The 48,722-nt window shown below is 50.7% G+C and carries 62 protein-coding genes, 2 tRNA genes and 4 pseudogenes; 19 read left to right on the top strand and 49 right to left on the bottom strand.

Annotated elements, in window-relative coordinates; genetic code table 11:
* Positions 1 to 83: 83 nt before the first annotated feature.
* The 26 genes from ABLV11_RS17575 to ABLV11_RS17700 all read right to left on the bottom strand — a co-directional run bounded on the left by ABLV11_RS17575 (position 84) and on the right by ABLV11_RS17700 (position 20,337).
* Positions 84 to 3,161, bottom strand: a complete 3,078-nt coding sequence (locus ABLV11_RS17575) for a host specificity factor TipJ family phage tail protein (RefSeq protein ID WP_348855556.1) — start codon at positions 3,159 to 3,161, stop codon at positions 84 to 86.
* Entirely contained in the window at positions 3,158 to 3,538 is a 381-nt protein-coding gene (locus ABLV11_RS17580; protein WP_148406245.1) for a nitrite transporter, read from the bottom strand. Before ABLV11_RS17580 ends, ABLV11_RS17575 begins: the two co-directional genes overlap by 4 nt.
* 12 nt (positions 3,539 to 3,550) lie before the next feature.
* The gene (locus ABLV11_RS17585) at positions 3,551 to 4,027 is read right to left on the bottom strand and encodes a DUF1833 family protein (protein ID WP_070585354.1); all 477 of its coding nucleotides are present in this window, start codon (positions 4,025 to 4,027) and stop codon (positions 3,551 to 3,553) included.
* On the bottom strand, positions 4,014 to 4,487 hold the full coding sequence (locus tag ABLV11_RS17590) for a hypothetical protein (RefSeq protein ID WP_047720936.1): 474 nt from the start codon (positions 4,485 to 4,487) through the stop codon (positions 4,014 to 4,016). Before ABLV11_RS17590 ends, ABLV11_RS17585 begins: the two co-directional genes overlap by 14 nt.
* Before the next feature lie 21 nt (positions 4,488 to 4,508).
* Positions 4,509 to 7,901 (bottom strand): phage tail tape measure protein, encoded by a 3,393-nt coding sequence (locus ABLV11_RS17595; RefSeq protein WP_348855558.1) that lies wholly within the window; start codon positions 7,899 to 7,901, stop codon positions 4,509 to 4,511.
* Between the two features lie 53 nt (positions 7,902 to 7,954).
* Positions 7,955 to 8,509 (bottom strand): DUF456 domain-containing protein, encoded by a 555-nt coding sequence (locus tag ABLV11_RS17600; protein ID WP_348855559.1) that lies wholly within the window; start codon positions 8,507 to 8,509, stop codon positions 7,955 to 7,957.
* A gap of 165 nt (positions 8,510 to 8,674) precedes the next feature.
* A complete protein-coding gene (locus ABLV11_RS17605; protein ID WP_348855560.1) occupies positions 8,675 to 8,875 on the bottom strand; it encodes a hypothetical protein in 201 nt (66 codons plus the stop codon).
* Between the two features lie 59 nt (positions 8,876 to 8,934).
* Positions 8,935 to 9,690: a KilA-N domain-containing protein gene (locus tag ABLV11_RS17610; RefSeq protein WP_348855561.1), complete on the bottom strand. Its 756-nt coding sequence runs from the start codon at positions 9,688 to 9,690 to the stop codon at positions 8,935 to 8,937.
* 186 nt (positions 9,691 to 9,876) lie between these two features.
* Positions 9,877 to 10,182: a DUF4035 domain-containing protein gene (locus tag ABLV11_RS17615; protein WP_348855563.1), complete on the bottom strand. Its 306-nt coding sequence runs from the start codon at positions 10,180 to 10,182 to the stop codon at positions 9,877 to 9,879.
* Between the two features lie 2 nt (positions 10,183 to 10,184).
* Complete coding sequence (locus ABLV11_RS17620) at positions 10,185 to 10,589, bottom strand: phage tail assembly chaperone (protein WP_049069900.1); 405 nt, start codon at positions 10,587 to 10,589, stop codon at positions 10,185 to 10,187.
* 30 nt (positions 10,590 to 10,619) lie between these two features.
* Positions 10,620 to 11,330 carry an immunoglobulin domain-containing protein gene (locus ABLV11_RS17625; protein ID WP_143440380.1) on the bottom strand — a complete coding sequence of 237 codons (711 nt, stop codon included), beginning with the start codon at positions 11,328 to 11,330 and terminating at the stop codon, positions 10,620 to 10,622.
* A gap of 56 nt (positions 11,331 to 11,386) precedes the next feature.
* Positions 11,387 to 11,734, bottom strand: a complete 348-nt coding sequence (locus ABLV11_RS17630) for a DUF3168 domain-containing protein (protein WP_064411110.1) — start codon at positions 11,732 to 11,734, stop codon at positions 11,387 to 11,389.
* Positions 11,731 to 12,180: an HK97-gp10 family putative phage morphogenesis protein gene (locus ABLV11_RS17635; protein ID WP_014838144.1), complete on the bottom strand. Its 450-nt coding sequence runs from the start codon at positions 12,178 to 12,180 to the stop codon at positions 11,731 to 11,733. The genes ABLV11_RS17630 and ABLV11_RS17635 overlap by 4 nt, the downstream gene beginning before the upstream one ends.
* Positions 12,177 to 12,515, bottom strand: a complete 339-nt coding sequence (locus ABLV11_RS17640; protein ID WP_048258044.1) for a phage head closure protein — start codon at positions 12,513 to 12,515, stop codon at positions 12,177 to 12,179. The genes ABLV11_RS17635 and ABLV11_RS17640 overlap by 4 nt, the downstream gene beginning before the upstream one ends.
* Before the next feature lie 12 nt (positions 12,516 to 12,527).
* A complete protein-coding gene (locus tag ABLV11_RS17645) occupies positions 12,528 to 12,860 on the bottom strand; it encodes a head-tail connector protein (protein ID WP_348855565.1) in 333 nt (110 codons plus the stop codon).
* Positions 12,861 to 12,865: 5 nt separating this feature from the next.
* Positions 12,866 to 13,120 (bottom strand): hypothetical protein, encoded by a 255-nt coding sequence (locus tag ABLV11_RS17650; protein ID WP_014838142.1) that lies wholly within the window; start codon positions 13,118 to 13,120, stop codon positions 12,866 to 12,868.
* Between the two features lie 45 nt (positions 13,121 to 13,165).
* Positions 13,166 to 14,386, bottom strand: coding sequence for a phage major capsid protein (locus ABLV11_RS17655; RefSeq protein ID WP_014838141.1), 1,221 nt, complete (start codon positions 14,384 to 14,386; stop codon positions 13,166 to 13,168).
* Positions 14,387 to 14,395: 9 nt separating this feature from the next.
* Positions 14,396 to 15,103, bottom strand: coding sequence for an HK97 family phage prohead protease (locus tag ABLV11_RS17660; protein ID WP_015370217.1), 708 nt, complete (start codon positions 15,101 to 15,103; stop codon positions 14,396 to 14,398).
* Positions 15,079 to 16,398 carry a phage portal protein gene (locus ABLV11_RS17665; RefSeq protein ID WP_016809740.1) on the bottom strand — a complete coding sequence of 440 codons (1,320 nt, stop codon included), beginning with the start codon at positions 16,396 to 16,398 and terminating at the stop codon, positions 15,079 to 15,081. The genes ABLV11_RS17660 and ABLV11_RS17665 overlap by 25 nt, the downstream gene beginning before the upstream one ends.
* Before the next feature lie 6 nt (positions 16,399 to 16,404).
* On the bottom strand, positions 16,405 to 18,141 hold the full coding sequence (locus tag ABLV11_RS17670; RefSeq protein WP_348855567.1) for a terminase TerL endonuclease subunit: 1,737 nt from the start codon (positions 18,139 to 18,141) through the stop codon (positions 16,405 to 16,407).
* Positions 18,095 to 18,559 (bottom strand): phage terminase small subunit P27 family, encoded by a 465-nt coding sequence (locus ABLV11_RS17675; RefSeq protein WP_014838137.1) that lies wholly within the window; start codon positions 18,557 to 18,559, stop codon positions 18,095 to 18,097. The genes ABLV11_RS17670 and ABLV11_RS17675 overlap by 47 nt, the downstream gene beginning before the upstream one ends.
* Positions 18,560 to 18,676: 117 nt before the next feature.
* Positions 18,677 to 19,018, bottom strand: coding sequence for an HNH endonuclease signature motif containing protein (locus tag ABLV11_RS17680; protein WP_032694448.1), 342 nt, complete (start codon positions 19,016 to 19,018; stop codon positions 18,677 to 18,679).
* Between the two features lie 54 nt (positions 19,019 to 19,072).
* On the bottom strand, positions 19,073 to 19,318 hold the full coding sequence (locus tag ABLV11_RS17685; RefSeq protein ID WP_048258049.1) for a DUF2560 family protein: 246 nt from the start codon (positions 19,316 to 19,318) through the stop codon (positions 19,073 to 19,075).
* A gap of 64 nt (positions 19,319 to 19,382) precedes the next feature.
* Entirely contained in the window at positions 19,383 to 19,583 is a 201-nt protein-coding gene (locus ABLV11_RS17690) for a hypothetical protein (protein ID WP_064392801.1), read from the bottom strand.
* A 150-nt stretch (positions 19,584 to 19,733) separates the two neighbouring features.
* A complete protein-coding gene (locus ABLV11_RS17695) occupies positions 19,734 to 19,928 on the bottom strand; it encodes a hypothetical protein (RefSeq protein ID WP_220138176.1) in 195 nt (64 codons plus the stop codon).
* 115 nt (positions 19,929 to 20,043) lie between these two features.
* Complete coding sequence (locus ABLV11_RS17700) at positions 20,044 to 20,337, bottom strand: hypothetical protein (protein WP_025108059.1); 294 nt, start codon at positions 20,335 to 20,337, stop codon at positions 20,044 to 20,046.
* A gap of 138 nt (positions 20,338 to 20,475) precedes the next feature.
* Between ABLV11_RS17700 and ABLV11_RS17705 the strand changes: the two genes are divergently transcribed.
* Complete coding sequence (locus ABLV11_RS17705) at positions 20,476 to 20,760, top strand: hypothetical protein (RefSeq protein ID WP_004849288.1); 285 nt, start codon at positions 20,476 to 20,478, stop codon at positions 20,758 to 20,760.
* 90 nt (positions 20,761 to 20,850) lie between these two features.
* Here the strand turns inward: ABLV11_RS17705 and ABLV11_RS17710 are convergent, their stop codons facing one another.
* Genes ABLV11_RS17710 through ABLV11_RS17730 form a run of 5 tightly spaced genes read right to left on the bottom strand, consistent with a single transcriptional unit; the run spans position 20,851 to position 22,571 of the window.
* Positions 20,851 to 21,045, bottom strand: a complete 195-nt coding sequence (locus ABLV11_RS17710) for a hypothetical protein (protein WP_081355017.1) — start codon at positions 21,043 to 21,045, stop codon at positions 20,851 to 20,853.
* A complete protein-coding gene (locus tag ABLV11_RS17715) occupies positions 20,996 to 21,271 on the bottom strand; it encodes a hypothetical protein (protein ID WP_071199616.1) in 276 nt (91 codons plus the stop codon). The genes ABLV11_RS17710 and ABLV11_RS17715 overlap by 50 nt, the downstream gene beginning before the upstream one ends.
* Before the next feature lie 7 nt (positions 21,272 to 21,278).
* A complete protein-coding gene (locus tag ABLV11_RS17720) occupies positions 21,279 to 21,908 on the bottom strand; it encodes a glycoside hydrolase family 19 protein (RefSeq protein WP_103815345.1) in 630 nt (209 codons plus the stop codon).
* A complete protein-coding gene (locus tag ABLV11_RS17725; protein ID WP_017145564.1) occupies positions 21,908 to 22,189 on the bottom strand; it encodes a phage holin family protein in 282 nt (93 codons plus the stop codon). The genes ABLV11_RS17720 and ABLV11_RS17725 overlap by 1 nt, the downstream gene beginning before the upstream one ends.
* Positions 22,176 to 22,571, bottom strand: coding sequence for a phage holin family protein (locus ABLV11_RS17730; protein WP_004121584.1), 396 nt, complete (start codon positions 22,569 to 22,571; stop codon positions 22,176 to 22,178). The genes ABLV11_RS17725 and ABLV11_RS17730 overlap by 14 nt, the downstream gene beginning before the upstream one ends.
* 242 nt (positions 22,572 to 22,813) lie before the next feature.
* Between ABLV11_RS17730 and ABLV11_RS17735 the strand changes: the two genes are divergently transcribed.
* Positions 22,814 to 23,224, top strand: coding sequence for a hypothetical protein (locus ABLV11_RS17735; protein ID WP_042928127.1), 411 nt, complete (start codon positions 22,814 to 22,816; stop codon positions 23,222 to 23,224).
* 479 nt (positions 23,225 to 23,703) lie between these two features.
* Here the strand turns inward: ABLV11_RS17735 and ABLV11_RS17740 are convergent, their stop codons facing one another.
* The 17 genes from ABLV11_RS17740 to ABLV11_RS17820 form a co-directional block, all read right to left on the bottom strand.
* A complete protein-coding gene (locus ABLV11_RS17740; RefSeq protein WP_348855572.1) occupies positions 23,704 to 23,826 on the bottom strand; it encodes a DUF3927 family protein in 123 nt (40 codons plus the stop codon).
* A 29-nt stretch (positions 23,827 to 23,855) separates the two neighbouring features.
* The gene (locus ABLV11_RS17745; RefSeq protein WP_015370231.1) at positions 23,856 to 24,281 is read right to left on the bottom strand and encodes a tellurite/colicin resistance protein; all 426 of its coding nucleotides are present in this window, start codon (positions 24,279 to 24,281) and stop codon (positions 23,856 to 23,858) included.
* A 629-nt stretch (positions 24,282 to 24,910) separates the two neighbouring features.
* A tRNA-Thr gene (locus ABLV11_RS17750) sits at positions 24,911 to 24,986 on the bottom strand.
* On the bottom strand, positions 24,977 to 26,026 hold the full coding sequence (locus tag ABLV11_RS17755) for a site-specific DNA-methyltransferase (protein WP_348855573.1): 1,050 nt from the start codon (positions 26,024 to 26,026) through the stop codon (positions 24,977 to 24,979). Before ABLV11_RS17755 ends, ABLV11_RS17750 begins: the two co-directional genes overlap by 10 nt.
* A 149-nt stretch (positions 26,027 to 26,175) precedes the next feature.
* A complete protein-coding gene (locus tag ABLV11_RS17760; protein ID WP_016809733.1) occupies positions 26,176 to 26,367 on the bottom strand; it encodes a hypothetical protein in 192 nt (63 codons plus the stop codon).
* Positions 26,368 to 26,577: 210 nt separating this feature from the next.
* Positions 26,578 to 27,408 (bottom strand): antitermination protein, encoded by an 831-nt coding sequence (locus tag ABLV11_RS17765; RefSeq protein ID WP_064411119.1) that lies wholly within the window; start codon positions 27,406 to 27,408, stop codon positions 26,578 to 26,580.
* Positions 27,409 to 27,426: 18 nt separating this feature from the next.
* Positions 27,427 to 28,482 (bottom strand): DUF968 domain-containing protein, encoded by a 1,056-nt coding sequence (locus tag ABLV11_RS17770; protein ID WP_154980789.1) that lies wholly within the window; start codon positions 28,480 to 28,482, stop codon positions 27,427 to 27,429.
* Positions 28,479 to 29,333: an antA/AntB antirepressor family protein gene (locus ABLV11_RS17775; RefSeq protein ID WP_348855576.1), complete on the bottom strand. Its 855-nt coding sequence runs from the start codon at positions 29,331 to 29,333 to the stop codon at positions 28,479 to 28,481. Before ABLV11_RS17775 ends, ABLV11_RS17770 begins: the two co-directional genes overlap by 4 nt.
* An 89-nt stretch (positions 29,334 to 29,422) precedes the next feature.
* A complete protein-coding gene (locus tag ABLV11_RS17780) occupies positions 29,423 to 29,821 on the bottom strand; it encodes a RusA family crossover junction endodeoxyribonuclease (RefSeq protein ID WP_064398040.1) in 399 nt (132 codons plus the stop codon).
* Positions 29,818 to 30,294 (bottom strand): SOS-response repressor and protease LexA, encoded by a 477-nt coding sequence (locus tag ABLV11_RS17785; protein ID WP_348855578.1) that lies wholly within the window; start codon positions 30,292 to 30,294, stop codon positions 29,818 to 29,820. The genes ABLV11_RS17780 and ABLV11_RS17785 overlap by 4 nt, the downstream gene beginning before the upstream one ends.
* Positions 30,291 to 32,141, bottom strand: a complete 1,851-nt coding sequence (locus ABLV11_RS17790; protein WP_015370239.1) for a DNA cytosine methyltransferase — start codon at positions 32,139 to 32,141, stop codon at positions 30,291 to 30,293. The genes ABLV11_RS17785 and ABLV11_RS17790 overlap by 4 nt, the downstream gene beginning before the upstream one ends.
* Positions 32,134 to 33,087 carry a phage N-6-adenine-methyltransferase gene (locus tag ABLV11_RS17795; protein WP_348855579.1) on the bottom strand — a complete coding sequence of 318 codons (954 nt, stop codon included), beginning with the start codon at positions 33,085 to 33,087 and terminating at the stop codon, positions 32,134 to 32,136. Before ABLV11_RS17795 ends, ABLV11_RS17790 begins: the two co-directional genes overlap by 8 nt.
* 178 nt (positions 33,088 to 33,265) lie before the next feature.
* Positions 33,266 to 33,724: a hypothetical protein gene (locus ABLV11_RS17800; RefSeq protein ID WP_348855580.1), complete on the bottom strand. Its 459-nt coding sequence runs from the start codon at positions 33,722 to 33,724 to the stop codon at positions 33,266 to 33,268.
* The gene (locus ABLV11_RS17805; protein ID WP_224324775.1) at positions 33,721 to 34,632 is read right to left on the bottom strand and encodes a conserved phage C-terminal domain-containing protein; all 912 of its coding nucleotides are present in this window, start codon (positions 34,630 to 34,632) and stop codon (positions 33,721 to 33,723) included. Before ABLV11_RS17805 ends, ABLV11_RS17800 begins: the two co-directional genes overlap by 4 nt.
* A complete protein-coding gene (locus ABLV11_RS17810; protein ID WP_064349867.1) occupies positions 34,622 to 34,801 on the bottom strand; it encodes a DUF4222 domain-containing protein in 180 nt (59 codons plus the stop codon). Before ABLV11_RS17810 ends, ABLV11_RS17805 begins: the two co-directional genes overlap by 11 nt.
* Positions 34,802 to 34,973: 172 nt before the next feature.
* Positions 34,974 to 35,525, bottom strand: a complete 552-nt coding sequence (locus ABLV11_RS17815) for a YmfL family putative regulatory protein (RefSeq protein WP_015370235.1) — start codon at positions 35,523 to 35,525, stop codon at positions 34,974 to 34,976.
* 44 nt (positions 35,526 to 35,569) lie between these two features.
* Positions 35,570 to 35,770, bottom strand: a complete 201-nt coding sequence (locus ABLV11_RS17820) for a YdaS family helix-turn-helix protein (protein WP_049099516.1) — start codon at positions 35,768 to 35,770, stop codon at positions 35,570 to 35,572.
* A gap of 87 nt (positions 35,771 to 35,857) precedes the next feature.
* On the opposite strand from ABLV11_RS17820, the gene ABLV11_RS17825 reads away from it, so the two are divergent.
* From ABLV11_RS17825 to ABLV11_RS17905, 17 genes and pseudogenes are all read left to right on the top strand, one after another.
* The gene (locus ABLV11_RS17825) at positions 35,858 to 36,532 is read left to right on the top strand and encodes a LexA family transcriptional regulator (protein ID WP_142477583.1); all 675 of its coding nucleotides are present in this window, start codon (positions 35,858 to 35,860) and stop codon (positions 36,530 to 36,532) included.
* Positions 36,533 to 36,705: 173 nt separating this feature from the next.
* Positions 36,706 to 36,939 (top strand): hypothetical protein, encoded by a 234-nt coding sequence (locus tag ABLV11_RS17830; RefSeq protein ID WP_348855583.1) that lies wholly within the window; start codon positions 36,706 to 36,708, stop codon positions 36,937 to 36,939.
* A gap of 1,596 nt (positions 36,940 to 38,535) precedes the next feature.
* Positions 38,536 to 38,907: a hypothetical protein gene (locus tag ABLV11_RS17835; RefSeq protein ID WP_001515608.1), complete on the top strand. Its 372-nt coding sequence runs from the start codon at positions 38,536 to 38,538 to the stop codon at positions 38,905 to 38,907.
* 56 nt (positions 38,908 to 38,963) lie between these two features.
* Positions 38,964 to 39,791: a DUF2303 family protein gene (locus tag ABLV11_RS17840; protein ID WP_285195804.1), complete on the top strand. Its 828-nt coding sequence runs from the start codon at positions 38,964 to 38,966 to the stop codon at positions 39,789 to 39,791.
* 129 nt (positions 39,792 to 39,920) lie between these two features.
* Positions 39,921 to 40,448: an HD family hydrolase gene (locus ABLV11_RS17845; RefSeq protein ID WP_348855590.1), complete on the top strand. Its 528-nt coding sequence runs from the start codon at positions 39,921 to 39,923 to the stop codon at positions 40,446 to 40,448.
* Entirely contained in the window at positions 40,448 to 40,648 is a 201-nt protein-coding gene (locus tag ABLV11_RS17850; protein WP_200780683.1) for a hypothetical protein, read from the top strand. Before ABLV11_RS17845 ends, ABLV11_RS17850 begins: the two co-directional genes overlap by 1 nt.
* Positions 40,641 to 41,369, top strand: a pseudogene (locus ABLV11_RS17855) (hypothetical protein); the annotation flags it as partial. The gene ABLV11_RS17850 and the pseudogene ABLV11_RS17855, both read left to right, overlap by 8 nt.
* Before the next feature lie 113 nt (positions 41,370 to 41,482).
* Positions 41,483 to 42,559 (top strand): DGQHR domain-containing protein, encoded by a 1,077-nt coding sequence (locus tag ABLV11_RS17860; protein ID WP_348855584.1) that lies wholly within the window; start codon positions 41,483 to 41,485, stop codon positions 42,557 to 42,559.
* Positions 42,552 to 42,806, top strand: a complete 255-nt coding sequence (locus tag ABLV11_RS17865) for a hypothetical protein (protein ID WP_224324779.1) — start codon at positions 42,552 to 42,554, stop codon at positions 42,804 to 42,806. The genes ABLV11_RS17860 and ABLV11_RS17865 overlap by 8 nt, the downstream gene beginning before the upstream one ends.
* A 264-nt stretch (positions 42,807 to 43,070) precedes the next feature.
* Positions 43,071 to 43,388 (top strand): annotated as a pseudogene (locus ABLV11_RS17870) (DUF550 domain-containing protein); the annotation flags it as partial.
* Between the two features lie 193 nt (positions 43,389 to 43,581).
* Positions 43,582 to 43,845, top strand: a pseudogene (locus ABLV11_RS17875) (hypothetical protein); the annotation flags it as partial.
* A 1-nt stretch (position 43,846) separates the two neighbouring features.
* On the top strand, positions 43,847 to 44,413 hold the full coding sequence (locus ABLV11_RS17880) for a 3'-5' exonuclease (RefSeq protein WP_163530180.1): 567 nt from the start codon (positions 43,847 to 43,849) through the stop codon (positions 44,411 to 44,413).
* Positions 44,414 to 44,455: 42 nt separating this feature from the next.
* On the top strand, positions 44,456 to 44,662 hold the full coding sequence (locus ABLV11_RS17885; protein WP_047683674.1) for a hypothetical protein: 207 nt from the start codon (positions 44,456 to 44,458) through the stop codon (positions 44,660 to 44,662).
* On the top strand, positions 44,623 to 45,813 hold the full coding sequence (locus ABLV11_RS17890) for a DUF3596 domain-containing protein (RefSeq protein WP_348855586.1): 1,191 nt from the start codon (positions 44,623 to 44,625) through the stop codon (positions 45,811 to 45,813). The genes ABLV11_RS17885 and ABLV11_RS17890 overlap by 40 nt, the downstream gene beginning before the upstream one ends.
* Positions 45,804 to 45,906: transfer RNA gene (locus tag ABLV11_RS17895), tRNA-Leu, on the top strand. The genes ABLV11_RS17890 and ABLV11_RS17895 overlap by 10 nt, the downstream gene beginning before the upstream one ends.
* 711 nt (positions 45,907 to 46,617) lie before the next feature.
* On the top strand, positions 46,618 to 47,094 hold the full coding sequence (locus tag ABLV11_RS17900; protein WP_224250563.1) for a GNAT family N-acetyltransferase: 477 nt from the start codon (positions 46,618 to 46,620) through the stop codon (positions 47,092 to 47,094).
* Between the two features lie 218 nt (positions 47,095 to 47,312).
* Positions 47,313 to 47,762 (top strand): annotated as a pseudogene (locus tag ABLV11_RS17905) (PTS transporter subunit EIIC); the annotation flags it as partial.
* 91 nt (positions 47,763 to 47,853) lie between these two features.
* Here ABLV11_RS17905 and ABLV11_RS17910 read toward each other — a convergent pair.
* Positions 47,854 to 48,722, bottom strand: an 869-nt coding sequence (locus ABLV11_RS17910; protein ID WP_348855588.1) for an FKBP-type peptidyl-prolyl cis-trans isomerase N-terminal domain-containing protein, incomplete at its 5' end; no start/stop codon positions are given.

A 48,722-nucleotide genomic window follows, 5' to 3' on the forward strand; every position in this document is an offset into this window, starting at 1 on the left:
GGCCATGTTTTTTGCTCCAAAAAAGGCGTTCGCACAAACGAGGGTTTGAGCGAAAAGAGTTAATAAGGGGTTTTTATGAGGTATTACGCGACGTCGCCGGGGTATGTGGCGTCATCGTAGGCGTAGAAAATTTCTTTATATTCCGGCGCGGTAATCTGACAGTTGCTGTCACCGGACTGGGCGACCTCCTGGACTATCCCATGCCGGGCACCTTTTTCACTGTCGCAGAACAGCAAACGCGGTAGATCAATATCAGGGTCGTCCATAATCCAGTCTTCCGGGTGCAGATCGTCGTTGTAAGGTATGGTAAGAGTGAAATCATCTATCCGCTGCGGCGTCAGCATCCGTGACGATGGACGACTGTTCTGAAACTGTATCCAGCACCGGGGATTTGTATAGCTCCAGTCCAGAGGCTCGGTGACATGTAGCGTTATTTCCTGAAAGTCGTATGTCATTGCGTCAATCAGGCAACTTTGGGTTTTCCCGGTTCGAATATCATCTGACAAAATGATGTGGTCACCAAAATCATGGCACCATCCCAGCATTGCTGTTGTAGCCGTATACGTCCGGCGTTGATGGAGATATTTCATTAACCGGCGCATCCCGATACGCCAGGCACGATCCGCAGTCATGACGACATCGATGGTGTAAGCCTCCGTTTTCCGGGGGAACGGATTTTCAGGCGTCCGGCACTGTACGGTCTCCTCCGCCCAGGTAACGGGATTGATGTATTTCACATCCACGCCATCAAAATCGTCCTCCGAAGGCACCCTGAATGATGTCTGCATTTCCTCGACAGTATCCTGGGGGGTGATGATTCCGGTCCAGCTTTTGACCCCTTCACGCCCGACGGAAAGTAAGCCGTCAGACAGCAGAAAATACCCCATGCCTGCTTCAGCTATCTTGTCGAAAATATCCTTTGCGGACGTGCTGTCACTGCTTGCCTGATGGTCAAAATATTCGCCTCGTGGCGTCCAGTAGTTAGCCTCAAGCATGTTAATTGTGGAAATGTCGATCTGGTCGTCGCGATAACCCAGACTGCGGGCCAGATGCAGGAATGCCCCGCTGATTGTCCTGTCACCACCGCCATCATAGTTTCGCGTGGCGACAACACTCACACGCTTGTCTGACTGCGCCGCCAGCTGGCCGCCGGTTTCAACCGTGATCCCTATTGTTGATATCCCTGCGTAGGAGGTCGGACGGGAAAGCAAACGACCTCTGAGCGCCTGCCAGAACATGCTGTCCCTCGCGTTGTTACTCCCCTGCTCGTTACGGCGGCGGCATCGAACCTCCACCAGCCCGGGAGAAGACAGATTAAAACGCTCTGTAAAACCGAGGCCATTAACGTTTTTAAGCGCGTACACCCCCTGCTTACTCGTCCACCCTGATCCGGAACCATATACGCGGTACTGAATTTCATACTCAACATGGCGAACCCGCTTATTCCCGTTGTTCTGGAATCCGCAAATTCCGTTTGGGAAAGCAAAGTTGACCTCGAAGGCGTCCACAACTTCATTTTGCGGGGAGGCCAGAAAGGGGCCGAGCCATGTTTCATTATCGTTGATACCAGACGCGGCAAAATCCACGACGGTACGGGTCAGAAAACCTGACCAGGTGTTGTCAACGGCACCGTTAACCACTCTCTGTACGGTCGCAGACGCTCCGTCAGTCGATGCTATCTGGTATTCGTTGCCACGGTGAGCCAGGGAAATCCGCTGCGTGCCGTCCGGCAGGCCAGAAAATGCGGTACCGGAATCGTATGCCAGCCTGACACTGGCTGAGACCGCCGGGCTTCCGCCACTGGATGCTGTACCGGCAGTAAACACAGGGCTGTCGCCAAAAACTGACGCGGGCAGGAATGATGACGTAATGGAACCGCCACGCCACGGGCTGGAGATTTCCACGATACGAATCACGCCGCCGTCATCCTGAGCAATCAATCCTGATCCGGTCAGCCCGCCGTTAATCGCCGCCAGCAAACCGGACATTGTGCCGTAGTCAGCAACCAGGTACAGGGTATAGGTGACGCCCTGCCAGGTCAGAGCAAACGTCTGGCTGGTTGTCGTAAAATCATACGTGGATGGCGACGCACTGGCGCGCAATGCTGCAGTCGATCCACCCGTTCCCGGAACGGCGTCCTGGTGGGGGGTATACGTGGCAATCTGCAGATCGTAATCGGTACCGCTAAATGTCAGCGTTACAGGCATACCATTATATGGCGCCACTTCTGCCACGGCGTCACCTGTCAGAACGTTAAAACCATCCTCAATCGATACCTGATAATTCACCGGCGCTTTCAGAGTGACAATTGCCCCCTCAATCCAGCCAAGAGGCAGTTTGTTCTCATCTTCATCATCATCGTTGTCATCATCGACATCGAGACCTGAAAACGAAACAGATGCACCGCTAACAGTCATGGCATCAGCAACGATATCACTGGCTTCAGGGGCAGTCTGAGCCATATCCAGACCTGACCCGCTTGATGTCCCGCCAACTTCTGTACTGTTGAACCAGACCTCGCTGCGACGGTCCCCCGCCACGTTATCGCCAGGGCCATAGCTGGTATATGAAAAGCCATCGCCTAATGGCAGAGCAGGAGTTTCACCTACCCGAAAATCACCGCCGGTGTAAGAGAAACGTCCATACCCGAGGCAGACAAACATTTCGACCGTCATCCGGGTGGGATCATTGGGGTCAAAGCGAGTGACCGGCTGCACCAGGTAATCTGGATAAATTCTGTTTCTTCCGAATACCTCTCGGACAGGATCGCCAAGCTTGGCTGTATTCGCTTTTGCCGGGTTCAGGTCCAGTGATGCTGAATTTCCTGATGAAAACCCGCCCAGCTCTGGTTTCGGGGCGAAAAAAAGCGCATAGGCCGTAGAGGCAATAGATACGGCAACCGATACCCACACGGCGATTTCCAGGCCGGTCCCATACGGGATCGGGTAAATCCGCACATCGCTGTCTGGCCGCAGCAAACATAGTGGCCATTCCGCAGGTGGAACAGCCCGGCCGTCCAGTTCGACAGCAACAGGATGCTTTCTGTCCTGCGAGTAGCTCGGAACATTCCTGACCATCCACTCATGCAGGGTCATCGCGCCATGTTCGTGCGTCTCAAGGGGTTCACCCGGCAGCCGGGACGGATAAAACTTTATCGTCATTGCCAGAACTCCACGCGGTTAAACCTTCGTATGAATCGCGCCAGTGGCAGAAACGTAACCCCCGAGCCTGGATTACATTCCGCGACCTGCAGCTGGTTATCGAGCATGACAACGATCCCGACATGGGTAACCGTTGAGCCGGAATAGCAGGCCACGCCAGCACCTTCGCAAGGCTCGCAGCGTTGCAGGGAAAGCATCAACCTTCTCGCCTCCCGGTCGAGGCCTCCCCCGTCTTTGGTCACTCCGGCGAAATCGGGCCAGAGGGGTAAGTTCAGATCGCGCCGGATTTCATTCACAATGCCAAAACAGTCGAGTTGCGGGTATACGCGACCGCCTTTCAGCCAGGTGACTGAACGGTATTTATCAGCGTTAAACATGTTTGCCTCAGATTAGTAACGTAAGCCCGGATGCTCGGCGAGGTTGTAACGTTTACGGGGCCAGGCTGTTTTAAGGATATTCATATAGCCCGCCGTGACCTGCACTGCTGTCGGGGTCCATGAGCCGGATTTGATATCGAGCGTATACGGTGATGATGCCGGGGAAGACAGATCGGATGAAATATACCGCCGGAATGTCAGCGTGGCTGATTTCATTTCATCCAGAACTTTATCGATGGCTCCCGAAACGACACCGTCAATATTACTCAGGGCGAATTTCAGATCCTGCGTTCCGTCCGCATTACGCGCTGGCAGTGCAATTTCTATCGCGCAGGCTTCAAACGTCGCCGGCTGACCATTTTCCAGCGTTACGGAAACGTCATCCCAGCCGCTGGTTAGCCAGTAGTTATCATCGCCAGCCGATATCTGCAGCGTGTCGTGGATAACCTCCGAACCGCTGCTGGCATATAGCCGCTCAAGAATTGTCATGCTTCGGCCACTCCTTGTTTAGCGCAATATCCAGTAACGACTGACCAGCCAGCCATTCCGGGTAATTCCCCCATCCAACCGGCGGTAATGGTCGTTCCCATAATTCCAGCGTTGCGCTGTACTGCCAGTATTTTGGCGCGACCAGCGTCGGCCCTTCATAAATATCCACGAACCTGGCTTTATAGGGCTTTACCCCGATGGGAGTCTGGAGTTTCAGATAGAACCATGACTGACCATCTTTAAGCGCATCCCTGAAAAAAGCCTCAAATACCTGCGCCAGCGCATCAGTTTTAAAAATCCATTTAACTGATGCCTGGGTCGGTGTTGAGGTGTATCGCCTTCGCTGCTGAGCGCGACCGGACGTCATTTCCGTTCGCAGTATCGGTGATATGGGCTTAAAACCGTACCCGTCCATCAGCGGCATAGGCAGGTACTCATCCGGATAGATAATATCCGCCATTAACTTTCCCTCCGGGCTGGTTTATTGTGGTTTTTTTGGCTGTAGGTTGGAGTAAATAGCCCGGCCGAATTTCTTCTGTGGGTTATTTACCTCGGCGGTTAAGGTGTTAACTATCCGCTGTTCAAGAGCATCATTTCTTCGCTCTACAGCCTGCATCGTTATGTCATCGGGTTTGCCGGTGAACGTGCTTCGTGCGTCCACGTTGACAGCTATCCGTGGCTGTGCCTGAATCTGGCTTGCTGCGCTCTGTACCGCAGGGGACTCACGACCAACCGCACGAACACCCAGCGAACCATCAGCACTACGGGTTAGCGGCATGATGGCTTCTGGCCCAGCTTCACCGAATACACCAGCCCCTTTTGCAAACGCAAAATACTGCGGAGTGCTGTATACACCGCCGCTGTATGCGGAAAGTGAAGGCGAATCGTAGACACCACCCAGAGCATTAAACGAAAAATTAGCGCCAGCGCTCTGAATGGCCGTCCCGGTGCTGCCACCTCCCCCACCTCCGCCAAGAAGACTCCCGAACATTCCACCAGCCCCACCGCCGAACGACGCCATAATCGCTTTGGTGATTAATGCCTGTGTTGCCATCTGGATCAGCGTCTTAATCACCGTTTCCCCCAGAGAGCTGAAGATATTCGACATCCCCTCTTTGAACGAAGTCGCACCAGTCAGAACACTGGTCAGGTTGTTGGAGATAGAGTTAGTGGTGGCATCCAGAATTTCGCTGGTTGCGGTGGCAGCCATTGAACTGAGGTCAGCAGCCTGATCGGCGTAGTTCATCAGTGAATCGCTGATCCCCGCCCGCCAGTCTGACTGCTGTTCATCGGTTTTCTTGTAGTAGTCCTCCTGAATCTGGAGCCGTTCAGTAAGCGCCGCCTGTAGCGCTTCCGTTTGCTGTTTGTACAGGTCCTCAGAAATCTGACCTTTGCTGAAATCCCGCTGCAGGTCGCGCTGCTGTTTGAGAAAATCAGTACGAATATCTGCCATTTCCTTCATGCGGTCGCGGGCCTTATCCCCCATCCCGGCACCAAGAAAATCAATATCCCCCCGATCACGCGCAGCAGCGTTGCTGTCAGCGAGCCCCTCACGGAACGTTTTTAACTGTTCAGCAATGTTTTTCTGATCGATAAGCGCAGCATTGTGCAGAAGGGTTTCTTTTTTAGCTTGTTCAAGAGAGGCTAACTCACCCTGGGTGACCTGGTATTTTACTTTAGCCAGTTCGGTATTCTGGCTTCCCAAAGCAATTTGTTCTTCCTGTTGTTTAATAAGACGCTTGTAAACATCTTCTGTCTTCTCAGCGGCTTTTAATTCTTCGCTTTTTGGCGCTTTCCGGGCGGGTTTATTGGATTCATTATTTCTCCACTCAGCAATTCCATTATTAATTAATTCCTGCCTTCCTGTCTGGTGCTGAGGATCACTAGTCAATCCCAAATCGTCGGCGGCAAAACCAAGTCTGGCTAACTCTTTTGCCTCGCCCTTAAGTTTCGATAACGCTAAATCTCGGCGACTTTTCTCAAGAGCATTTGTTTGTTGTGATGTTAAGTCAGCCTGCGGAATCCGCATCGGAGCATTAACCAACCCTTGTCGTGCCATCAGTAAATTATTACCAAGCCCAAGGAGACGGTTAAATTCAGTATGCTGACCATTCATCATTATTAACGATTGATAAGCTGAATTCTGTTCTGCGGCCTGCTGCCGGATTAATGCTATTCGCCTGTTCTCTATCCCCTCCAGTACCGACTGGATCGACTCAGACTTAGCCTGCATCTGAGCTAATCTCTCCTGTTCAACGGCCAGAGCGGAAGTCGCTTCCTCCAGACCACGAGTGACCGTTTCGACCGAAGTCAGGTGGTTTATCATGAAACCGCCACTGGTTGTCGGTCCAGGATTGGACAGGACATACTGATAGCCCGCGATCTCTTCCTTCAGGCTTTTTACTTTTGATGCCCGGTCATCAACAAGACGGTTTTGCTCCTCCAGCGCCTGACGGGTTTTGTTCTCATTATCAGAAACTTCAGGCAGGGACATTGATTTTGTCTTTTCACGGACTGCATCAATGGTTTTTGCATATTCCTGAGCGGATAATCTGGCCTGCTCCTGATTCTGGTACATCGTGTACCAGGCGCCGGCACCAAGCAAAACCAGCCCAGGAATACCGCCAACGAGGCCCAATGCCCCCCCCATGAGCCGGGAACCCACAGCAGTAACCGAGTTCAGTGCAGTCTGAGCGGATACTCTGGCCTGAATATTACGGTTAAGCGACTCCTGCGCCAGTGAGAGCCGTTTTTCTGCGGCGGCCTGCAGGTCTGTACCCCGCGCAGCTGCCAGTGCCTGCTGGGCACGATAAACTGCAGCACGCGCACGAGCCGTCGAAACCTGCGTCCCTCTTACCTGGGCTTCAGCTAAAGCTATTTCGCTTTTTGCTGCGCTAATAATCCCAGCCGTAGCAGAGCTGGCACCAAGAGCCAGATTTCCCAAATAACGGGCTGCGCCAACGGCAACAAGCGCTCCGGCTGCAGTGGCGACCTGATCAATATTTCTGGCTACGCCATCAAGTAAGCCGGTCAGGGTGTTTGTGGCTCCACTCGCTTCATTAGCTCCCCCGACCCATTGCATAAAAGCGTTTTCAACTTTGGTTGCCGACGATGAAACGGTCTGCGGTAATTCACCATATTCATTCCGGAGCTTACCAAGCTGGCTAATGAGGGCTGGCACTACTTTATCAATGGTTAGCTGCCCCTGATCCGCCATAGATTTAAGGTCTTTACGCGCAACCCCCATACCTGCTGCAAGCGCCCGTATAACCCTGTCGCCACTCTCGTTGACGGCATTGAATTCTTCGCCTCTCAGCACGCCCTGCGCCAGAGCCTGGCTAAACTGAGTGATGACCGAACTGGACTCTTGAGCATTCGCGCCAGAAAGTTTTAAACCAGTAGATATAGCCTCAGTAATATCAAGCACCTGGCTGGAGCTATAACCATATTCCCGCATTGAGGCTGCTGAACGGGAAAATAAATTAGCGTTGTCAGAAAAAGATGTTCCCGTTTTCTGGCTGATATCCATCAATTGTTTTTGAGAACCGGTAAAATCATCAGTTGATTGAGATGCCTGTTTTAAGCGGGCATTTACTGAATTCCATTCATCAGCCAGGGATATTAAATGACCCGTGGCAAAAGCACTGGCAAATGCCCCGGTTAATCCCAGTGCGGTAGCCTTTGCTGACTCCATCTGGTCGGTTAGCTCTGCCACAGAACGGCGAGTTTCCCGAACTGAAGCCGCAGCCTGCCTGCCACCATTCTGCATTGTCTTATAATAATCAGCCCCCATACGTGACGCGCGGGCTATCTCGGTCTGGAAAGACTGAGAGTTAGCAGAAACTTTAATAATGAGTTCGCGTAATGTTGCCATATTTCACCCATTAAAAAACCCGCCAAAGCGGGCTTATTTCAAATGAATTGTATTTATTCGTGATAACCCGGCGGGTAATATCCAGTCTTTGCCATCCAAGCGCGAATTACCTCCGCCTCTCCTGTACGTTCTTTCCATGCCATATAATCAGGCTCATTGTACATTCTATTGGCCTTCATCATCATTTCCTCATCATAAGTGGGGATATATTCGCTTTCATCGTCATCATGTGATACGTTTAAAATATCGTCAAATTTGAGCTTTGATGCAGTCAGGTCAGTATATGCTTTGCTATCTGTGGTCCCCATAAATTTACGACCATCTTTCATTTCAGCAATGAAAGTTACGTCCTTTTTATTTCCACCCAGAAATGCTCCTGCAATAATTCCAGCTGGACCAGCAAGCATTCCTCCAACAACTCCCCATCCCAATGCACCACCTATTTTTTTGACATTATTTTCAGTACATATTTCCAAAGAGAGAAGTTTATCACCGGTAATAACTTCTCCTTTTATTTGAAGGGCGGATGTTTTTATTGAGATAACACCAAAACCAGTTGTTATTTCTTGATAAGGAAAGTTTGCGTAATGTACTTTTATATTAGCCATGAAATATCCTCCATTGATACTCCATCGTACATTACCATCCTATTGATGGGAGATCAGCTATCCTTTTCATCTCCCCTCGGATGCCGCAAGCAAAGCGGCTTCTAAGGCTGCAAAAGGATCGCTGTAGTTAGTCGCCGTGTATCGATGAAAGCCCACACGGGTGGGCTATTTGCCTTTCTTTTCTGCTCGTTTTCTTCGGCGCTCTTCACGCTGCTCCTCGCGTTGCATATCGTCGAACACCTTCATTATCGCTTTCATCATCATGAAATTGACAAAGTGGTGATTAACGCAGCCGTGAATGCGTAACTGCTCGGTGAATTCCTCCGCAGACCGCAGCACCTCCATCATGTTCTTCTCGCCTTTCATGAACTACGAGAAGTCGCGCCCCGCTCTGGAGGCGCACTCAACGATTCGGTTATTCATGGTTATGCCGCCGCATACAGCAACTTCATCTGCCCTTTGACAGGAAAGGCAGCCATGCAACGGGCCTCAAAGTCCTTCTGGTCAATGCTGCAACTGGCAATGTTTGTGACGGCGATCAGTTGCTGCTCGACCTTCTCCAGCGCATCCGGCTTAAGATGCTGATGAATCTTCTCCTTGCTGTTGCCGGCTGCCTGTTTAGCTGCCTGATAGACATAATCAGGAAGTGCTACACCGTAGACCCAGCGAGCGGTGATCTGACCGAACAACGCCGGACATCCGCCGACATGACCAAAATAAGGAATGCCGGACATTTTCGACAGTGCCTGGTAGAACGGGTCTTTAAACCTTTTTTCCCAGGAACTGGGTTGCTGGCAGACCATGAGGCCGACAATCTGATCTTCAGTGAGCTGAAAATTTTTACTCAGCAGCAAATTTTTAATGTGGCGGTCGCAGGCGCGGGCGAATTTGACTGACAACCAACGGGCGAACTCAACCGCCAACTCTGGGTGCATCCATGTGCCGCCATAACGGCCTTTCTCAATCCTAATTAAAAGGGTAGAAATCTGCCCTTTAGAATTGAATGGTTCAATATCAAGCTCTTGCGCCAACTCGACAACGTAATCCCTTGTTGACTCCAGAATTGTCCAGTTCTTCACTCTCTTCCCGTGATGCTTTGCAGCAACTGTGGCATTAAACCAGCAATCAGAAGCAAAAGGGAATGAATGGTCATCATAATTCATGGGGACAATGTTATACATATCGGTATTACCTTTTAGAGATGAACCTTGTCTCACAGGAATCCGGCCCACAGAAAGGCACCGACAGCCAGCCGGTATCCTCAAGGCTCATCCTGAAAGGTTCTGTGTGAAGTGCGCGTGAGATGCGCGGTGAAATTTGGGTATAAAAAAGCCCCGCGTTGAAGCGAGGCTGGAGACGATTCAATTTTATTCCGATGCTGCGAGCAAAGCGGCCTCTAATCCGGCAAATGGATCGCCACTATCGATTACCTCATCCTCTTCTGTGCTCCACTTGAGTTGAGCATCTTCGATGGTGACTTTACCGCCCTGCGCCCCGTACATCGCTGAAACCAGCTGGGCATTGAGAATATCGCCACGGATATCACCGATCGGGCTGATACGGTCGAATTCAGCCCACATTCTGAATTCACCAACCGTCATGGTTTGTTGCAGTTCGCCCAGCGTGCGGCCCATCCGGAGCGCCAGCGCCATCAGGAACTGCATGCCAGGCATTTTTACTTTGCTTTGGCATCATCCGCATCACGAATGAGATCAAGCGCCTGTTTCAGCAACCGGGAATGGACAGGGCCATAAATTGCTTCAACCTGTTCGGTATCATCGACGGTGAAAACGTACTGCAGGTCGGTATCCAGCAGAATATCAATGAAGAGTGTGACATCTGCCCGCATCGTGCGGAACGCACGTTCTGAAGGGGTCAGTTCTGGCACCTCTGGCGCTTCCTGCCCTTCCGGTAGTTTTGGTTGTTCCGGGCTGGCAATCCCCTGCCAGCGAATCCAGGCTTCAGCCGATGGTTCACGAATGATAACTTTGGCGTTTTCCCACTCCGGAACGGTGACTTCTTTTTTACGAAAACCCGCCATTGGGGCCAGTGCCAACGCTTTAAGATTCTGTTTTGACATTAAGTTTATCGCCGGTTTCCCGGCGCTCCATTAACTGATGGTGACGGTGCAATCAGATGAGGTGATAACGTTCGCCGGAGTGGCAGAGTCAGTGACTACACAGGAGTAAACACCGGCATCTCCAGAAACGGCACTGGCCTTATTAAACGTTGCGCTGGTCTGCCCGCTGATGGTTGACGAACCTTTTTTCCATACGTAGGTATATGGAGCTTTACCACCTGTAGCCACCACACTTAAGGAAAGTGGACTCCCGGCAGTAACTGATTCAGTGACTGGCAGATCGCTACTAAATGCAAGGATGCCGGAGGCATCGATATTGCTCGGCTTACCCTTCAGACGAAGGGAGAAAGTCGCAGCAACAACGCTATTTGCCTGTGAATCCCAGGTGTGCTGACGCACCTCAGCACGCATCAGGAACCCATTTCCGGACGGGAAAATAACCTTAAATCCATAAACGCCGTCGTTATCGTATGCTGCACGAAGTGCATCCTGCGCCGGGTTGCGGTAGAAGTTACCGGAGAGAGACATCTCAGACGGTGCCGGGAGTCCGTTGATATTCTCCGTTTCTTCGGAGCATAGCGTTGTCACGTCAATATCGTTTTTCTGACCAGCGGTAAAGCTGGCCTGTTTAATGGTACAACTCAGGTTGAGCCAGGTCGCTGATGCCAGTTCTTCCGCAGTGACCGGCACTGATGTAATCATTACTACCGTTTTTTGGGCGCGTTCAAATAGTGCTGACATTGCAGCCTCCATAAATGAAAAAACCGCCAGCGGCGGTCAGATTGGATTGGTTCCTGTCAGGCAATAACCGTTATTTCAAGCGTTGCCCGATGCAAGTGGGTTGTAGTGTCATAACCAGGGATTTTGGTCACTTCGGTAGGTGAAAGCACTTCCAGCCGGGAAAGGGCCTCAAGCCGCAACGCCCTGGCCTCATCGTTAGTTTCTGCCCACACGTCTATCTGAATGTGCAGCGTCGATTCGGCCTGCCCACAGAAAACATCCCCGGCAACATCAGTCGGTATCGAGAAAATAATGTAAGGAGCGGCCACTGCAGGTAAATCGTCGCTGCCAAGCGGCACCACATACGGATAAACCCGCCCATCTGCCAGCGGCGACAGCAGAGTATAGATATCATCCTCTGTCATTTCGCCAGCACCTCATCGATCGCCTTGTTCATTCTCTCCATCGCTACCTTTGCAGCCTCTTCCTGTCGGGTATCAAAAGCGGGGCGAACAAAAGGATGTGCCGGGGCCGTAGATGTTCCCAGCTCCACGAAGCGCCAGTAGAAAGCATTCCGCTTGTTACTGGCCTTCATGGTGTTGTCGCTGTTCCCCGTTCGCGGATTAACGCCACGAATATGCACCCCCGACGCGATTTCCCCACGGCGACGGCTTTTCTGGGTAACGACAACAACGTTTTTCTTCAGTTTTCCACTTTGCTCAGGAGCCCGATCAATCACTTCCTGCCGGAGGACTTCAGCCCCGGCCCGAGTAGAGTCCCGGAGGACTTTGTTGTTTTCGGCTTTGCTGAGGATTTGCAGGTCTCGGGCGATATCCTCTAAGCCGGAAAAATCCAGATTCACATCAATCATTTTTCGGTCCCCTGTTTGCAGAGAATTTCCAGCCGGGTGCCTTTGCTATCTGGCACCGGAGGCCCGGTGACATTCAATGTCACTCCTTTGTAGGGGCCGTTCAGGACAAGAAGCCGCGATGATGCCGAAATATCTTTGCGATATCGAACCCAGACACGAACTGTAGCATCTGCCCTTTCTGCTCCTGCTGTCAGGTTCTCTCGTCCACTGATTCCCTTTACCTCTGCCCAGATAGTGGCGCCGTCAGACCACTCTTCTGTTGGCTGACCACTCGGTGTTCGCGTAGTAATAAAATTTCGGATGGTGATCCGATGCCGCATTGGTCCAATTTTCATCATCCCCTCCGGCTAAACACCCATTTGAATTCGCCAGGGATTCAGCAACCAGCGTGCGAGTCCTGGGATATCAGGACTCAGATCATCCCCGCGGTTTTCATACAGCCAGCCCACTATAAGAAGAACCGCGCTCTGAATGGAGGGCGTGATGATAAGAGGACGATCGCCGGCACTTTCATTCTCAACAGCACTATCCAGAGCAGCCTGGTCAGCAAAAAAGCGTCGGTTAAGAAACTGCATAGCAGCATCCTCCGCAGCGGCAAGATACCCCTCCACCATCGTTTTATCGATTTCATCATCCAGCCTGAGATGTTCCATGGCTGTTTCAGTGTTGATTACCGTCATAACCATTACCCTTTGGTTTCGGGGGCGCGGTTCATTTTGTTATCAGGGACTTCACCAACTATCGTCACCAGCCCGTTACCTTTGAGCTCAGCAGCACGTAAGCGAGAGACATGAAAAGGATCATCGGCGGGCGTCCTGAAAATATCGCCATCCATAAAACGCCGGACAGGCTGAACCTGAATAGTCCCGGCCTCAGTGGGTTCTGGAGCCGCATTTTTACCGTCGGATACAGACGGTTCAGCCACATTTTTTCTGGCCATCACAATCTCCTCAGAAAGAGAGGGCCGCTAAGCAGCCCTGAATTGTCAGCCGCCAGAAGCGGTTACATTACCGGTGACAAATGCTTCCGGACGATAAACTGCTAACGCCAGACGCTCTTCCGCACGAATGGTGACCATGTTTTTAATAAAGTCATCTTCGTTCTCAGTGGAGAGCAGCACTTCGATATCCATGCGATCGAAGATTTGCGCAGCCATGTTGAAGGCTCCAGTCAGGAAGTTGTTCTGCGCCATAGCCTGAGTTTCCACAACAGGAAGACCCCAGATCCGTGGAACACCACCATTGACCGGCTGCGCAATGATGTAGCGGCCTTCGTTATCTTTGGTTAACTCGATGCCTGCCCAGTCAATCGGGTTCAGTACAAAACCAGACGCCGGATATTCTGCAAGAACGGCCTGCAGAACAGCCAGGCGTAGACGGTCGATCGGCGTGGCGTTGGACAGGGTAAGCGCTGGAGCAAATTCTGTTGCCTGCGGCAGAATACCGAGGATATTCGCGCCGGTGCCATCGCCGCTCAGCAACTGCTGCTCCTCTTTAAAGCGAAGACCATACTGAGCACGGCCATCGATATAACTGGCCAGACCGGGCGCATCGTCCAGGATCTGACGGGACGCTTTAAAATAATGCGCAATGGTACGTACCGGCGCACTTTTCAGCTCAAACTTAATGTCTGATTTTGGCTTCAGGGCACCTTCCGCCACAGCTGCAGCATTATTGGTAAACCCCGTTTCCTGAACGAATTCAATACCGTTGGATGCAGTATTACCGGGGATCAGCAGGTTACGGATGGTAAGAGTGCGTTCCGGTGGTGCGATAATGCCCTGAACACGATCGGATACAACCAGACTGTTGGTTGCGCTCACGCCAGTGCCCGTAGTGGCCGGCACGTTCATAATATCTTTCTGTTCCAGCTTGACGCGGATGCTCTTACGGGCCGAACTGTCCATGCCTTTGAACTCTTCACTTTCGACCACCAGCTCACCGAGCGATTTTCGCTGTGCAGGTGCATCGTTCGGGCGGCGTGCACCTTTTTGCTCCAGCTCAGTGAGACGTTCTTTCAGCTCGTTCATCTGATTAAGGCTTTCGTCCGTTCTTTGTTTCAGTTCCAGCGAAACGGTTTCTCCTGCCTCCATTTTTCTCTTCACGTCTTCGCCGAAGTTTTTGACCTGATCAATCACCATGGTGAGCTGGGAGGAGATTTCGCCAATACTTTGTGGCTGATCGTCAGCCGATTTTTTCTGGTACATATAAATCCCTTAGAGAATTTTTGGGAGAGAAAACTGGCTCAGTTGCTGGCGCATCGCCGCAATAGCCGCTTTGGTTTCGCCGTCTTCGCCCCCGGACTCACTCCGGTCAAGCAGATAGGACAGTCCGCGGGAGGCGACCGCGGCGGACTGACTTTTCGAGAAACCTGCCTCTCGCAGGAACTTCTCAAATTCAGGTAAGGAAGGAAGATCACCGTGTGACAGCTTCGACTTAATGACGTCAATACGCGCATCATCATTGGCCGGCACGGTAACAATGGAGATTTCAACCAGGTCGAGCTTCGTTAATGTGCGGATCCGGGTTTTCTCATCGTAATTTGACTCACGGACGTAATAGCCAATGGAAAGGCCTGTAATGGCACGGGTTTTCATACCCCGCCAGGCGGTTTTCGCGTAGGCCGCGTCTTCAAGCCACAGGGCCCCTTCACCAAAAAGCCCATGTTTATCTTCTTTCAGGGTCGAGATGTCCCAGTTCCCGATGGGTTCGCCGGTACGATGCTGCCAGAGAACCGGGAACGTTCTCCCCTTCGCCCGTGTTTCCTCGATGCTTTCGAGAAACGCACCCGGCGCCACGACTTCGTTGTAACTATCGACAACATCGAAGACAGAACCGTATCCAGAAAAAAGGCCGTCATCGTTGACAGCCTTAATATCGAAGTTGAATGCCTTTACTTTCATGGCTGCGTTTTTCCGGTACATTCCGGCGTCTCCTCTGATTTAATGCCAAGCCATTCCCGCAGTGCGTTTTTGGCCGATTCACTGTCGCCGGACTTGCCAAGCTGATCTATCGGCAGCAGGTTAGATTGAACGGTTAGTTGGTCAGCGCCAGGTTTTGGCTGAAGGTTTTCTTTTTGCCGTGCTTCATTGCGAGTCATCAGACCGTTCTGGGTCATCGTTGAGTAAAAAGCGGCACGGGCGGCGCTGTCGGCACGTAAGAGACCTTCGATGGAAAACTCTGCGAAGTACTTATTTCTTTCTCCCGGAGCCAGGAGGCTTTTACGAATCGCCTGCTCAATACGGGTAAGCCATGGACGAAGTGAAAACGTTAAAAAGCCAATCAGCATCTGTTCGACGCCACTTCCCCACATTGTCTGCCCCTGGGCACTGTGTCCAATCAACCCCGGCCATACTCTGAACCACCGACAAATCTCTTCGATATTGAATGCCCTGGACTGCAGCATCTGGGCGTCTTCCGGGTTGAGGTCAACTGGCTGAAACTTCATTCCCGCTTCAAGAACCATCATTTTCCCGGTATTCATGGATCCAGAAAATTGTTCAACCATGCTTTCACGTACTTCATTGCGCTGCTCTTTTTTCAGGATTTGATCCATTGAGAGAACGCCACTGGGCCGCATACCATTTTTAAAAACTTTTGCGCTGGCTTCATCTGTTGCCATTGCCAGACCAAGTGTCTGTCGGGCATAACTGACAGGTGACAGGCCCATGACACCATTGGTGCTGAACGCACGGATGTGCATGATGTCCCGTTCATTAATGTTTCGGGATGTACCTGAAGGCCAGTCACGGTAGGTATAAATAGGATCTCCGCTGCTACTTAAATCAACCTTCATCCTTTCTGGCCTGAGCGGTACAAGCGAGGTAATACGCTTTCCGGTACGGTCGATTTCCGCGTAAGCATTCCCCCATAAAAGCAGGCTGGCCATGATCATTTCCCAGAACTCCACAGCGGTCATGTCAGCATTCGGCTGATTATGGAGGAGCTCATAAAGCGGGTGATCATTTGCACTCTGGCGACCATCAGCCGTTTTTTCGTAAAAACCTACAGGCAAAGTCGCGATGGTTTCGGATAACAGCCTTACACATGACCACACTGCCGATAACTGCAGGGCTTTATCAACCGTAACGGATTTGCCTGCTGCGGACTGCCCACCAGCATAAGCAGCCCAGAATTCACCGTCTGTAAGTGAGATGGGTACGCCGAGCCACCGGCGAACGGCGCTTTTTATCCGGCCTGGCTTCTTATCTTTATTCATGGTGACTCACACAATGATGGGATTACTGAAAAAGTCGTCGATATCGCCAGAATCATCCTCATAGCCTTCGGAGGCACCGATTGCCATAGCGCCCGCTACAATGCCGTCGATACGCCCGGTACTTTTTTTCTTGGCAAAAATTCGGTTTTCTTTCTGATCAGCCTCCGTCACTGCTGAAGCCGCATTCCAGCGAAGACAAGGGTTCGTCCTGATGATAATGACGCTGTCATCAAGCAACTCTTCAAACAATTCGATGGAGTGAGGCATCCACAGCCCGGAATCTTTCGCTTTGTAATACCCTTGCCCATGAGGGATTAAGGGAACAGAAACAGATGCTTCCTCAAGCTCCGGCTCAAGATATTTAATGCGATACTGGTCGAAGGCGATGGCCTTGATATCAAACTTCTGAGTCAGATCTGCAATGCGCTGGGCAACAAAGCCGTATTTCACTGCTTTGCCAGGTGTGGTGTGGATGTGACCATCTCGCTCCCAGGCGTCATAAGGTACCCGGTCCGTTTTGGCCCGTTCCAGTAACGTATCTTTCGGGGTCCAGAACTCCACCAGCAACTTACGTTGTTTTGGAAAAAACAACGCCAGTGCCGTCAAATCACGCGATCCGGACAGGTCCAAACCGCCATAGCATTCCTCACCTTCCAGTGCATCTGGATCAAAGCTCTCCTCACAACCCATCCAGACATCACTGCTCATCCACGGATTAGCCGCGTCAACCCACTGACAGAAGTTAAGACGTCTGACTATGCTCTCTTTCGAAGGCATCCCGCGGGCCTGAGTCACCTGCTCACGAAGATAGCTTTCTTCAAAGGTGTGACCCAGCGAAGGGTTAGCTTTTTTCCAGCAGGACTCATCCTTGAAAGGATCGTCTCCTTCATCCAGAGAACAAATGAAGGCAAAAAAGCTGTCATCTTCTATCGAACCGGCAGAAACCTTTCGGCCGTATTCGTGATAGTCATAGCAGACGCTCGTTTTATCGTGCCCACTGTTGGTGATCATGAAAATCAGCGCCTGCCGACGACCTTTGGTACCGGCACGCATCATTTCAACAACCTGATTGCTTTTATGCTCGTGAACTTCATCAATAAGAGCACAATGCGGTCGCGGGCCGGACTGTCCGTCATCTGAACTGATTGGACGAAAGAAGGAACCAGACTGAAGAAAAGCCAGGTTCCATTCCTTCCCGGCACCACCTGATTTCTGAATACGTGCGGAAAGAGCTGGAGACTGATCGACCATCGCCACCGCATCACGGAAAAGGACCATTGCCTGGTCTTTCTTCGTGGCAGCGGCATAAACTTCAGCGCGTGCTTCTTTATCCGCAGTGAGACAGTAAAGCCCTATACCCGCAGACAGAGGGGATTTACCGGATCCCTTCCCGGACTCCACATAGACCATTCGGAACCGGCGAAAACCTCTGGCGTTTTTCCAGCCAAAAATCGAACCGACGATGAAGCACTGCCATGGCAGCAACACGAAAGGCTCGCCTTCGAAATCACCACCATTGAGCTTCAGAACTTTCGCAAAATAGTCAATCGAGCGTTGCGCCGCCTCAACATCCCAGTGCAGACCACGGGCATGACATGACTGCAGATCGTTAAGGTGGCGCTGGCATGAGTTACGTATGTCAGGACCAGCCAGTTCTTTGCCCGAGGTTACATCCATCGCATATTGGGTTGCAGGATCAACCGAAGAACTTGTCGAGCGTGTCCTCTTCGGGGTCTTCGCCATTCACTTTCACCTTCGTCCTTGCCGCTGGCGTCAGACCGAATTCAACCAGGTAACTTTTAAAACGGCGGTCGGCATCGGCCAACATCGAAACGGCCGGGTTAGCTTTGATAAGAAAACCACCCTCGGTCTGGACGGTATAGGTTCTTCCCTCTACTGCGATGGTGTCGCGCAACTGAAGAATATCAGCGTAAATATCGCATAGCCGTTCAAGGGCTAAGGTGTCGGCAACCGTTAAAACCCCCATCCCGTCAAGGAGAACAGTCAACCTTCCCCAGGCAACCTTTCCCCAGTCGGTCAGGTGCGCCGGCGGGCTTGGAATTTCTCGCGCCGGAGTCGGTTCTTTATCGTTGAGTTTACGTTTGCCCGGGTTGCCTGAGACCACTTTGAGGTGGGTCGGTTTCGGGCGTCGTCCTGCCATCGGAACCTCCCGGAAAAAAACTTTTCATTTCGCGGTTGTGCACAAAAAGGATGGGCGGCGGTCATTTCGGGTCAGACTTCTGAACTTTTGACCCGCCCCTCCCCTATGGAATTGACGTCATCTGAACCAGTGAGAATTTGGATCAAGCGGAATACCGTTTTCATCGCAGCCGATAACGGTGCCGCGCTTCTCCATTCGCTGCTTCGTTGAGTCATGGTGCTGCTTACACAGCCCTTGCCAGTTCTTCCGGCTCCAGAAAAGCTTTTGCGCTTTCGCTATTGCCTTGCTGTCACCAGAACGCAGAGCCTCTTTCAGTTTATGCGGGATGATGTGGTCAACCACCGTGGCGGCTGTCACCCTGCCTTGCTCGTGGCACATGACGCATAAGGGGTGCGCACGAAGGAATAGAAGACGCTCACGGTCCCATTTGCTGCCATATATGCGCGGTTCTTTGTTCATGTTTTCGTTCCTTGAGCATTATCACAGGCACTCAGTGAATGCCTGCTGTAATGCCTAGCTGGACTGCTCAGCAGCGGTATCAAAGAGCGGCAGCGCTTCAGTTGCTTCCTGCACTGCTTTCATCGTCTTTGCCACCACTTCAGTCTCTGATGTGACACGGCTGTATTGCTGGATGAATAACTGATACTTAAGCGGACTATCCTGAACAAACTCTACAGCGACTTTTGCGGCGGCAGTGTCATAGTTCAGGGTGGATAGCAGGTTCAGGCGAATCTGCTGGGCGTCGGTGATTTCGACCATGTCTTACCTCTAAGCGATGTGGGGAGCATTATCGAAGCCCTTCGCTGAAGAGCTTCCGTAATGCCTACTGTCGTTCCAGGTGTTCGTAACGTGAAATGGTCTTGCCGTTTGCGTTCATCACGTAGGCCACTTCTCCCTGCTTCAGGAATACGTTCTGGTCCATTCCCGATACGGCAATACTCTGCTGGTTGGGGTTGAAACCAACGCTCAGTCCACAATGAATTTCTTCGCCGCCACTAGGCGACATCACTTTTACTGTTAACATGCTTCTTCTCCTACTTCTGGCAATAAAAAAGGCCGCCATTGGCGACCTGGGTTCAAATTATGTGTTTCAGGGCATATGACACGAGTAACCGCAGTAATAGCCACCGTTGGATTGCGGGTTGACTTTCTGCATATTCTCTGCAACCTACATTTAAGTATAGATCGAACCAGCAGTCCCGATTATCGCAGCAAGCAGAAAGAAGGTGACGGCAGTTCTACGCATTTGCACGCCATAAAATGACAGAGCCAACCCGACGAAAGCAACAATTAAAACTGTCCACATATCCAGTAAGAGGAAGAGATATCCCTCGAAAGCACTGTCAATCAGTACGTCCACATCGCGCATTCCTTTTAATAGATAAACTCCGCTGAAATACTATCACGATAGCGTTAGCAGACTATCTGCTAATCATCAAGCATCGACTGACTTATTTTCGGTGGATTTCTTTTCGCAAGTTGTGTTAGCAATCAGCGTCAGGGCGAGCCACCGCGCGGCATGCCCACATACAGGCTTCCTGCATTTTGGTGCGAGCGATTGCCAGACAGCGCAAAGCTTCATCAATCTCCCGAGCCTGCTCAGCGCTTAACATTGCCGGGCCATTACGGACAGCCAACAATTCACCTCGATCGGTATCAAGCAAACTACAGAAGTGGCGGCTGACGCCTTTAAGGCGGTTCATTCGCTCAATGTCGCCAGCGGTTAATGTGCGGTAGCCTTTTACAGTGCTGCCGTCCTGCGGTTTTGCTTCACTCATTGGTTTTTCTCTTTTGGTTGGATATGGAAATTTACCCGCTATTGCGAGGCATCACGATTAAAGGCTGCTACAGGGTGGCGGACAACATTTCTCCTCTATACTGTTAAATCGCCTAACTCAACAGAACAGGGAGAAAATATGATCGATCATTACTACGTAACTCACGCTCAAATCCTGGCGCTGAGAAACGTTGTTGCTTTTATCGTGCAAACGATGCCCGAAGAACAAAAAGAAAATGTCCTTCAGGTTTTGAGAAAATTTGCTGAAATAGAATTAATGGATGGTATCGACGCGCCGCCTACGAGTGATATCACCCCGAAAACAGTTGAGAAGTTAAATAAAGCCTACAAGGCAATCTTCAATGACATTATCGATCTTTCAACGCCTGGCAGGGAATCTGCTTCAGCAAGCTACCTGCAATAGCTCTCGCCCTTATCTCCATGATGGCCAGAACGTTCTTGTCTGGCCCTTTCTCAAGTTTGCTCAGTCGAAATTCAATATTCTTTGCCTTGATCATCGCGTAACCTTGTCTATTGGTTGCGGGCAATTAGCCAGCACTGATTTGTTGTGCGCCAGAATGTCGCGCTTCGTCTGACGGTCGAGAACATCGATATCGTGGTCTGTGAGATAGATAATTTTCGCCCACAGGCAACCTGTATCAACTACCACCGGGGCGGGTAAATCTTTCGCGCAGCTCCCGATCAACATCGTCATCAGGCATATGGCTAACAGTCTGCTGTACATCACTGGCCCCTTTCGTAACTTCCGCCTTACGTTCTGCCGCGGCAATGCTGGCCGCAGCGTTCTCTTCGATACGCTGCTGCTCTGCTTTGGCTTCTGCCTTGCTGGTTCCGCGTGAATGGCCTAACCCAAATGCGCCAGCGATAACGGCCAGTAACGCAGTTGCCAGACCAATAATCATTTCAATGCCCATAGCGACCTCACATCAGTACTGATTTAGCCTGGTTAAACAGCGCTCGGCGTTTATCCAGACCGTTGCGGCCACCGTTAATAAGCAGGGTTACGCGCTCAACATCACCGGAATGAAGAAGGCAACCGTGGGAAACATAAAACCATGCGGCTGAACGAGCGGCATAATCATCTCGCTCCAGCAGCTCAGGCTGGGTAACAAGGTCAAGCTTCAGCGCCTGTCCGCAGCTGCGATAGTTGCTCAAGCCCGTAACTTGTTTCAGTCCGCGACCGCGATATTTCCAGCCATCACCGGCAACCTGATTACCGAGATTCTTTTTTCCCCACTCGCCCCCATACACCAGATTAGCGATTGCTCGCTGATTCGCTGGTTGTGTTGCCGTTCTGCCGAGTGCGGCGGCCTGCTGGGCGGTGATACGGTGTTTACCGAACGTAGGCACAAGGCTATCTGCTGCATAGTTCAGATTTTCCACCAGCCGGGTAAAGCCTCCTGACTCGTGCCCCATCTGGGCAATGAACATCGCCTGGTCGAGTGGAGCAGTGATGCCGAATTCTTTCATCGCAGCATCAATATGCGGAAACCAGCGCGCAGCTAACCCGGCGCTGATACCAGCCGCCTTCTGGAATTGTGATTTATTCATCAGTGCCTCAGTGCATCAACCAGTCGCGCCACATTCCCCCTGAACCAGAGAACCGCGCCGCAGATAAGAATGTTAGCCAGCACCACCAGCCAGTGGGATGACTCGTACAGGCCAAACAGGAAACGGAAAGGGATGCTGGCGTAAACCAGCACAGTGAAGTAAGCCATCAGCGATATCATGGGGCGGTGTCTTGACCCGTCGCGCCGGTAGAACATCAACGCAACAACAATTACAGCGCATATCACCGCATTGATGATTGCGCTCGGATCACTTGTTACCATTGCTTGTCCCTCCTCCACGTAAGCGAGAGAGAATCCCAAACAGGCTACCCAGGTCCTGACTGTTTACGAACGTCAGCAACTTAATGGCTATGGCTGCCACGATTACCGCTCCGAGTGCATCAAGCGGCCTGTCGTTGTAACCAGTCCACTTTGAGAAGTACGACCCCAGCAGAGGAGCACCAATCACACCGAATATGAATGAAGTGATAAAATAGCCCACCAGCTTTATGCGGCTAATATTCACCGCCGTTGCGACATAGAACACCGCACCAGCAAACGCACCAAATACCACGCCGTAATCAATACCAGTTGCAAGGCCGAATAGGCTGGCGCCGAACAGTCCACCAGCTGCTATCGTTGTGGCAGAAACAGGATCGGACATTTAGCCCCCTCTATTGCTGTGGATCCTCTCAGAACGAGGGGAAAATAGGATGGCCGCCAGGTGACAGCCACCAAAAATCACTGTAAAAATATCAGGGTTCACCACCCTCTCAGACGGATTTATTCTTCTTGTTCAGTCTCGTCCGCGTACGAAGCCAAGGATGTATCCAAGACCAAAACAAGAAAAACCGAATCCCACCACGGGTAATACTGAATAAACAAAATCAGGCATAGGGAAATCTCATGGAAATTATTTCAGTAATCGGAGTGATACTGACACTGCTAGGGCTCTTTATTCCGTCACTAATCAGTAACCATTCGTCACGTAAGGCAGAGTTCAGGAAGCATTCCGCACCACTGCGGGGAAAGTTGCTAAGCGAAATTGAGGCTATTGAAGGAGGCTCTTATCCATTCAGGCTTATCAGCGATGCTGATTTCAACCAGTTGCTACCTTACGCCCCGAGGCGCAGGAAAAACGCTCTCCTTGATGCTTACACCAGTTATCTCGACGCTCATACGATGGCCACCACGAAGCACTGGCACGATGAACATCCATCCGATGGAATGCTATTTTTCCCGACGGGTTTCTCAGTCACTAATTCAGATGAGGTACTGAAGAAAATGCAACCTCTGAAAAAAGAACTCAGCAGATAGTCCTTTAGGATGGCCGCCAGATGGATTAACGACAAAGCACAGAGTGAATGATGCTCTGGTGGCACAAATCACAAGGCCACGCAAATGCATGGCCTTGTGATTTGAATCCGTTATTTACAAAAAGTAGTCAAGACAGTATCTTTCAACTTCCGGACAAAAAAACATATACCGGGACAAAATCTAAATGTAACTGCCTTGCCTGCATGAAACCATGCGGGCTTTTTTTTTGCCCAAAGAAAAAGCCCACCGAAGTGGGCCTTACAGCTATCATCATTTTTTATTAGGTGTGGTGCCGGGTGCCTCCCGGTAAGTCGCCGCCAGTCCACAGACGACTCGCAATGCGCAAAAAAACATATCAGACTGGCAATGCCCCTCCGCATAGGGGGATTCACCACACGCATAATTTAGGATGTAGTCATAGGCGGCGTCAATAACTGACACTCTGTCAAAGGCACCATTACGATGCCTTTTGCACAGTGCTAATCACTGGATCTAATAAGGGGCCAGAGCAAAGCGATTACCCCGGCTACCAGCACGCCATCAGCCAGGATTGACATCATTTTGCTGGTGAAGTCGATAGCAACCACCAGAAACAAAAGCACCCCGGCTGCGGCCTAGCGAAGTTTACCGATCACAGGTACTGGTCCAGAGGAAGTTGCAGAGCCTGGGCAATTTTCTTCAGCTGTTTCTCTTCTTCTTCCCCGATGCCGTCGTTATCAGCTACATCAAGACACAGGCAAAGAACATCGACAGCGTCATCCGTCCCGGCAACGTCAGCCAGTTCGCGCAACGCCTGAGCGTTGGCTGAACGTGGTGATGCTTCATAGCGAGCGCGAATATTCGAACTCATCTGGGCAATTTCACCAGCAAATGGCGCGAATGCCGGGAGGGCCGAAATAGTCTTCTCCAGCACTGCAATCTCTTTTGCATCGCAGGTACCATCGGCGTATGCAATCGAGTACGCTCCCCAGACCGTGGCTTCTACGGCATCGCGGTTTTCCATTTTTTTCACTTCAACAACGGCTTTACGTGCTTTCTTTTTAAAAATACCAAACATAGTGACTTTCCTTTTAGCGGGTGAGCCAGCGCTCAGGAATGATCAGCCCACAGAGACAGTCACACTGACTATTCCCTATGGCTCACCCCTGAAAGGCTCTGTGGTTAAATAACGCCGAGCGTGGCGCAAATACGAAAAAGGCCCGCGAATGCGAGCCTGGTGGATCCGCTTACTGATACGGAGCGACCAACCTAAGTTGTCGCAGATTCAAATTGTGGCCCTGCCTTTAAGTCACTTTGCGCGCAGCTGGGACATGTAGTTTTCGCATCGTGATCGGGATTCGCTTCAGACGCTGGCCCCGCAGCCATATAAGTGCCGGTTACGTTTATCCGGCGGCTTCCGCCCGGTTTTGCCCTAAGGTAGGGGGTTAGGTTGTGGTGGCAGGCGCCCATCTCCTGCTTAACGTCAATCAACGCTTGCACATCGCTACGTTATGGGCCGGGATCAACCGATATTTTCGCTCGCCACAACGGAAAGAGCACTGGTAATCTGTAGCGGGTATTTACTCGCGCACGCCGTTTTGACGTGCGGCCCATTTCAGCATGGTCAATGATCTTACCTGTTGTGCGCTCCGTTTCGTGGAGCAGACGCCGCCGGAATTGCACCGGCAGAATCATCACATTGGTATATGGTGCTGATTGACGGAATCGAACCGCCGACATCCTGCTTACAAGGCAGGCGCTCTACCTACTGAGCTAAACCAGCAAATTGCGCATTTCACTGACCGTCTGTTCAAACCGCTCGGTTTCCAGTTCAACGCCGATTCCACTCCGCCCAAGCAGAGCCGCTTGCTTTAGTGTGGAACCAGAACCAGCAAAGAAATCAGCTACGACATCCCTTGGCCGACTGCTTGCAGTAATGATCTGCTGGAGCATATCGGCAGGTTTTTCGCATGGGTGTTTACCTGGATAAAACTGAACCGGCTTATGTGTCCAGACGTCGGTATATGGCACCGTGACCGACACGCTAAATGGGCGCCGTAACCGGTAATACTCCTGCTGAAGTTCAGAATACTTCCGGTTAAGTGATTGCCAGGTAGCGACAAGCTGGTGGTGAGGTTTTCCCAGTTCGTTGCGTGAGTGCTTATCCATGGCGATTTTTTGAAACAGAGCCTGCAACTTCAAATAATCGGCTTCATTCGGCAGTTGCCACTGGCTAAGGCCAAACCAGTGGGAAACCATATTTTTTTTACCCGTGGCTTCTGCAATCTGGGCCGACGTCACGCCAAGAGATTCCCGGGCATCCCGGAAGTAAGAAATTAAAGGCGTCATGACGTGTTGCTTTAACTCATTACACTTTGCGGCATATCCATCGTCTTTGGGCCTGTATGGCCCCTGATAATGGTCGGCAAAAATGATACGCTCAGTGGCCGGGAAATAAGCGCGTAAGCTCTCCTTATTGCAGCCGTTCCATCGCCCTGATGGCTTAGCCCAGATGATATGGTTGAGCAGGTTAAACCGCTCTCTCACCAACAGCTCAATATCCGCTGCCAGGCGGTGCCCACAGAACAGATACATGCTGCCGGCAGGTTTTAACACTCGCCAGAACTGTGCCAGACAGCTATCCAGCCAACGTAAATAGTCCTCGTCCCCCTTCCATTGGTTATCCCAGCCGTTTGGCTTCACCTTAAAATAAGGCGGATCGGTAACAATAAGATCAATGGAGTTATCGGGTAGCGATGGGAGGTATTGCAGGCAATCAGCATTGATTAATTCAATACTGGATATTTTTACAGTATTTTTCATAGATCAGTAAGCGTAACTCTGATAGGCTCACTTTGCTTTTGCGCTAAAGCAGTGGGCCGTGGTTAGCTTGTGACCTGAAAGCATGAGCTGATGGCTGGTCGGGTGCTACAACACCCACCAGCCGCCCATTTTCACAGCAAAAGCCCCCATTACTGGAGGCGCTTATAACATCCGAACTGATAATCAGATAACCCCGCCATTACCAGCTGCGTAAGTATGAGCTGGCAGCGTTCGCGGCTCAGGTGAGTATTCTGAGCAATCTCCCCAGCCGTAGCCGGTTTGTCACTTAACTCATCAAAAACAGCCTTGGCTGTTTCCGTCATATCTTGCTGATTTAGCATGTCTTTTACCTCAAATAAGTGGTGTGACATACAGATAACTCTGGTGACGGTATCCAGCAAGAACTAATTGAAAGAGAAGAAGATTTTATCGATTTTAGCCCATAAAAAAACCCGCTCGCTGGCGGGTTAGTCAACGTTGAACATACAAAGCCCATCGTTATAGATAAAATTACACAAAATCGGCAACTTTGCAAGTAACGTGTCGCTAAATTATGCGATATTTATCAAATCAGACACATTTGTCACACGTTTAAGCTGTGAGTCGGTATAACTCTCTTCCTCAAAGCATTTTGTAACAAGACTTTCATAGAAAGGTTTCCAGCTGTATCGCCAGGTTCGTTCTGGCAGACCAGGCAGCTCAGAGAGCATACCCCTGTAAGCATTTGAAGACTTAGGACGACTATAACCGCGGCCTTCACAACGTTTACACACTTTGTAGACAGGCACTCCCTGCAGCTCTGACTCTTTACGGTCCAGGGTTTTTCCCGTACCGCCACACTGGCATCGCTTGCTGATTTTCCCGGTGCCGCCACATTTGAAGCAAAGAACATGGTCAACCTCTTCCACCTGACGTTTTACTTCAAAATCCGAAGGTGACTGCCTGAGGTCTTTTGCCCATTGCGGTAATCTCATTGTGTAGTGGCTTTTTTCCACCATTGAGGTTTTTTTTATGAAGCCTGAACCAGAACACTTCCTGCAATCTACGCTGTCAGCTGCAGACGAGGCATAGTCGTTATAAGCGAACCGAGCTATTATCAGCATACACAGCGGGAACTTCTTCCCTGCTGCTTTTCTTATTGATCTAGGCGCTTTTGATTTTGCATATTCAGCCAACCAACTGACGGATGCCTTTCTGTCGTGTTCGCTGATTCCAGCTTTACCCAAAAACATTGACAGGCCTATTCCTGCCTCTGCCTGTGTCATCCCCAGTGCGGCCATTACATCTGTCACAGTGAGTTGCTCGCTGGCGGTTGCACGACCGCTATCGGAAATATGCATTCCTTTGGGCGCGAAAAATTTGGGAATTGATTCAATATTCATGCTCAGTACTCCATACACTCAAGCTTTTACAATGACGCCGATACCCATTACCCGATCCAGAAAACGAGCCCACAGCTCTAACTGAGTGCCATATTTCTTTTCGAACTCTGATGTATTGGCGTGTAATTCATCGTGATGCACTCTGCACAGTGGTATCACGAAGAGATCATGGGCCTTGGTGCCAGTTCCCCCCAGACCATTCCCTATTATATGGTGTGGATCGTCTGATGGTTGCCTACAGCATTCACATGGCTGAGTTTTAACCCAACGTGTGTAAACTTCGCAGGTCCAGCGCCGGCGCTTTGGGCGGCGCATAAATGATTCGGGGCTGTTCGGATCGACACTAAGCCTCAGAGTGGGTTTACTTTCAATCTGAGGTTGCTCAATGAGTACGCTGGCGTCCGCCAGGTCTATGCCCTCAACAAGATCCTGAAGGATTTCACCTGCAGCAAATGACGGGACAATATCGCTATCCTTATAAACGGACAGGAAAGGTTCCTCAGGCAGTCTTAAGGCCTGTTGCGCCATCGTCTCGGTTATTGCGTCAGCAATGCCGGATTTCACAGCCCACCAGCAAAGCTCCGCCATCGATAATTCGCGCTCCTTATTGTATCCAAGGCTGATCAGCACCCTTTCAATCACCCACTGAACCAGATTCTGATAAGCCAGCTCTGACAACATTTCGGTGGTCTGCTCACGTAATTCATTATCACAATGCCAGCAGACAACCATGGCGCCAGGCGGATGCCGCATAGTCACTAATTCATGGTGGTGATAGTGGGAATGCGGGTACTGGCACTCTCTGACATGTCGTAGAAGCCAGGCCTCAAGAGCGTTAATTCCACCAGCTGCGTTAATTACCCTCTCATCCCTCATGAAAAAACGCAGAATGTCCATTTCTGCAAGCGGCTGACGTGCATCGGCGATCCGCCCAGTGGGCAGTGTTTTCATCTCGTCTGGCTGACGCTCTATCAGGACACGGCCGCCGGTAAAGAGAGGCATCAATTCATGACCGGGTTTGAAAAGAACAACACCGAGACGAGACACGACTTCAGGGGTCAGTAATGCTCTCACTGAATGCCCCCAGAAAGCTCTTTATCGTGGGTATATTCCCCATTCCAGGATTGCTTCATCGGCAGTTGTCCCTTCAGATACTTGCGATAAAGCCAAACAGCCCCATCGCGTAGGAGGACGGGCTGGTATGTTGTGAAAATGGCGGCGGCGCTCGGTGAAACTTTTGTGCTCTTCTCGGTGAGATACTTATCCCTGACCTGAGATCTGACACGCCATTGCGCGTGATTGCCGTTAGGATTGTCATCGTAAAGCCAGTTAGCGCTCTGTAGGAAGGCGCTGACTTTACTGACGTTGACACCATTCAGACGTTTGCAGAACTGCACTGGGGATAAGCCGTCGGTAAACAGGTTTTCAAGATGATCGATATATTGAGCCTGCCGGTGACTTAAAGCCTCAATCCTCTGCCTGGCTTCATACTCATCAGCCCACGCCCTGGCAGCCAGCGCCGGGTTGGAAAAATCAGGATGCGTATGGCTTATCGCTGATTTTGCCTGCTGCTCGCAACTAATGAAATAGCGCCTTACCTGACGACCTTTTTCATTGCGTTCTACCATCGCTAACTCTTTACCCATATCGATGGTGACCATGTAATCCACTGCCGGGCGCCCGCCGAGTGGGTTTTCGCCAGAACTGGCGATAACTGTATAATCGATGTTTTCAGCAAAACCGTACTGGCTAATACGAGACTTTATCCAGTTGCTGAAGTCACGACCGACCCCAAGAAAATTATGCAGTCGCCTGGCGCTTACCAACGAAGCTCTCTGATCGCCGATTGTGCCCTGCATTACCGGAATTACCTGATGCAATTGATTATCGACAGGCGTAGCTACGCCCATAACATGGTTAGCCATATTTATCTCCATACACTTTGAAGTGACGAAAGGGCCTGCACGCCCGTTTCGTTTGCACCATTCGACATTACTGCCAACTCGCAAATCTTTCAACCCACAGCTGTACATACATCCACCACTTTTTGATAGCAGACTATGGTGATTTCTACCCTTCCTCCTTTGACGATTTCACCCCATTCAATAGCCATACGCTTAACCTGGTTGTCGTCCTCCCAGATACCGGCATAAGTCAAAGCATCAAGAAGTGCCTTGTTGTAATTGTCCAGGTCACGCCGGCGATAGTCTGGCGGATAGAGAATAATTTCTACCGCTGCTGGCGCAGTAGATGGTTTTGGTATTGCACGCAGTTGCTCAATGATCGCTGAACGTACTGCATGTTTGAATTTACGGCCGGCTGCGCTGACAAGGTGTTTACCTTTTGCGGGCCCCTTATTTGGGGACCGCCAGTAGGTGTTCACGCTGGGTGGGAATGGAAGTATAAATTTCATTCTGCCTCCAGCACTATTTTCAACTCAAACGGAACATCTCCTCCGCAATAGCAGAGCGGGCCAAGGTCAGACATGAGGCTCCACAGGGTCATTGACGTATAGCCATTTTCGTCTGTTATCGGGGGCGAAAAGTCTCCGAAGATCGCCGGGTGCTGGATTCGATTCTCTTCGTGCTGGCTTCTCAAGTAACTTAGAGCTTCGGCAGTAAGTTTCACTTTTACGATGCTGTTGAGATTGACCGATATTTCTCTGGCCAACAGCGAAGGGGTGATACTGATACCGCGAGAAACTCCGCGGGTAATCTTGATGGCCCCTTTTCTCTCCAGCGCCTTGAGGTGCGTTACTGCGGCATTGGGGGACCGGCACCCCAACATGCCGGTCAGTTCGTAAGTGGTCGGAGGGAAACCATGCTTACGTTGGTACTCGATCAGGAGGTTCAGAACCTCCTGCTGCCTGAGAGTTAACTTCATCATGCTGCTCGCTCCTGTTTGTTAACGCACATTTCCGGCAGATTGGCCCTAACCAGCGCCTCAGCAAACGGCGGCGGCACGGCGTTTCCGCAGCGCGCAACTTGCTTTTCCTTCGAATACTTCACGCCGCGGTAGTCCCGGTCGATGATGTACCAGTCCGGGAATCCCTGAGCGCGGTAAAGTTCATGTGGCTGTAGCATTCGCATTCCGATGTCAACAATCCGGTAAACAATGCCCTTAATCGTCACCAGTTCGCTGACGCCAAACGAATTTAGGAACTCTTTGACTTGATCCGCACGGCGCTCATCGTAATCATTAGCCGCCAGCAGCGCGCTAATCTCTCCCACATGCTGACCTCCTGCGGTGATTGTCGGCATCGGTTCATCGGTGCGCTGACCATCACGGCAGGTACCGCGCAGTTTTACCAGGTGCGATGTCACAAGAGCGTGATGATCGACTGTAGTCACTGAGTGAGCTGGCTCATCAAGCCCAACGCCCGGACCGGTGTAGTTCCCGCCATAGTGTTTTGCCAGGAACGCAGTTGTTACGGCAAACTTATTGCCCCCAGCTGTAACAGTACCCAACGGTTTACCAAGATTTAGAACCCGCGGTGATTGCCCCACCCGTTCGCCATACCCCATCTGAATAAGCGTGGCCGTGACTAACTGAGACTTTCCCCCACCCCCAGCGGTAATCGTGGCGCTAGGCTCATCTGCCCGATGGCCAATGCTGGCACCGAACTGGCGTGCGATAACCGGGGCAACTACGCATGCTCGGGATTGCTTTAGGATGGTATGAACTGGTTTGTTGAGTGGGCGCGGTTTAGCTTGGTACTGGCTACCACCATTTCCAGCCATAAACGGTGCCAGAGTAGGTACCGCCAACGCGTAACCATGAGTTTTGGTGATTGTCTGTATTGGCGAATACAACTCCTGTCCACGGAAACAATCATATTTACCGCGTGTCGTGGTATGGTTGCATTTCACGATGAATGGGTTATCGCTATCGACCACAAATCTCTGGATACCCCGAGCTATACGCTTCAACGTGTTAACTGCAAGCGGCTTTTTGCGGTCAAATATCGATGGTGCAGGAATGGACCAGTCGATGCATTCAGCTGCTGTCCGCCATGGCGCCAGTTTACCTGTCAGCACCGAGGCCGATTTAGGATCACCATGCGAAGCCTCAGGCCAGACAATGGGTTTATCGTCGCAACGCATCAACATGAAGAATCGCTTGCGGATCGTCGGTGCACCATAATCACTGGCACGAAGCTCGCGATATTCGACCTTATACCCGAGGCCAGCAATCAGCCGTTTGGCTTGTTTGCTATCCGGCGATATCCCGAGAAATTCGCAACATTCGAACAGCGCCGGGTGATCCTCAGGTATACCAGTAGAAAGCATTCCAACAAATGCCTGGAAGGTTTCACCCGAACGCTCAGGATCAGGACGCATCTCACAAGAGAGTAGCGGGCCCCACGTTTTAAATTCTTCAACATTTTCAAGAGCCATCACGCGAGGACGTACATCCAATCCCCAGCGAACAGATACCCAGGCCAAACCACGGATCTCACGTTTGACGGGCTTGCTGCCGCGGGCCTTTGAATAGTGGGTGCAATCCGGACTAAACCACGCAAACCCAACAGCTTTCCCGCCTGTCGCAGCCAAGGGGTCAACATCAAAAACGTTTTCACAATAATGAAGCGTCTCAGGATGGTTAGTTCGGTGCATGGCCACTGCGTTTTCGTCATGGTTTATCGCAATATCAACGCTACGACCGATCGCCATTTCTATCCCAGTTGATGCACCGCCACCGCCCGCAAAGTTGTCTACGATGAGCTCACGCATGAGCGGTCCCCCTCATGCTGCCGACAAGACCACCAGCAACGGTGATGATTTCGCTGGTGGGCACCCGCTCCAGCCACAACTGGTTAATGTGGGCCTTCAGCTTGTTCTGCTGTGAGAATTCCAGATCCTCTGCGCCTTGTAACTGTTCAAAGACAAGACCAACTTCCAGTGGCCAGATCCGGGATTCAGCCTCAGCTAGTGATGCAACAGCATCGGGGATGATCACTTCAGGAGACTGAACTGGCGAAGCTGGTGACAGGAATTTTCCTGCAGCAAACTCAGCCAAAGCCATACTCGCGCGCCCTTTCGCCTCAAGCTCTATACGATCGATATAGCTAAAGCGCTCCCCACACCATGTCTTATCAAATATCACGATTGCGCCAGCAAAGAAGGCGCTGGTGGGTTTCTGTTTATCATCCGCCGGCATAAACCAGGTCGGGAGATCGAAACCAATACGACCACGGATAAAACAGACATGATCGGCATCTTCTGGCCACCATGTCTCGCTTGTCGCTGACTTCAGCAGGAAAACATAGCGCCCACCCTTTTCTCGCTGCTCAGATGCATAACTCATGATGTGAGTCATGCCGGTGACTGCCTGTTTTTCGTGGTACTGAGAACGGCTATACGGTGGATTACCAAATCCTGCGCCACCAAGTTCTTCAAGGCGAGCGGACCAGTCCTGTGTTAATGCGTTATCTTCAGCGGTATACCATGCGGGGCATTTTGCATTGCTGTCGTCTGCAAACAGGTCCAGTACAAGCGGGCCAAACATAGCGTTAACGCCCCAGAACAGCAGATCAGGGGTACGCCATTGATCCCCGACTTCTTTTAAATAATGCGCACTACGCTGGCGCTGTTCCTCAAGTGTCAGGCAATAAGGGCTGACGGTTTTTGTTAAAGTTTGCTCTTCTGCGGTCATAGCTTCTTGTACTTCCTGACTCATAGTTTTCCCCTGCGCTGATCAGCATCAACAAGTGCTCTCAGTAACCAGTAACGGCGATCAAAGCTGAGAAGGTCATTTCTGAGGAGTGCATATTTTCTGCGAAAAATAACATCGTGCTGCCACCAGTAACGCCAGTGATGCAAACGCACAAGGCGCCGGAGACTTATCAAAATCTTCTTCAATCGGAGCACAAGTCACCTCCGCAGTAATTTCCAGCCGGATAGCATGACCCGGCAGAATCATTCATGTTTCTGGCGTTTCGAACAGAAGCATTCTTAAGACGCAGGTATCGCTCTCTTGCTTTAGCCGTACAGTTGCTGTCACAAAGTTGCTGCCATACCGTCGCCGCACGGCGGTAATAGCGCTTCTCTTCCAGCTTTTTGGCTGTCGCTTCAAGGGCAAGAATCTCCCCCGAAAGCCCACCAGGAAGGTACTCTTCAATATCGATGGATCCCGCTACGAAGTAGATAAACCCACCAGTAACTTCAACGCTGGCAAGTTCCCCGTCGTAGTAAAGGCGATGAACAGCGCTCTTCACTGTTACCGGTTTGGTTTCAGGAAATGCCGCAGTGATATCGCGCAGCATTTTGCCTGGATTCTTCTCAATAAATTCAAAGATCGACTTGGCTATGTTCATCCCCGGAACCCCCGTGGAATCGTGGTTTGTACTGGACTAATTGAATTAACATCCCGCGGTCTGGTTTTGTCCCACGACTCCCTTGGCGGGCGGCCTTTAGCATCCCAACGGATAGCGCTTTGCAGATATCCCTCGAATTTTTTAGGGCCGAAAAGTGTCTCGGGTCGCATGTACTGGTATTGCTCGTCGTTGCCATGCCAGTGCTCATGCTTGACGTCGATTACCAATTTCAAGTCGCTAACGGTATGACCTTCGCGGAGGCGGGCGCGAATGTTCTCCAGCGAGGTCTTAGATTTCTGGTAACGGGAACCGCTGACCAGATTCAGGTGTGCCAGAACTTCGATCGCGTTATCGGTAATAACAACTTCAGGATCCGGCTTATCGTCGGGTTCCGCAGGAGCCCGACAAGAAGGTTTTTTAGATGACGGATCTAATGACGGATCTAATGACGGATCGCCTTCAACCATTGAGGGGTCCTCCCGCAATATTTGAGGGGTTACAGACCCATTATTTGAGGCATCAGAATTTGACCCCTCAAATTTTGAACCATCAAATTCTGAGGCATCAAATTTTGATTGTTCACGTGGCGTTGCATAGAAGATTTTTGCTTCAGCTGCTGCACGTTCCAGCATGTCCACATTGAGTTTATAAACGTTCGAATTATTCTTTCCGCCCACGCGCCGTTCCTGCTTCTTCAGCCAACCTTTAGCCTGAAGCTTTTTGATAGCGCTGCGGACAGTATTCTCGCTCTTGGCGCCGATCTGTCGCTGAATAGTGGTTACCGCTGGCCATGACACACCTTCGTCATTACTGAAATCTGCCAGGCGAGCCATGACCGCTATTTCTGAGATTATCAGCCCTTTGAAAGCGCATGCTTCCCATACGAGGCCGTGTAATTTACTGCTCATGGCTGCCCTCTACTTCCCTGAACTTGCGTTGAAACTGATCGAGTGGGCTAAAGCACTCGTGGGAATAGCCTTCCCGCAGGTAGATGACGCGACGTGTCTCAGGCTCCCAGCGGATAACTCTGACTGGATTGCCATAGTGGTCTTTGAACTTCCGGTTAACTTCTCGCATAACGCTTTAGCCCTCCGGTTAAAGACCCCCACAACTCCGCGTGCCCGACTGTGGTTACACTCGACCCATTTACCGCATACCATGCGCTCATACCGAAACGACGAAACGCCCGGGATCGGGTACATCCGTAGTTGCGGTAATTGAAGATTTACGATTAAATTGCTCATGCGGATTATTTCTCCATACACAAAGATTTATTCGCCACGACGCCCGGAGCTGCACACTCGCGGGCGTCACTCTTTTCTGGAGTACAAAAAACGCGAAACAGAAGCGCTACATGCTCCTGGAACTTTGCCATCACCTGATAGCTGTTCTGCTCAATCTGAGCCTTTTCATCGGCATCAATAACGCCATCAGCAGTTGCTTTACGAATGAAGCTGGAGTGTTTTCCAATCCACTCAATCGACTCCATAAGCCGTTGATTAATGTCGCCATTGTCCACGTCTTCTACTTCAGCAAGCGGAACAAAGACGCCGTTGGAGTGGCGTGCGATAGCATTAGCTATATGATTTGTGCTCGCTGCACGTTGGAGTACCATTGCCCAACCGAGCGGGAATATCTGATCCCCTTCTGCGCGAAGGCGGTTAAAGAGCGCGTTTTCTGTAACGCCTAACCATTCAGCAGCTTCTGCATAACCCCCATCCAGTTCGGTGATAGTCTTTTTAATCGCGGCCACCAGCCACGCCGGTTGCTTCTCTACTTTCCATTCAGGTTCTATACCCACGGCTTACCTCCTACTTCTGTGGTTAACGCTGCTAAAACCAAATGTTATTGTTTGGAATAGATATCTGGTCGGAGATCAAACTTCGTGATCGCACCGGATGTGCTTTTTTCCAGTTTTTTTGCCAGATCAAATCCGGCTTTTTTGTAGCCGTTAAAAACTAAACGCAGATAACCGGGTGTAGAGCCAACGTTTGCAGCTAAATTGCTTTGTTGCTCTTTAGTTAATGAATCCCAGAACTCTTTCATATATGTACCTCCTGTGTACATATTACACGAAAGAAATGAACCTTCAAGGTACTTGTACCTAGAAGGTACACACGGTTTAATTTCAATATGAAAACAATCCAGGAAATCAGGCGGTTAAACGCCAGAAAATTGCGTGATGGTGTTGGCGGTAATATTTACTTCGCCAATATGATTGATCGCGAGCCGACTCAAACCAGCCGGTTCATGGGAGATGGCGCCACTAAAAACATCGGCGATGCAATGGCAAGGCACATTGAAAAGTGTTTTGACTTACCTACTGGGTGGTTAGATCAGGAACATCAAACCACTAATGTTGCTAAAACGCCCGATGTCTCTGATACAAATAGAAATATCACCATGGTTCCGGTTATATCCTGGGTACAAGCAGGAGCATGGACCGAAGTTGGCTATGCTGAGGTTGATTTGAATAGCACTGAAAACTATCCATGCCCTGTTCCTTGTGGGCCGATGACTTATATTCTTCGAGTTATTGGCGACTCAATGATCGACGAATATAGGCCCGGTGATATGATTTTTGTTGATCCCGAAGTTCCAGCAGTGCATGGAGATGATGTGATCGCCTTAATGCACGATTCTGGTGAGACTACATTTAAACGGTTGATTGAAGATGCAGGACAACGCTATCTAAAAGCACTTAACTCAAACTGGCCAGAACCTTACATCAAAATCAATGGTAATTGCTCTATCATTGGTACCGTAATTTTTTCTGGTAAACCAAGACGATACCGAACGAAAACATAACAAAGACTATTAAACCTGCTTCGGCGGGTTTTTTTACACTTGACAATGTACCTCGACGGTACATAATGTACCTAAAAGAAACAGCGAACAGGCAGGACGCCCACGAAGTAGCCGCCAGGGGCATAAGAAGACCGGGATGATTCGCTGACAGATAAACCAAATAGGAACAGATCATGGCAAGCAAGGGCATTGAAAACCTTATCAAGGACGCATTAGCAAACGGCTGTCATGTAGTCCGTAAAGCGCATCGCTTCGAGGTAAGCAAGAAAGGCCAAAAATCAATCACTCTTATTATTTGTGAAGATGGCACAGCTTACCGGGGAGATATTGACCTAACGATCGCCATAGCCATTCGCACTCAAAAAGAAATGCGCAGCATCCTCGGCCTGCCGTCCAAGGCAAGTTAATTACCACAGGTGTCTTCGGGAGGGGTTGCGGAGCTGGATTGACCACCAGCAACAGAAACTCACCCGACATACAGCAGCCGTTTAGCCCACGGCGTCGGGGGTCCAGTAAGCCTGGATTAATACTGTAGGGGTTGTGCCGGTTGGTCGCCGGCGCCCCGCCCGAAGATTCCTGATCGAACATGGCGAAAGCCTACAGCGTTGAAGGCGATTTTCTCGGTTTGCGCGCTAAACAATAGCGGGGGTGAAATCGGGGCGGAGAAGCAGAATCCGCGATGTCGGGACTTGATACTTCCGGCCATACCAACAAGCCGAATGATCGCGTAACGATCCTTTGCATCTGCCCCGGCGAGGTGGCGCCGCCGAACCGGGGTAGATGAATCGTACACAACATGAAAGCGCATTCCATCTTCATCCGTCGTGGGGACTGGTTTGTAACTGAAGGAGTGCGCTTCCAGTTGTGAACGGCAATATTCACGACCGTTGTATGGCACATGCAGCGTTAGCAGCCCGGATGGTTCCCTTGAAGTTCCATGCGCTATCCGGACAACTGGAATGTGCAAGCCAGGTGTTTCAGGCACGACGTGCGCCCCACCAGCGCGGCGAAAAGGTGTGACGCTTCGGAAGAGACAAGGGCACAACAGGTAAGAGCATTCCCGCCACACGAGGCTGAAACCCAAGCGCCATGTGGATGCGCCGAAAAGCTATGACGGGGCGTTGGTTGAAGATCGGAGTGCTCTTTCCGTTGTGACGTGTACAAGCGTACTGCAGCGCCGGTCGACGCAAAGACCCGAAAATCGACTGAGCAACAGCAGCTGGTTGCCAATACCAAAACAGAGCGGCGGGAAGTAAGCAGATTAGCGATCTGGTGTCACAACATTCATTCCCGATAAGCCCCCTTCTACTGAGGATGTTTATCGGGACTGGATGACTTACCACTACAAGACGGTCCATAAATGTCCTACGAAGTGGCGACTCCGCTCCGATAACAGCGGCAGACGTTCAACTGTAAAAACGGTGAGATGCCAGCACCCTCGACGGCAGTGACAGCCGGAAGTAGACGGCCCAGCGTGGCAAGCAGAGGAAGCACGATGACAGCCGGGAAAGACCGGCGCACAACGATGAGGGCATTGACGAGCAAGGCACAGAGTCTGGTTCAATTCCAGACGCCAGGATAGTTCTATATCTGGTGATGGGCAGGGAAAAGGTCCGTTCGATTCGGACACAGGCAGTGCTCTCTTCGTTGTGGTAATTGCGGCTATGCGCACGTGACGAGCCAAACCCGTGCAATGAATGCGCTTCCGGGCAGTGTACGTCGCCGGTTATGGCTTAACCCGGCAGGTGGAGGCACCACCGCCACAACCTAGTTAACTGTGCTGTGTGTAGTCTTGGCGGTTATCCAGTTTTCCACTATCCAAAGGAGGAAGAGGATAACGTTCTGATGGATAACCGCCCTTTTTACACAATACAAAAGAGCATCACCGGGCGACGGGCTCATTACCCAATCCACCCGGGCGGCGTCCTAACCGCAGGTGCTCTTCTGTGTTGTGTACGGAGAAATTCCCGGCGGTGGCAGCCGCCTTTCGAGAGGGTAAAACCATGAGTAATGATCGCATGACAGTAGTGCCCGATTTCCTGGGTGAACTGGACGCCGGCGTATTCATGAACAAGATTGCGGCGGCTCTTAATACCACCGCGCTCGGCGTTCTGAACAATGGCAACAAAGGCAAGGTTGTCCTCACCTTTGATTTTGAGCGTATGGGCAACTCTGTTGAAGAGAAGCGCGTCAAGATTAAGCACAAGCTGAACTACAGCACCCCAACTCCCCGCGGCAAAGCGTCGGAAGAGGACACCACAGAAACACCAATGTGGGTTAACAAAGGCGGCAAGCTCACAATCCTGCAGGAGGATCAGGGGCAACTCTTCGGTATCACCGGCGCGGTGGACGGAAAGCTTAAAGCGGCTCAGTGAACCGCACCTACAAATTCACTGATACCACTTCGCTAATCAGTTAATAAGGAATTTTTATGTCTCAGTTAGACAGCGGTACTTTTCAGCAAGTCAAAGACCTGGTGCTTTCCGGTTATCACCTGAACGATATCCCCGGCCTGGCCTGCCCAACCGCTCTGTTACCTCAAAATACAAGCATTGAAAGCCTGGAGCGTTTTGCTTATGAGCGCTTTCGTTTCCGTGGCGCCATGGACACAACCAGCATTGATGATTTCGTTCGCTATTCTGTTGGTTATGCCGAGGAAGAAGAAAAAGCACGTTGCTTTATCGATGCCGATAACATGCTTGCTCGCTCCATCTTCAACATCGGTACGCTGCATAACCCAGGCCACGCTGATAACGTCGCCTCGATCAAGCTTAAGAAGACAGCGCCCTTCCGCGCGTTACTGGCGATCAACGGCGATCACCTTAATCAGAAGCAAATCGCCGAATGGCTCGAAGACTGGAGCGACTATCTCACTGCGTTCGATGCTGACGGACAGACAATGAAAATTGCACAGGCAGCGCAGGCGGTTCGCCGTGTCACTATCCAGCAAACTAATGCCGCCGATCATGAAGACGGTGATTTCAGCGGCAAAAAATCGCTGATGCAAAGTATCGAAGCCAGCAGTAAAGATGTTATGCCGGTCGCGTTTGAGTTTAAGTGTGTACCCTATGAAGGCCTGGGCGAACGTCGTTTCAGTCTGCGCAACAGTCTGCTGAAAAGTAGCGACCCGGTTTTCGTTCTGCGTATTGTCCAACTGGAGGCCCAGGAAGAAGCGATCGCCAATGAGTTCCGCGATCTGCTGGTTGGCAAGTTCGACGGCAAGCCGGTAGAAACCTTTATCGGCAACTTCAAAGCCTGATTGCTCTCCATTAAATCCCCGTCGTTGCGGGGATTTATTAAAGCGTAATCCTGCAATTAATCGCCACCTGGCGAGGGATTTTTACACCCCAAAATCAGCGCTGTGCAGGCGTAAAGTATGGAGAAAAAAATGAGCTTTATTCAAACCCTTTCAGGCAAACATTTTAACTATCTCAATATCCGGCAAGACGCGATTGAGATCGAGGATATTGCAACCGCCCTCTCGCATATCTGCCGATTTGCCGGCCACCTGCCGGATTTCTATAGCGTTGGACAGCACAGCGTATTAACGAGCCTACTGGTACCTCAGGAATTTGCGCTTGAAGCGCTGCTGCATGACGCCGCCGAGGCATATTTGCAGGATATCCCTGCCCCATTGAAACGCCTTCTTCCTGACTACCGCGCCATTGAAGATCAGGTTGATGCAGCTATACGCCAAAAATTCGGCCTGCCGGCTGAGCAGCACCCGACCGTTAAATATGCCGACCTGGTGATGCTGGCCAGCGAACGTCGCGACTTTGAGATCGACGACGGCACCCACTGGCCGATGCTCGACGGTGTCATTCCTACCGACCAGTTTGTGATTAACCCCGTCCGCCCGGGCCAGTCTTACGGCATGTTCATGAACCGCTTTAACCAACTGATGGAGCGGCGCTAATGGCACATGTGAAAGTGAAAGAATTGGTTGCTGCAGCATACGCTGCAGCACCTGACCTACCACCAGCAGCAGCACAATTAATGCAAGACATAGCGTCAAGGCTGGATGTGACCTTTGTCGCCCTTACAGAGGCAATGGACCAGAACACCGCTATGGCCGCGATGATAGCGAACCTGAGCGAGGTAAACAGAAATGGCTAAAAACTCGATCGATGCTTATGGTGCCAGCGGCAAGACAAACGTTCTGATGTTCGAGCCGGAAAATCTGCATATTGTCACTGACAAGGCTCACCCGCTTTACGATGAGCGTATTCACTTACCTCTCAGTGAAGCCATGGTGCTGAACATCATAGACCAGGGTGTTCTGGAGCCGATTATTGTCTGGAAAGACCCGGAAACTGGGTACTCCTGCGTGGTTGATGGCCGTCAGCGTGTCCGTCATACCCTGGAGGCTAACAGGCGCCTGGCCAAAGAGGGTAAAACTGCGCTGCTGGTTCCGGCTGTCACTAAACGCGGTTCTGCTGTTCGCATGGCTCAGGCAATGGTCAGCGCAAACGAAATCCGCCAGGCCGACACACCGCTCGGCAGAGCCAAAAAGATGGCTGATGCGCTGGAGCGCGGGCATGACGAGGAAGACCTCGCGCTGATGTTCGGCGTCAGCGTCCCCACTGTACGCGCTACCCTATCCCTTCTGGATGCCACTCAGGCAGTCAAAGACGCGGTAGAGTCCGGCACAGTAACAGTTACCCAGGCGCGTCAACTGGCATCACTAAAACCCGAAGAACAGCGGGAAAAGGTAGCCGAAATCGAAGCGGCGACCGCTGGCACTACTGGTCATGAAAAAGCGCGTCGTCAGCGCCAGGTTCTCGGTGAGGCAAAGCCGCGCATCAAATCACGTAAGGAAATCACAAAAGCCCTCGAAAATTACAGCCGGCGCGCCCTTCTCTGGTTTGCTGCACTGGTTAATGTTGCCGGGTGGGTTGCAGTAGTCGCTGTAATCTGGGGCGTATGCATGATGATCGAATGGGTGATGTTATGAGCAAAATAGGCGATCATTTTTTTGAATTTCCGGCGTCGCGTGGAACTCAGGGTGGTTCAATTGTCCTGATGCTGACAGTACCTGCACGGACACTAACGAGAGTCCTCGCCAGCGATAACTATGGGGACACCCTTGATCGATCTCAGCGAGAACTGAACCCAGCCAGGGCGAAAAAGTTTTATCAGTATCTCGTTGAAGCATACGAAAACAAGGAACCATTCATTATTCCGCCCCTTGTAGGTAACTGCGACTCGTATGTTGAATTCGAAGAGTTCGGAAACACTAATGTCGGGGTGGCCCGTTTCCCGCTGGATGCAGAGATTAAATTGTTTGATGGTCAGCATCGTGCAGCCGGTATTGCGGAGTATTGCCGCACCATTGATGAACCGATCCATGTCCCGATGATGCTTACTCTCCAGTTGCCACTGAAGACGCGCCAGCAGTTCTTCTCCGACATTAACAATAATGTTTCCAAACCATCTGCGGCTATCAACATGGCTTATAACGGGCGCGATAAGAACGCGCAGGAAATGGTCAGCTTTATCAGTTCACACGATGTCTTTTCTGAAGTCACCGATTTTGAGCATAACGTCGTTCCAGCGAAAAGTGATAAGTGGGTGAGTTTCAAGGCCCTTAGTGATGCCACGGCAAAATTTTCAGGTTCCTGCTCACAGGATGATCTTGAAGGGTTATGGAATGCGTGGCTTATGCTGACAGGTTTAGATGATATTCGCCGCGGTACGAATCAGTCCGAATACAAACGCGAGTATATCCAGTTCCATGCTGTGATGATCAACGCCTTCGGCTACGCAGTGCAGAGATTAAGCGAAGGTCGGGGAGTTCGCGGGGTCACGCTGATGATTGAGGACCTGGTAATGAATACCGGCATTGCCGATCGTGAAGATTTTTTCCTCATTTCATCATGGAATGGTATTTGCGCTAACTGTGAGAAATCCAGGCCAACGGTCATTGCGAATGTCTCCGCTCAGAAGGCTGCTGCAACACGCCTAATGGATGCCATCGTGAATAAAAACTTGTCTGTTAGTAGCGGTAAGGAGGCCAGCCATGACTGATGCCCTGACGAAAGAAAAAATCATTGATGCTATGCGCAGTTCTATTGAGGGCTTCGCCTTCTTAGTCGTCGATTCGCTGGAGTTTGAACTTAAGCGCCAGCTTACCGACGCTGAACAGCAGGAAGTTTCAGCAGTTGTTGAACAGTTGGTTCTAACGTTTCCTGAACCATGTCCACGCTGTGGTGTAACGTCTACGCGCCCGAATGGTGAGCATTATTGCCATGCTAACAGCGTGGAGGCTGAATAAATGACCAGTAATCAGTTAACCAGAAAACGGCTGGAAAAAATTCAATCATGGCGTGACACCTACGGTGCTGGAAGCAACGTAATGCTGCCAGCTGAAGAGGCTGAGGAGCTGGCTCGCATTGCGCTGGCCGAAATGGACAGTGAGCCGGTGGCAGAGATTAGAGCTTACTACCCGCTTGGAATTGACGGAGGTAAACAAAAGTTCGTCCAGGTCACTGGCGAACTTCCTGACTTTGGTGCGCAACTCTACGCCATACCGCAGCTAGCGTCGGACCGCGAGCACGTACGCCGCGAGCACGCCGAGTGGTCTCAGGCCACCTTTGGTAATGTCGGCCCGATTGGTCCACTGAAACACTTAAGCAAAGAAGCGCTTGAATCCGCTGCAGAACCAGACGACCTCAGCGAGTGGGCTGATATGCAGTTTCTGCTGTGGGATGCCCAGCGCCGTGCCGGTATCACTGACGAGCAAATCACTAAGGCGATGATTGAAAAACTAGCGGTGAATAAGGCGCGGGTGTGGCCTGAGCCGAAAGATGGTGAGCCGCGATTGCACATCAAAGAGCAGCCATCGGCGGTAGTGCTGGATGAAATAGTGTGCGATATCTGTGGACATATATCCACTGACCCAGAGGGGCGGCACCACTGCAGTGAGGATAACAGCAATGATTGATAAATATCGTTTGGATGATTTACGTTTTGAATCCGGGGAAAAAGGTGAACTCGCTCGCTGGGTTATTCAGTTGCAAACAGACTTGGATAACGCGCGCCGCAAAGTTGGCAACTCTCCGGTAATCCCGAATGGTTACGTGATGGTGCCGATGAGGCTAACCGCTGAGAACGGCGCAAAAGGTGTGCTATCTGGTGAGTTTTCAGAAACCAAGTTCGTAAACTGCCCGGAGTGTTTTGGTGATGATGAGTGCGAAACATGCGACGGCAGCGGCAGAATTGAAATAAAAGTGCCAGTCAGTTGGACGACTATAAAAGATATTTGGATTAAAGGTGTCGAGCATTTTGCTGCCGCACCGCAGGAGAATATTTAACGTGAACCATTTAATGATCGACCTCGAAACAATGGGTAACAAGCCAAACGCCCCTATCGTCTCCATCGGTGCTGTGTTCTTTGATCCACATTCTGGGGATCTGGGCGCAGAGTTCTATGTGGCCGTTAACCTCGCCAGCGCTATGGATCAGGGTGCGACTCCTGACGGTGACACCATCCTGTGGTGGCTGAAACAATCATCAGAGGCCCGCGCAGCTATTTGTACCGACGATACAAGAAGCATTACCTTTGCTCTCTCCGAGCTGAGCTCATTTATCAGTCGTAACTCTGACAATCCACGTTATCTGAAAGTCTGGGGTAATGGTGCCAACTTCGACAACGTGATTTTGCGCTCAGCCTACGACCGCGCTGGCCAAACCTGCCCGTGGCAATTCTGGAACGACAGCGACGTGCGCACCATGGTGTTGCTCGGTAAACAACTTGGTTTCGACCCTAAACGCAATATGCCATTCGATGGTATAGCGCACAACGCATTGGCCGATGCCCGCCACCAAGCAAAATATGTATCGGTAATCTGGCAGAAACTATTGCCTTCAAGCGACGAATAATAACCCTAATCGCCCGGGTGCAGCCGGGCAATGGAGAAATCTATGCTGAGCCTCGATTGTGTTCCCATCTCAACTTATTGCAAAGAGACAGGCGAAACCCCTGATGCCATAAATAAGCGCATTCAGCGTGGCGTATGGCGTGAAGGAGTACAGGTGCTAAAGGTCGAAGGCGTTAAGGAAAGATGGATAGATCTTAGTGAGGTTGCAAAATGGGCTCGACAAAATCGCCTAAACTCCCGCGCGGCGTAACGATCAGGAAACATAGTACTGGGGAAACCATCAATATTACCTTTACCTATAAGGGGGTGAAATGCCGGGAACCTTTATCAAACCTTGAAGTTAATAGCAAAAACATTAAATACGCCGAGCGAACACTCGGCGAAATTCACAATAAAATTGAGCGGGGTACATTCAATTATGGTGAACACTTTCCCCGATCGGCACGACTTAAAATATTTGGTAATGCTTCAACAGGAAAAACGGTAAAAAATTATCTCGATGAATATCTTATAATTTGTGAAACGAGAAAATTATCACCTTCAACAATCGGCGGATATAAGAAATGTTTAAATGCTCTGGCATCACTTCACATTTTTCCTGCCAGCGAATTAACACCTGCTGCTTTAAAAACATGGATCCAGAGTCAGAAAACGACATTAAAGACGATCAGGAACCAACTTTCATTCCTACGCTCAGCCCTGGATGAAGCTGTTACTGATGGTGTATTGCAGATTAACCCTGTGTCACTGGTGACAGCCTCGCGCTACCAGAGCAGTAAAACTGAGGATGAAAGTGATTATATTGTTGATCCGCTTTCGCCGGCCGAGGTTGAAGCGCTTTTGCATGCGGCGGGTAATAAGCAGTGGGAAAACATATTCCGCTTTGCAATTGAAACCGGGCTACGTAGTTCTGAACTCTGCGCCCTCCGTTGGCGCGATATCGACTTTATCGACAAAACAGCGCATGTGCAAAATGCCAGCGTAGTGGGGGTAATTAAGGGCACGAAAACTAAAGCTGGAACACGTAAAGTTGAGTTAACCGAAGAAGCCTTGTATGCCCTGACTTCTCAGAAGCCTTTCACCTTTATGAAAGATGCAACGGTCTTTGAGGATCCTAAGACAGAAAAACCATGGGCGGGTGCCGATGCGATAAGAAAGAAAGCCTGGGTGCCAACTTTACGTAAAGCTGGGATCAGGTACCGCAATCCATACCAGACCAGGCATACGTTCGCGACCCGACATATAAGTCGAGGCGCTAACCTGTTCTGGCTGGCATCACAGATGGGACATAAAGGGCCAGAAATGTTGTTCAGGCATTATGGACGCTATCTGAAGGAGTATGACGGCAACACTGAAAAACGACCCAAGCTGGTCAGCGGTGGAACCTCAAAGGAGCCGTAAAGGATCCGCAGCAAAACGCTAAATTTTTTTATCATTGTTTATCATTAGGTTATAAAGTTTCGGGCGCGGGTTCAACTCCCGCCAGCTCCACCAAAATTCTCCATCGGTGATTACCAGAGTCATCCGATGAAGTCCTAAGAGCCCGCACGGCGCAAGCCCTGCGGGCTTTTTTGTGCCTGCAATTTGTCCCGCGAAGTCAGATGCCAACTAATTAAATCCGAACCTTTTAGGCACCTTGTCAGGCACCTCATAAAGCTTTAGTGTTTTTGTGGAACCTAAAACTAAGCCTGTGCATCAGAAAAAAAACACTTTTTATTCAATGAGATAAAATCAGACATTCTCATTAAAGCGCACTACGTTTTCCTGATGGGGATGGCCTTGAGCTAATCATCAAATCCAGCGGGTTTACGCTCTGGCCGTTCGCCACATTCGCTCTTTTATTTCGAAATCCTTACCAGTAACGCTGGTTGCCTACTTCCCCCGCTGTTCATCCTGCCTGTTTCCGCACCACAAGTGGCCGCGACACTCGTTACTGCAGCGGTTCAGCATGCTCCGGAACCGGAGACCACATTGATCCGCCCCTGATGAGTAGCCTGGTGGCGGCCTGCTTCTCAATCCTGTATTCGTCTATCTTCCGTTTCCAGATGAAAAGGGACGGCTTCACATTGCATTTATTGACGCAAATAAAAGACAATCATGAGTTGAGATTCGATTATGCTCTCTGGCACTCATCGGCATTGCACGGGCTTTACGTCGCAGGATGGCGAAAAAGACGTTACACGCCCCATTTTCACAGGATCAATTTTGAATATTTACTCAAAACGCTGCGTGATACGACCGTTTAACGCCGATGATATCGAGCCTTTTATGGCATATCGCAACGATGCCGAATGGATGCAGTACCAGGGGTTTAAGGGCCTGACAAAGGAAGCTTATGCCGAGGCGTTGCTGGGAAACGCTTCTCTTACGCAGGGCATGCAGCTCGCGGCGATCGATACCGCGACCGGGACTTTGATTGGCGATCTCTACTTAAAACAAGAAAACGAGACCATCTGGCTTGGCTACACCGTTAGCCCGCGGTATGCAGGTCAGGGTTACGCCCTTGAAACTGCGATGGCGGTCATTGACTGGTGTAAGCAGCAAGGTTTTTTAGCCGTAAAAGCCGGCGTTGTGGCAGATAATCTTCCCTCAATAAATTTACTGAACAAACTCGGATTTTCCTGTTCCTGCACGGAGGATGATGAGCAGATTTTTGTTTTAAACATACAACCCGCTCATTAATTCCCCCTACTTTCAGCTTGTCATACTCACATACCTCTATCCCGACAAAAATTTCTCTGATTAATCTGCTGTTACCTCGTTCACACCGCGGAAGGTCACATGCTACTTTCCGCGTCATTTGTTTTTAAAACAATTAGATAAATAGCTTACCGCCCCTTCATCCTGCTAGTTTTATGCCTGTGACGCACCCTGTGCGCAGTTCTATAAGAGAGATAACCATGAAACGAGCTGTGAACGCCCTACAAAACTTTGGAAAATCCCTCTATGGGCCGGTACTTATCTTGCCGATAGTGGGTCTGTTTATCGCTTTTGGCAACGTGTTGGGCGACGGCAACCTTGCGGAATATCTGCCCTTGCTCGGCCATCCTTTAATTCAGAATATCGGCCAGCTCATTGCTAAATCAGCGGTATCGGTACTGGTGAACCTGGTGCTGATCTTCGCCATTGGGATCCCCGTAGGCCTGGCCGCCCGCGATAAAGGCTACGCGGCGCTCATTGGCCTGGTGACGTTTATCGTCTTTATCAACGCCATGAATATCACACTGCAGCTGCAGGGCCAGCTCGCGGCGCCGGAACAGATGAAAGCAGCCGGCCAGAGCATGGTGCTGGGCGGCCAGGTGCTTAAGATGGGGGTCTTCGCCGGGATCCTCACCGGCGCGCTTTCGGGCTACAGTCTTATATCGGTTACGGGTATGAATCTTACGTATTCGGCCTGCCACCCTGCGAATGCGCCAATCTGCCGGTGCCCGCTATCGACGATCAGGGAATGAGTTCAAAGGTAATTGAGATTAACGTATCAGGATTTATGTCAGCGGGCGTCGTGCTGTACAGCGAACCAGCCTGACCATATAGCGTGACCGCGCCGCCTTTTAAGCCCGCAGATAAAACTTTGGCCATCAGGGGATCGATTTGTTTGTCGTATATCATCCTGGAATTCATCGTATTGAGTATTGGGGTACCATCAAGCTTTTTCTCCAGTATATTCAGGGATAAGGACTCATTCTGCTTGTAAGGTTGCTTCCCTTGTTTATCAATCACGAAATAGACACCATTAGGCAAAACCTCATATTTTTTATTTTTAATTTTGGCCATGATTCTTTTTTCAATATCAACGTACTTAGATGACATTTGCTCATTAAGGGTGTTAACGATGGTTTCTATTTCACCTTCTTTGATTTTCAGCTTTTTATGGTAAGCATCGTTAAAGCCTGAAACCAGCGCCGAAGGCGACAGCTTCACATCATTGTCAGCCATTTTATTCACATCCGATAGCGCCTGAGTCAGATAGAAAACGCCGAGTGCGTAGGCATTTTTAATGCTTTTATCAGTAAGCTTTAACTCACTTTCCTTTATGGCCTGGCTATCAAGGGCAGACTGTAATTTCTGATTTTGATTGTTCAAAGCAGCAACTGACTCAGTATATTTTTTCTGCGCCGCTTCGGCAGCGGCGGTCAGTTCGCCATTCTTTTTGTTCAGCGCGTCGAGCGCGGATTTGTGCTGACTTTCGCCCTGGGCGTTCTGCTTTTGCAGCGCGGCGATCTGCGCCGACAGCATGCGGGTGGTCTCATCCAGCTTTTTCTGCGCCGCTTCGGCAGCGGCGGTCAGTTCGCCATTCTTTTTGTTCAGCG

The sequence above is a fragment of the Klebsiella sp. GW_Kp181 genome, from assembly GCF_040062315.1.
GTDB classification, from domain to species: domain Bacteria; phylum Pseudomonadota; class Gammaproteobacteria; order Enterobacterales; family Enterobacteriaceae; genus Klebsiella; species Klebsiella oxytoca.

What these genes read in the sequence shown, in the direction of transcription:
- ABLV11_RS17575 (WP_348855556.1), bottom strand. Translation starts at nt 3,161, where the DNA reads ATGACGATAAAGTTTTATCCGTCCCGGCTGCCGGGTGAACCCCTTGAG.
- ABLV11_RS17580 (WP_148406245.1), bottom strand. Translation starts at nt 3,538, where the DNA reads ATGTTTAACGCTGATAAATACCGTTCAGTCACCTGGCTGAAAGGCGGT.
- ABLV11_RS17585 (WP_070585354.1), bottom strand. Translation starts at nt 4,027, where the DNA reads ATGACAATTCTTGAGCGGCTATATGCCAGCAGCGGTTCGGAGGTTATC.
- ABLV11_RS17590 (WP_047720936.1), bottom strand. Translation starts at nt 4,487, where the DNA reads ATGGCGGATATTATCTATCCGGATGAGTACCTGCCTATGCCGCTGATG.
- ABLV11_RS17595 (WP_348855558.1), bottom strand. Translation starts at nt 7,901, where the DNA reads ATGGCAACATTACGCGAACTCATTATTAAAGTTTCTGCTAACTCTCAG.
- ABLV11_RS17600 (WP_348855559.1), bottom strand. Translation starts at nt 8,509, where the DNA reads ATGGCTAATATAAAAGTACATTACGCAAACTTTCCTTATCAAGAAATA.
- ABLV11_RS17605 (WP_348855560.1), bottom strand. Translation starts at nt 8,875, where the DNA reads ATGAAAGGCGAGAAGAACATGATGGAGGTGCTGCGGTCTGCGGAGGAA.
- ABLV11_RS17610 (WP_348855561.1), bottom strand. Translation starts at nt 9,690, where the DNA reads ATGTATAACATTGTCCCCATGAATTATGATGACCATTCATTCCCTTTT.
- ABLV11_RS17615 (WP_348855563.1), bottom strand. Translation starts at nt 10,182, where the DNA reads ATGCCTGGCATGCAGTTCCTGATGGCGCTGGCGCTCCGGATGGGCCGC.
- ABLV11_RS17620 (WP_049069900.1), bottom strand. Translation starts at nt 10,589, where the DNA reads ATGTCAAAACAGAATCTTAAAGCGTTGGCACTGGCCCCAATGGCGGGT.
- ABLV11_RS17625 (WP_143440380.1), bottom strand. Translation starts at nt 11,330, where the DNA reads ATGTCAGCACTATTTGAACGCGCCCAAAAAACGGTAGTAATGATTACA.
- ABLV11_RS17630 (WP_064411110.1), bottom strand. Translation starts at nt 11,734, where the DNA reads ATGACAGAGGATGATATCTATACTCTGCTGTCGCCGCTGGCAGATGGG.
- ABLV11_RS17635 (WP_014838144.1), bottom strand. Translation starts at nt 12,180, where the DNA reads ATGATTGATGTGAATCTGGATTTTTCCGGCTTAGAGGATATCGCCCGA.
- ABLV11_RS17640 (WP_048258044.1), bottom strand. Translation starts at nt 12,515, where the DNA reads ATGAAAATTGGACCAATGCGGCATCGGATCACCATCCGAAATTTTATT.
- ABLV11_RS17645 (WP_348855565.1), bottom strand. Translation starts at nt 12,860, where the DNA reads ATGACGGTAATCAACACTGAAACAGCCATGGAACATCTCAGGCTGGAT.
- ABLV11_RS17650 (WP_014838142.1), bottom strand. Translation starts at nt 13,120, where the DNA reads ATGGCCAGAAAAAATGTGGCTGAACCGTCTGTATCCGACGGTAAAAAT.
- ABLV11_RS17655 (WP_014838141.1), bottom strand. Translation starts at nt 14,386, where the DNA reads ATGTACCAGAAAAAATCGGCTGACGATCAGCCACAAAGTATTGGCGAA.
- ABLV11_RS17660 (WP_015370217.1), bottom strand. Translation starts at nt 15,103, where the DNA reads ATGTACCGGAAAAACGCAGCCATGAAAGTAAAGGCATTCAACTTCGAT.
- ABLV11_RS17665 (WP_016809740.1), bottom strand. Translation starts at nt 16,398, where the DNA reads ATGAATAAAGATAAGAAGCCAGGCCGGATAAAAAGCGCCGTTCGCCGG.
- ABLV11_RS17670 (WP_348855567.1), bottom strand. Translation starts at nt 18,141, where the DNA reads ATGGCGAAGACCCCGAAGAGGACACGCTCGACAAGTTCTTCGGTTGAT.
- ABLV11_RS17675 (WP_014838137.1), bottom strand. Translation starts at nt 18,559, where the DNA reads ATGGCAGGACGACGCCCGAAACCGACCCACCTCAAAGTGGTCTCAGGC.
- ABLV11_RS17680 (WP_032694448.1), bottom strand. Translation starts at nt 19,018, where the DNA reads ATGAACAAAGAACCGCGCATATATGGCAGCAAATGGGACCGTGAGCGT.
- ABLV11_RS17685 (WP_048258049.1), bottom strand. Translation starts at nt 19,318, where the DNA reads ATGGTCGAAATCACCGACGCCCAGCAGATTCGCCTGAACCTGCTATCC.
- ABLV11_RS17690 (WP_064392801.1), bottom strand. Translation starts at nt 19,583, where the DNA reads ATGTTAACAGTAAAAGTGATGTCGCCTAGTGGCGGCGAAGAAATTCAT.
- ABLV11_RS17695 (WP_220138176.1), bottom strand. Translation starts at nt 19,928, where the DNA reads ATGCGCGATGTGGACGTACTGATTGACAGTGCTTTCGAGGGATATCTC.
- ABLV11_RS17700 (WP_025108059.1), bottom strand. Translation starts at nt 20,337, where the DNA reads ATGAGTGAAGCAAAACCGCAGGACGGCAGCACTGTAAAAGGCTACCGC.
- ABLV11_RS17705 (WP_004849288.1), top strand. Translation starts at nt 20,476, where the DNA reads ATGATCGATCATTACTACGTAACTCACGCTCAAATCCTGGCGCTGAGA.
- ABLV11_RS17710 (WP_081355017.1), bottom strand. Translation starts at nt 21,045, where the DNA reads ATGTTGATCGGGAGCTGCGCGAAAGATTTACCCGCCCCGGTGGTAGTT.
- ABLV11_RS17715 (WP_071199616.1), bottom strand. Translation starts at nt 21,271, where the DNA reads ATGGGCATTGAAATGATTATTGGTCTGGCAACTGCGTTACTGGCCGTT.
- ABLV11_RS17720 (WP_103815345.1), bottom strand. Translation starts at nt 21,908, where the DNA reads ATGAATAAATCACAATTCCAGAAGGCGGCTGGTATCAGCGCCGGGTTA.
- ABLV11_RS17725 (WP_017145564.1), bottom strand. Translation starts at nt 22,189, where the DNA reads ATGGTAACAAGTGATCCGAGCGCAATCATCAATGCGGTGATATGCGCT.
- ABLV11_RS17730 (WP_004121584.1), bottom strand. Translation starts at nt 22,571, where the DNA reads ATGTCCGATCCTGTTTCTGCCACAACGATAGCAGCTGGTGGACTGTTC.
- ABLV11_RS17735 (WP_042928127.1), top strand. Translation starts at nt 22,814, where the DNA reads ATGGAAATTATTTCAGTAATCGGAGTGATACTGACACTGCTAGGGCTC.
- ABLV11_RS17745 (WP_015370231.1), bottom strand. Translation starts at nt 24,281, where the DNA reads ATGTTTGGTATTTTTAAAAAGAAAGCACGTAAAGCCGTTGTTGAAGTG.
- ABLV11_RS17755 (WP_348855573.1), bottom strand. Translation starts at nt 26,026, where the DNA reads ATGAAAAATACTGTAAAAATATCCAGTATTGAATTAATCAATGCTGAT.
- ABLV11_RS17760 (WP_016809733.1), bottom strand. Translation starts at nt 26,367, where the DNA reads ATGCTAAATCAGCAAGATATGACGGAAACAGCCAAGGCTGTTTTTGAT.
- ABLV11_RS17765 (WP_064411119.1), bottom strand. Translation starts at nt 27,408, where the DNA reads ATGAATATTGAATCAATTCCCAAATTTTTCGCGCCCAAAGGAATGCAT.
- ABLV11_RS17775 (WP_348855576.1), bottom strand. Translation starts at nt 29,333, where the DNA reads ATGGCTAACCATGTTATGGGCGTAGCTACGCCTGTCGATAATCAATTG.
- ABLV11_RS17780 (WP_064398040.1), bottom strand. Translation starts at nt 29,821, where the DNA reads ATGAAATTTATACTTCCATTCCCACCCAGCGTGAACACCTACTGGCGG.
- ABLV11_RS17785 (WP_348855578.1), bottom strand. Translation starts at nt 30,294, where the DNA reads ATGATGAAGTTAACTCTCAGGCAGCAGGAGGTTCTGAACCTCCTGATC.
- ABLV11_RS17790 (WP_015370239.1), bottom strand. Translation starts at nt 32,141, where the DNA reads ATGCGTGAGCTCATCGTAGACAACTTTGCGGGCGGTGGCGGTGCATCA.
- ABLV11_RS17795 (WP_348855579.1), bottom strand. Translation starts at nt 33,087, where the DNA reads ATGAGTCAGGAAGTACAAGAAGCTATGACCGCAGAAGAGCAAACTTTA.
- ABLV11_RS17800 (WP_348855580.1), bottom strand. Translation starts at nt 33,724, where the DNA reads ATGAACATAGCCAAGTCGATCTTTGAATTTATTGAGAAGAATCCAGGC.
- ABLV11_RS17805 (WP_224324775.1), bottom strand. Translation starts at nt 34,632, where the DNA reads ATGAGCAGTAAATTACACGGCCTCGTATGGGAAGCATGCGCTTTCAAA.
- ABLV11_RS17810 (WP_064349867.1), bottom strand. Translation starts at nt 34,801, where the DNA reads ATGCGAGAAGTTAACCGGAAGTTCAAAGACCACTATGGCAATCCAGTC.
- ABLV11_RS17820 (WP_049099516.1), bottom strand. Translation starts at nt 35,770, where the DNA reads ATGAAAGAGTTCTGGGATTCATTAACTAAAGAGCAACAAAGCAATTTA.
- ABLV11_RS17825 (WP_142477583.1), top strand. Translation starts at nt 35,858, where the DNA reads ATGAAAACAATCCAGGAAATCAGGCGGTTAAACGCCAGAAAATTGCGT.
- ABLV11_RS17830 (WP_348855583.1), top strand. Translation starts at nt 36,706, where the DNA reads ATGGCAAGCAAGGGCATTGAAAACCTTATCAAGGACGCATTAGCAAAC.
- ABLV11_RS17835 (WP_001515608.1), top strand. Translation starts at nt 38,536, where the DNA reads ATGAGTAATGATCGCATGACAGTAGTGCCCGATTTCCTGGGTGAACTG.
- ABLV11_RS17840 (WP_285195804.1), top strand. Translation starts at nt 38,964, where the DNA reads ATGTCTCAGTTAGACAGCGGTACTTTTCAGCAAGTCAAAGACCTGGTG.
- ABLV11_RS17845 (WP_348855590.1), top strand. Translation starts at nt 39,921, where the DNA reads ATGAGCTTTATTCAAACCCTTTCAGGCAAACATTTTAACTATCTCAAT.
- ABLV11_RS17850 (WP_200780683.1), top strand. Translation starts at nt 40,448, where the DNA reads ATGGCACATGTGAAAGTGAAAGAATTGGTTGCTGCAGCATACGCTGCA.
- ABLV11_RS17860 (WP_348855584.1), top strand. Translation starts at nt 41,483, where the DNA reads ATGAGCAAAATAGGCGATCATTTTTTTGAATTTCCGGCGTCGCGTGGA.
- ABLV11_RS17865 (WP_224324779.1), top strand. Translation starts at nt 42,552, where the DNA reads ATGACTGATGCCCTGACGAAAGAAAAAATCATTGATGCTATGCGCAGT.
- ABLV11_RS17885 (WP_047683674.1), top strand. Translation starts at nt 44,456, where the DNA reads ATGCTGAGCCTCGATTGTGTTCCCATCTCAACTTATTGCAAAGAGACA.
- ABLV11_RS17890 (WP_348855586.1), top strand. Translation starts at nt 44,623, where the DNA reads ATGGGCTCGACAAAATCGCCTAAACTCCCGCGCGGCGTAACGATCAGG.